This window comes from Agromyces sp. GXQ0307 (assembly GCF_044769845.1).
GTDB lineage: Bacteria > Actinomycetota > Actinomycetes > Actinomycetales > Microbacteriaceae > Agromyces.
The window spans coordinates 737,050-794,581 of the sequence record NZ_JBIZVY010000003.1 but is presented as its reverse complement, the minus strand read 5'-3'; the positions used below and the strand labels follow the sequence as shown (position 1 = coordinate 794,581).

Genomic DNA, 57,532 nt, shown 5'->3' with positions numbered 1-57,532 from the left:
AGACGCCGTGAGCAACGTCGTGAACGAATCCGTCGGGGTCGACGCCGACACCGCGACGCTGAACTTCCCCGGCGGAACGGCCGAATTCCCGATCCACCACGCCTCACAGGGCAACCCGAGCATCGACCTGTCGACGCTGACCCGGCAGACCGGTCTCACCGCGCTCGATTACGGGTTCGTGAACACGTCGTCGACGCGATCGGCCATCACCTACATCGACGGCGAGCAGGGCATCCTCCGCTACCGCGGCTATCCCATCGAGGAACTCGCGGAGCACTCGACCTATCTCGAGGTCGCCTGGCTGCTCATGTACGGCGAACTGCCCACGGCCGATCAGCTCGCCGAATTCGACGAGAAGATCCGTCGCCACACGCTCCTCCACGAAGACCTGAAGCGCTTCTTCTCCGCGCTCCCGCACACCGCCCACCCGATGGCCGTGCTCTCCAGCGCCGTGGCCGCCCTCTCGACCTACTATGAGGACTCGTCCGACCCGCACGATCCCGACCACGTCGAGCTCACCACCATCCGCCTGCTCGCGAAGATGCCGGTGATCGCGGCGTACGCGCACAAGAAGAGCATCGGCCAGGCGTTCCTCTACCCCGACAACTCGCTGAACTTCGTCGAGAACTTCCTCCGGCTGAACTTCGGCAACATGGCCGAGCCGTACCGCATCGACCCGACGCTCGCGAAGGCCCTCGACCGGTTGCTCATCCTCCACGAGGATCACGAGCAGAACGCGTCGACCTCGACGGTCCGCCTCGTCGGCTCCACCGGTGCCAACCTGTACGCGTCGATCTCAGCGGGCATCCAGGCGCTCTCCGGCCCGCTGCACGGCGGCGCCAACGAGGCCGTGCTGCAGATGCTCGCGCAGATCCGCGACTCGGGCGAGGGCGTCGGCAAGTTCGTCGAGCGCGTCAAGCGCAAGGAGGACGGTGTCAAGCTCATGGGCTTCGGCCACCGGGTCTACAAGAACTACGACCCGCGCGCGAAGATCGTGAAGACGAGCGCCGATGCGGTGCTCGAGGGCCTCGGAGTGAACGACCCGCTGCTCGACATCGCGAAGGAGCTCGAGCAGTTCGCGCTCGAGGACGACTACTTCAAGCAGCGGCGTCTCTACCCGAACGTCGACTTCTACACCGGCGTCATCTACAAGGCCATGGGCTTCCCGACGCGGATGTTCACGGTGCTCTTCGCCATCGGCCGCCTGCCCGGATGGATCGCGCACTGGCGCGAGATGAACCTCGACGGGGCCACGAAGATCGGTCGTCCGCAGCAGCTCTACACGGGATCGCGCGAGCGGCACTACCCGACGCACTGACCCGCGACGCCGTCCGCGGCGAGAACGAACGGCCCGTCCTCGGACGGGCCGTTCGTCGTTTTCGCGCCCGGATGTCGCGGCCGGCGTCAGAGCGCCGCGATCTCGTCCGCCGCGGCGTCGTCCACCGGCGCCGAGCGATGCTCGACCAGTCCCGGCCTCGGGTCGAGGTGCACGCCGGCGAGCATGCAGCGGACGGATCCGCCTGCGAGCTCGATGGTGGGCACGTCGAGCGGCAGCAGGCGTGCGCTGCGCTCGATGCGAGCCCGCTGGTCGGGGGTGAGCACATCGAACGCGGTGCGCGAGAGCGCGAGCACGCGGCCGGCGGTCGACCAGAGCTCGAGGGCGTTGCCGGCGAACGCGTCGACCTGCGCGTTGTCGAGCGCGATGACGTCGCGTCGACCGCGGGCGGCGAGCCGGCTGAGCACCTCGTCGCGGCGTGCGGGGGAGACGAACATGTCGGCGGCGACCAGTGCGAACTCGGTCGCGATGCTGAGGATCACGTTGGTGTGGTAGACGGCGACGCCTCGCCCGTCGACCGCGTCGAAGACCATCGGCTCGTAGCCGAAGTTCGTGCAGAAGCGCTCCAGCGCGATCGGGTCGGCGCGATTCGATCGCGCGGCGTAGGCGATGCGCGACTCGTGGTCGAGCACCATCGCCCCGGTTCCCTCGAGGAAGACGTCGTCGTACTCGAGGCCGGAGTAGTCGATGACGTCCTGGACGCGGTACGTGGTCTTCAGCAGCTCGACGATGTCGCTGCGCCGCTCGGTCCGCCGGTTCGGCGTGAACATCGGGAACAGCGCGATGTGCCCGCCGGAGTGCGTCGAGATCCAGTTGTTGGGGAAGACGCTGTCGGGTCGATGGGCCGTCTCGTCCTCGAAGAGGTGCACCGTCACGCCGGCCGCCTCGAGCTCGGCGGCGGCGCGTGTCACCTCGTCGTACGCGGCGGCGGCGAGCCGGTCGGGGTCGAGCCCGTCGACGTCGGGCTGGAAGCCGTTGTCGGCGAGCGTGTGCGGGTTCGGGGCGAAGTGGTGCGGCCGCACCATGACGACCGCGGCGGGGGACTGGACGGACATCCGCTCAGCCGACCGGCGAGAAGGCGCCGACGAGTCCGAAGAGGTCCTTCGGGTCGTCCGGGTCGGCGACGAGGTCGATCCGCTGCTCGTACCGCGTGCCGGCCACCTGGTCGCGCGCGTACCGCAGTGCCGAGAAGTCCTCGATGGCGAAGCCGACCGAGTCGAAGACCGTGATCGCGTCGTCATCCGGACGGCCGGCGCGGCGGCCCGCGAGGACCTCCCAGAGCTCGGTGACGGGGAAGTCGGCGGGCTTGGCCTGGATCTCGCCCTCGATGCGCGTCTGGGGCGTATACTCGACGAAGACGTCGGCGCGGTCGAGGATCGCCGGGTCGAGTTCGGTCTTGCCGGGGCAGTCGCCGCCGATCGCGTTGAGATGCATGCCGGGCCGGACCCACTCGTCTGCGACGACGGTCGCGCGCGCCTTGTCGGCCGTGCAGGTCGTGACGATGTCGGCGCCGTCGAGCGCTTCCGCGGCGCTGCCGGCGACCTCGATCGCGAAGCCGAGCGGCAGCATGTTCCGGACGAACTTCGCGATGGCGTCGGGGTCGACGTCGAACACGCGGAGCGTCGTGATACCGAAGGCGTGGCGGAAGGCGAGCGCCTGGAACTCCGCCTGGCTGCCGGTGCCGATCATCGCCATGACCCGGGAGTCGGGGCGCGCGAGCAGCTTCGCCGCGAACGCGGAGGTCGCGGCGGTCCGGAGCGCGGTGAGGACGGTCATCTCGGCGAGGAACGTGGGGTAGCCGTTGTGGACCTCGGCGAGCACGCCGAAGGCGGTGACGGTCTGGTAGCCGCGGGCGGGGTTCGAGGGGTGCCCGTTGACGTACTTGAAGGCGTAGGACTCGTGGTCGCTGGTCGGCATGAGCTCGATGACGCCGAACGGCGTGTGGCTCGCCACGCGGGGGGTCTTGTCGAAGCTCTCCCAGCGTGCGAAGTCCTGCTCGAGGTACTCCATGATCCCCGCGATGATGCGCTCGGGGCCGGTCGCGGCGACCCATCCGACCATGTTGCGTACGTCGACGAAGCTCGTCATCTCGTTCCCTTCAGTTCGGTGATTCGAGGGTACGATCCGTCGATATGCAACAGCAACGACCCCTCTGCGCACGAATCGTCACCCAGATGCGCAGTCTGCAACATCGTGCTATACGATATGCGCATGGAACCACTGGACGACCTGGACCGGCGGCTGCTGGCGCTCCTCCGGGAGGACGGCCGCACGCCCGTGGCCGAGCTGTCGCGCCGTCTCGGCGTGGCGCGGGCGACCGTCACCGGCCGGATCGACCGGCTCGTGGCATCCGGCATCATCGTCGGATTCTCGGTGCGCGTGCGCGACGAGACGGACCCGCTGTCGATCCATGCGATCTCGTTCATCGAGGTCGAGGGCCGCACGACCGACGACGTGATCCGCCGCCTCCGAGGGTTCCCCGAGATCATCGCGCTGCACACGACGAACGGCGGATGGGACCTCGTCGCCGAGCTCCGGACGGAGACGCTCGGCGAGTTCGACCGCGTGCTGGGGCGCATCCGCTCGATCGACGGCGTGGTCAACAGCGAGACGAGCCTCCTGCTGAGTTCGGTGCTGCGCTGACGCCCGCGCGCCGGGTCAGCGGCCGGGCTGCAGCACCAGCGTGTCGGTGGCGGCCCGTCGCACCGCGCGCGTCGAGAAGGGCCACTCGCGCGTCTCACCCGTCTGCCACAGTTCGGCCTGGTCGTCGTAATGCGGGTGGAAGGCGTGTCCCGAGGCGCCGGTCAGGTTGACCCAGGTGGAGTCGTTGAAGTTCTGGAGGTCGACCACCATGCGCATCGAGGGGACCCAGTTCACCTCGTAGCCGAGCGTCGCGTCCCAGCCGTTGGCGTTCACGATCGCCGACCCACCGCCCGTCTCGTACGGGCCCCGGTTGAACAGCCACTCGATCGGGCCGATGCCCGACTCGCCGAACGTCTGGTTGGTCAGCGTGAGCGTGTGCAGCCCGCCCCACCGCCACGACGCGGGGTCGTCGCCCATGAGGTCGGATGCCTCGGCCCACGCCGCGCCGAGGGCCGCGGCGAGCACCGCGTCGCGCCCCGTCGCCCCGGTCGCCCGATCGGACCACCACGCGTCATCGGGCTGGCCGAGCAGCGTGCCGAGGACCGAGAACCAGCGGTCGCCGCCGACGGGGCGGGTCGATTCGGGAAGGTCGCCGAACATGCCGTCGAGCAGGTTCCGCCAGAACACCGCGAAGTACGCCGCCTCGGCGCTGTCGGCGTCGGCGGAGGCGTCCCATTCGGCGAGCAGACCGGCGCCGCGGGCGGCGTCGCCGTCGAGGTCGAGCTCCGCGATCACCGGCAGGAACGCCTCGGCGTTGGCGTCGCGCGTGTCGAACTGGATCTCGCCCATCGCCTCGACGGTGATCGGCTCACCCGCGGCGATGAGCTCGCCGAGCCGGCGGTCGATGCCCTCGGCGCGGTACCCGAGGTCCCAGTCGCGCGTGAGCATCGGGCCGTCCTTCTCGACGGCGTTGTTGGCGGTCACGATGTAGCCGCGGTCGGGGTTCAGCACCGACGGCAGTTCCTCGAACGGGACCGTGCCGGTCCAGCCGTTCTCGCTCGTCCAACCGGGCAGCGGCACGGTGCCGTCGCCGGATGCGCGCACGGGGATGCGACCGGGCGCCTGGTAGCCGATGTTGCCGTCGACGTCGGCGTAGACGAGGTTCTGCGAGGGCACCTCGAAGAGTTCGGCGGCGGCGCGGAACTCGTCCCAGGTCGAGGCACGGTTCATCGCGAAGATCGACTGCGGAGTGCGTCCGGGTTGCAGCGCGGTCCACTGCAGCGAGACCTCGAGTTCGGCCCCCTCGGCCGCCGGGGGGTCCGCGGACGCCTCGGCGTCGGCGGCGGCCTCGCCCTCCGCGACGGCCGCGAAATCCGAGCCGATGTCGGTCACGATCGGCCCCCGAGCCGTCGAACGTACGGTGATGGTCACGGGATCGCCGCCGGCGACCTCGATGACCTCCTCTCGCGTCGTGAGCGGTTCGAGCGCGCCGTCGAACTCGTACGAGTCCTCGGTGACACGCTCCAGATAGAGGTCGGCGACGTCGGGTCCGAGGTTCGTGAATCCCCACGCGATGCGGTCGTTGTGGCCGATGACGATGCCGGGCAGCCCCGAGAACCCGTAGCCGGCGACGTCGAACGTGCAGTTCGCCGAGCGCTCGGCGCAGTGGAGGCCCATCTGGACCCAGATCGACGGCATCGCCGGCCCGAGATGGGGGTCGTTGGCGAGCAGCGGGAGGCCCGTGTCGGTGAGCGCCCCCGAGACGACCCACGAGTTCGAACCGATGTCGCCGCCCTCCGGGCCGAGCAGCTGGGGCAGGGTGTCGAGCCGGGTCGCGAGGTCGCCGAGGAGATTCGCCGTCTCCGGGTCGGCGGTGGTCGCGCCACGGCCGGACCCGGACCCCCCGCGGAGCGCGGTCGTGCCCTCGACGGCGCGCACGTCGAGACCGGCGGGTGCGGCCGCGACGGGGCCGCCGACGATGGTCGGCTTCGCCGACCACGGGAAGTCGGGATGCAGCTGCGCGACCTGTTCGGCAGTGAGCCCGGAGGAGAGCAGGAGCGCGCGGTCGATCTCGTCGCCGAGGTTCGACCTGAGGTCCCAGGCCATGGCCTTCAGCCAGGCGATCGAGTCGACGGGGGTCCAGGGCTCCGGCTCGTAGTCCGGGTTCTGCAGGGCGAGTACGCCGTATTCGAGCGAGAGCTCGACGCCCGATCGCTCGGAGAGGTAGGCGTTCACACCGTCGGCGTACGCCTCGTAGAGCGCGCGGGAGTCCTCGTCGAGCATCCCGAACTCCTGCTCCGCGATGCCCCGCCAGTCGAGCGTGCGGATGAACGCATCGGTCGCGACCTGCGATTCGCCGAAGAGCTCCGCGACTCGACCCGCGGTGACGTGCCGCCGGAAGTCCATCTCCCAGAAGCGATCCTGCGCGTGCACGTACCCCTGCGCGAAGAGCAGGTCGTGGTCGGTCTCGGCGACGATCTGGGGGATGCCGGCGTCGTCGCGGTAGACCGTCACCGCGCCGTTGAGGCCGGCGACCGAGATGCGCCCCGACTCGACCGGGAAGGAGCGGTGCACCGTCCACCATCCGAACCCGACCGCCGCGACGCCCAGCACGAGCACCGTGACGAGCGCCCCGACGAGGAACTTCGCCCATCCGGTGCGTCTGGTCCTCGGCGCGTCGGTTCCCACGTCACTCCTTCGTGTCGCACGGCTCGGGCCGCTCGTCCGAGCGGCCCCGGGTCATCACTGTACCCCGCCGGCCGCACCCCGTCGGCGCGCGTCGCCCGACGCGGTCTCAGGCGTGCAGCGCGGTGTTCAGGGCGACGCCCTCACCCGAGCGGGAGAGCACCTCGACGCGACCGTCGAGGGAATTGCGTCGGAACAGCAGGTTGGGCAGACCCGAGAGCTCGATCGCCTTCACGACCCGGTCGCGCTCGCCCGCGCTCCCGCGGAGCACCACCTTCGTGCCGGCGGTGACGTACAGGCCGGCCTCGACGACGGAGTCGTCGCCGATCGAGATGCCGATGCCCGAGTTCGCGCCGAGCAGCGCCCGCTCGCCGATCGCGACGCGCTGCGTGCCACCGCCCGAGAGGGTGCCCATGATCGAGGCGCCGCCTCCGATGTCGCTGCCGTCGCCCACGACGACGCCCTGCGACACGCGCCCCTCGACCATCGAGGAGCCGAGCGTGCCGGCGTTGAAGTTCACGAAGCCCTCGTGCATCACCGTGGTGCCCGGCGCGAGGTGCGCGCCGAGGCGCACGCGCGACGCGTCGGCGATGCGCACCCGCTCCGGGATCACGTAGTCGAGCAGGCGCGGGAACTTGTCGAGGCCGGTCACGTGGATGCCGGCACGCTGGAGCGCGGGACGGAGGCGGTCGAGGTCGTCGGGGTGCACGGGGCCGGCGTTGGTCCACGCGACGTTCGGGAGGTGCCCGAAGACCCCGTCGAGGCTCAGCCCGTTGGGCCTGACGAGCAGGTGCGAGAGGAGGTGGAGTCGCAGGTAGGCGTCGGGCGTGCTCGCCGGCGCGTCGGCGAGGCGGATGGCGACGCGGACGGCCTCGACGCGGACGCCGCGTCGGTCGTCGGGACCGACCGCCCCGACGGGCGGCTCCCACGCCGGTGCCTCGCCGGGCTCGCCGAGCTGCGGGCTCGGGAACCACGTGTCGAGCACCGTGCCGTCTCCGGCGATCGTGGCGAGGCCGTCGCCCCAGGCGGTGGCGGGCGCGGTCGGGTTCGACGAGTCTGCGGGCATGGCTCAAGGGTACCGAGCGCGATGGGCCGGCGACGGCGGATGACGCGGGGCCGGGGCCGCGCCATCCGCCCTCGTAGACTCTGGGGCATGGCTGCACCCGTCACGCCCACGGCCGCCCTCGACCTGTCCGCCGACGTGGTCGCCATCACGCAGGCGATCTGCGACGTCCCGAGCGTCTCGGGCGAGGAGGGGGCGCTCGCCGACCTCGTCCAGGCCGCGTTGGCCGATGCCGCGCACCTCGAGGTGATCCGCGACGGCGACACGATCGTCGCCCGAACGAACCTCGGGCGCGACCGCCGCGTCGTCATCGCCGGTCACCTCGACACGGTGCCGATCAACGGCAACGTGCCGACCCGGTTCGAGGTCGACGGCGACCGACAGGTGCTGTGGGGCCGGGGCACGGTCGACATGAAGGCGGGCGTCGCCGTGCAGCTGAAGCTGGCGCACGAGCTCGTCGCCCCGATCGTCGACGTGACGTGGATGTGGTACGACCACGAGGAGGTCGCGGCCGACCTGAACGGGCTCGGGCGGGTGCTGCGCGTCCGTCCCGACCTGTTCGAGGCCGACTTCGCGATCCTCGGCGAACCGACCCGCGGCGAGGTCGAGGGCGGCTGCAACGGCACGCTCCGAGTCGAGCTGCGCGCCACGGGTCGCCGGGCGCACTCGGCGCGCGGCTGGGTCGGCGAGAACGCGATCCACAAGCTCGCGCCGGCCCTCGGGCGGCTCGCGGCGTACGAGGCCGAGACGGTCCGCGTCGACGGTCTCGACTACCGAGAGGGCCTGAACGCCGTCTTCATGCACGGCGGCATCGCCGGCAACGTCATCCCCGACGACGCCGTGCTCACGCTGAACTACCGCTTCGCGCCGAGCCGTTCCGTCGAGGAGGCGACCGAGCGCGTCCGCACGCTCTTCCCCGAGTACGAGCTCACCGTCACCGACGCGTCGGAGGGTGCGCGGCCGGGACTCGACGACCCGCTCGCGCAGGAGTTCGTGCGCGCCGTCGGCGCCGACGCGCAGCCGAAGTACGGGTGGACGGATGTCGCGCGCTTCAGCGCGCTCGGGGTTCCGGCCGTGAACTTCGGCCCGGGCGACCCGCTGCTCGCGCACGCGGACGACGAGCGCGTCGACTGCGACGAGATCATCGCGTGCGAGTCGGCGCTGCGCGCCTGGCTGACCGGAGCGGCACGCTGAGCCGACCCGTCGGCGAGGAGACCGCGGCGAGCGCGCCCGAGCCGCGGCAGCCCGACGCGCACCGCGTCGGGCGGTGGTCGCCCCGGGTGCGGTGGCGCCTCCTGCCGTGGTGGGGGCGGGTTGTCGTGGTGTACCTCGCCGCACGTCTTGTGTCGATCGTCATCGTGCTGCAGTTCGCGCACGCGCAGGCGGCCAACGGCTGGACGGACGCGCGGCCGGGCTACTTCGAGTACGCGAACATCTGGGACGGGCGATGGTACGCGTTCATCGCCGCCGCCGGGTACCCGACCGAGTTGCCGCTCACGGAGGACGGCCGGGTCGCGGAGAACGCCTGGGCCTTCCTGCCGGTGTTCCCCGGCATCGTGCGGGTCCTCACCACGGTCGGTGTCCCCTGGGATGCGGCGTCCGTCGTGGTCGCGCTCGTCGCCGGCCTCGCGGCGGCGCTCGTCTTCCACCGGCTCATGTCTCGCTTCCTCGACGCCGACCAGGCGCTCTTCGCGGTCGTGCTGTTCTGCGTGGCCCCCGTGTCGCCGATCATGGGCTTCGGCTACGCCGAATCGCTCGGCTTCCTCTGGCTGGCGCTCGCGCTGCTCCTCCTCGTCGACCGACGGTACGGATGGCTCGTGCCCGTGATCGGCATCTGGGCCTTCACCCGGCCGGGGGCCCTCGCGTTCGCCCTCGCCCTGGGGCTGCACTGGATCGTGCGCTGGTTCACGCGGTCCCGCGACCCGTTCCCCGTCCGCGAGCGCGTGGCCGCGGCATCCGTCGCGCTCTTCGCCGCCGTCGTCGGGCTCGCCTGGCCGGCGATCGCGTGGGCGTTCACCGGCGAACCGGCCGCCTACACCGACACCGAGCTCGCGTGGCGGGCGCCCTATATCGGCTACGTGGAACTGGTGCCCCTCACGCCGTGGTTCCAGTCGGGGGACTGGTGGCTCGGCCAGCCGATGGGCACGATCGTGCCGATCGCACTCGTCGTGGCGTTCGGCGCGCTGCTCGTCATGCCGTGGGTGCGGCGGCTCGGCATCGACATCAGGCTCTGGCTCGCGAGCTATGCGCTCTACCTGTTCGCCGTCTTCTTCCCGCAGTCCAGCACGTTCCGGCTGCTCGCGCCGCTCTTCCCGATCGCGGGCGCGCTCGCCGTGCCGCGCTCGCCGTGGTGGCGCGGTTCGCTCGTCGCCGCCTCGATCGTGCTGCAGGTCGTGTGGCTGCGGATCGGGTGGTTCATCGACGGGTACGACTGGACGCCGCCGTGAGCGACCGTCCACAACGGCGGCCCGGTGTCCCGGGCGAGCGCCCCGATACGGGATAATGGAGATTCAGCCACGAAAGGGGTAGCTCAATGGCGGCCATGAAGCCACGCACTGGAGACGGACCGATGGAGGCTGTGAAGGAGGGGCGGCTCATCATCGTGCGCGTGCCCCTCGAGGGTGGCGGTCGCCTCGTCGTCTCGGTGAACGACGCTGAGGCCAAGGAGCTCTACGACGTCCTGGGGGGCGTCGTCAACGCGGCCTAGTCAGGCGCCCAGCTTCACGATCTGCAGCAGGCCGTCCCCGGCCGGCGAGATCGCGGTGACGACGGCAGAGGATCCTGCGAGTTCCGAGATGAGCCCGCGGAACGCCGTCGCCACCTCGTCCCGCCGAGCCGGGTCGGCCACCCTCCCCTTCCACAGGGCCCGGGCGACCAGCACGGTGCCGCCCGGCTTGGCCAGGCGCAGCCCGTGCTCGACGTACTCGATGACCGAGGCGGCATCCGCGTCGATGACGACGACGTCGTACGAGCGCTCGTTCATCCGCGGCAGCACCTCGCCGGCGCGACCCGCGATGAGGCGCACCCGCGCAGGGGCGATGCCCGCGTCGGCGAAGTGCTCGCGCGCATGCTGCTGGTACTCGGTCTCGGCGTCGATCGAGGTCAGGTGCGCCGAACGCGCGGCCTGCAGCATGTAGAGCCCCGAGACGCCCACCCCGGTGCCCACCTCGATGATCGCGCGTGCGTCGCTCGCGGCGGCGATCACCGCGAGCTGCGCGCCGACGGCCGGTGAGACCGGCTCGACGCCGAGTTCGAGGGACTGCTGACGGGCCTTCGCGATCGACTCCGATTCGACGACGGATTCGTCGACGTACTTCCAGTTCAGGTCGTGTTCGGACACGTGGCGGCTCCCGGGGACTCTGTCGACCCCCAAGCCTAGGGGTCGCGGCAACGGTCGATCGCACGCCTCGCCGCCGACTATCCTTGACCGCATGGGCGGCCTCACCTTCGACAAACTCCTCATCATCGGGGTGATCGCCGTGTTCCTGCTCGGTCCGGAGCGGCTCCCTCACTACGCGGCGCAACTCGGCAAGTTCGTGCGGTCGATGCGCGACATGGCGAACGGTGCGAAGGACCGCATGCGCGAGGAGATGGGTCCCGACTTCGACGACGTGGACTGGCGCAAGCTCGACCCGCGCCAGTACGACCCGCGTCGCATCGTGCGCGAGGCGCTGAGCGAGGTCGACCCGTTCGCCGAACCGGCGAAGCCGGTCGTCGCGCGAGCGGCGGTGAACGAGAACTCGGCGTACCTGCAGCGCAAGCGCAAGCTCGACGCGATCGCCGCGGGGGAGTCGGCGCCGTTCGACTCCGAGGCCACCTGAGGCGCGTCCGGCGGGCCCGGCGCGCCAGGGGTCAGGCTCGACGGATGGCGCGGAGCACCTGTGCGAGCACGACCAGCAGGCCGCTGAGCCGCGCGTAGTCGCGCCCGGTGTGCGGCAGCGGGATGACTCGCGTGTTCACCGACACGGTCACGGGGTCGACGAATCGGAGGAGTCCCTCGCGCCCGTTGCGGCGGCCGATGCCCGACGCCTTGAGGCCGCCCATCGGCGCGTCGACGGAGCCGAAGCTGCCGCGATAGCCCTCGTTGACGTTGACGCTGCCGGCGTCGAGCTGGTCCGCGACGCGGAGGGCGCGGCGGGTGGAGCCGGCGAGCACCGACGCGTTCAGCCCGTACTCCGACGCGTTCGCGGCGAAGACGGCCTCGAGTTCGTCGTCGACGACGTGGAGCGAGGCGATCGCGCCGAACGTCTCCTCGTCGAGCACGCGCATGCCGGGCGCGACGTCGGCCAGGACGGTCGGCTCGAACGCCCACGGCCCGATGTCGGGTCGCGCCCGGCCCCCGACGACGACGCGTGCGCCCTTCGCGAGCGCGTCGTCGAGGTGACCGCGGACGCGGTCGAGCTGAGCCGCCGTCGCGAGGCTGCCGTAGTCGGCGTCGTGATCGAGGCCCGAGCCGATCCGCGGGTCGGCCAGGCGCGCGGTGAGCGCCGACGTGAAGGCGTCGGCCACGCGTCGGTGCACGTAGATCCGTTCCACCGACACGCACAGCTGGCCCATGGAGGAGAAGCACGCGTGCGCGGCGTCGGCCGCCGCCTGCTCGACGTCGACGTCGTCGAGCACGATCAGCGCGTTCTTGCCGCCGAGTTCGAGGGAGGCGCCGACCAGCCGCCGGCCGGCCTTCTCGGCGATCCGACGGCCCGTGGCGGTCGACCCGGTGAAGCAGATGTAGTCGGCCTCGTCGGTGAGGGCCTCGCCGACCTCGTCGGGCTCGCCGGCGACCACGGCCCAGACGGCGTCCGGGAGCCCCGCGTCGATGAACGCGCGGCGCAGGGCGAGCACCGAGAGCGAGCCCTGGTCGTCGGCCTTCTGCACGACCGCGCAGCCCGCGGCGAGGGCCGGGATCACGTCCATCGCGGCGAGGCTGATCGCGTAGTTCCAGGGGGTGACGACGCCGACGACCCCCTTCGAGCGGTAGCGGATTCGCGTGGTCATCGCGACGGGGATGCCTGCGCGGCGGCGACCGCCGCGCAGGACGCGCTGCGCGCGGAGCGCGTTCCACCTGGTCACCGAGAGCGCCTGGAAGACCTCCTCGAACGCCTGGCCGCGCGTCTTGCCGCTCTCGAGCTGGGTCAGGTCGAGCAGTTCCTCGCGCCGCGCGACGATGAGGTCGTGCGCGCGGAGCAGGATCCGACGACGTGCGGTGAATCCGGCCCGGGCCCACGCGACCTGGGCGAGCCGCGCGCGGGAGACCGCGCCGCGGACGTCGTCGGCGCTCGAGCGCGGCAGCTCGACGAGCGTCTCGCCGGTGGCGGGGGTCGGGATCGCGGCCGTGCGGCCGGTCGTGGCGATCAGGTCGGCGACGAGGGCGTCGCGTGCGGGGCTCGGGGCGACGACCGGGGTTCGGGTGGCGGCGTTGGACACCCGGCCAGTCTAGGCGTGCGATCCACCGGGCGAGCGTGTCCGGATGGCCGTCGCCGAATGGGTATGCTTCCCCGCATGACTTCCCCGGAACGGCGGCTCTCCCGCGGCATCGTGGCCCGCTACGCCGTCGGCTCGATCGGCACGGGCGGCTTCGCGACGCTCCCGGGCCTCGTGCTGGTCTTCTACCTCACCGACACGCTCGGCGTCACGGCCCTGCTCGCCGGACTCGTCGTCACGGCGGCGAAGGTCTGGGATGTGCTCATCGACCCCTGGATCGGCGAGCGGAGCGATCACGCCCTCGCGGTCACCGGCACCCGTCGCACCTGGATGCGGATCGGCGCGGTCGCGCTCCCCGTCGCCTTCGTCGTCACGTTCGCCGCGCCCGCCGGGCTCGGGCCGGTCGTCGCAGGTGCGTGGGTGATGGTCGCGTTCCTCGCCACCGCGACGGCGTTCAGCCTGTTCCAGGTGCCCTACATCGCACTGCCCGCCGAACTCACCGACGACTACGACGCGCGCACCCGGCTGCTGACCTGGCGCGTGGTGGTCCTGAGTCTCGCCATCCTGCTGTTCGGGGCGGGCGGGCCCATGCTCCGCCGCGCGGGCGGCGACAACGAGGCCGTCGGCTACCTCGTCATGGCGATCGTCGCCGGACTCGTGATCGGCGTCGGCATGCTCGTGGCCGCCACGACCGCGCCGACCGGCATGGTCGTCGAGGAGCGCGAGCGCCGCAGCCTCGCCGCAGGCTACGCAGAGGGCCTCGACGCACTCCGCCGCAGCCGGCCGTTCCGGTTGCTGCTCTCGGGTTTCGTGCTCCAGGGACTCGCGACGGGCGTCATGCTCGCGGGCGCCAACTACGTCGCCGTGTGGGTCCTCCACTCCGAGGACGCGCTCACGTTCCTCTTCGTCGCCCTCATCGGGCCGGCCATCCTGTGCGCGCCGCTCTGGGGCCGGCTCGCACGCCGGATCGGCAAGGAGCGGTCGTTCGTCGTCGCGAGCGCCCTGTTCGCCGTGGCATCCGCCGGCCTCGCCGGCATGCTCTGGGCGCCGGGGGCCTGGGTGTACGCACCCGTCGCGATCGCGGGTGCCGCGTACGCCGGCATGCAGTCGCTGCCGATGGCGATGCTCCCCGACGTGGTCGCCCACGACGCGCGGACGAACGGGCCGGGCCGGGCCGGCACCTTCGGCGGCGTCTGGACCGCCGGCGAGACCACCGGGATGGCGCTCGGTGCGACGCTCCTCACGATCGTGCTCGCCGCCACCGGCTACCTCGAATCGGTCGGATCCGACGTGGTCGCGCAGCCCGATGCCGCGGTCGCGGGGATCGCGTTGAGCTTCAGCGTGCTGCCCGCGCTGCTCGTGCTCCTCAGCCTCGTGCCGCTGCTGCGCTACCCGCTGCGGCGCACCGATATCGACACCCCCGCCCCCACCGAGGAGATCGTCCGATGAACGCCTTCGAACGCGAGCCCGACGAGGTGCTGGCGGAGCTCGCCGCGCTCCGCGAGGCCGACGCGCCGACCCACGGCGGGCGCGTGCTCTCGTACGTCTACGACTCGGGCCTCGCCGAGCTCGACGAGCTCGCCGCACGCGCGGCGCGGCTCGTGCAGCCCGTGAACGGCCTCGACCCGACGACGTTCACGTCGGTCGCCGCGATGGAGGCCGGGATCGTCGGTTTCGCGCGCCGGGTCTTCCACGGCGAGGCGCGGGGCGCCGACGGCGCCGGCGACGCGGCCGAGGGAGCGACCGACGTCGTCGGCTCGGTCACGTCGGGCGGCACGGAGAGCTGCCTCCTGGCGGTGAAGACCGCCCGCGATCTCTGGCGTGAGGCGCACCGGGGTGACGAGCGGATGCCGCGGATCGTCGCCCCGACGACGGTGCATGCCGCGTTCCACAAGGCGGCCCACTACTTCGGGCTCGTGCTCGACCTCGTGCCGGTCTCCACGGAGACCGGCGCGCCCGCCGTGGCCGACGTCGTCGCGCGCCTCGCCGACGACGTGGCGCTCGTGGTGATGAGCGCGCCCTCCTACCCGTTCGCGACGCTCGACCCCATCGGCGAGGTCGCGTCGGCGACCGCCGAGCGCGGGATCGCCCTGCACGTGGATGCGTGCATCGGCGGGTTCGCGCTGGCCTTCCGGGAGGGGCTGCCCGAGTGGGACTTCCGCGTGCCGGGCGTGACGAGCCTGTCGGCCGACCTGCACAAGTACGGCTACGCGCCGAAGGGCGTGTCCGTGCTGCTGCAGCGGGGCCGCGACCGGCAGCGGCACCAGTACTTCGCGACGACCGCCTGGCCCGGGTACCCCGTCGTCAATCCGACGATGGCGGGCTCGAAGCCTGCCGGGCCCCTCGCCGCGGCGTGGGCGATCGTGCAGGTGCTCGGTGAACCCGGCTTCGCCGAGCTCACCGCGCGGGCGACCGCGGCGACCGTCACGCTCCGCGACGCGATCGACGGCATCGAGGGCCTCGCCGTCGTCGGCGAGCCCGTCGGGCCGCTCCTCGCGGTCCGCACCGACGAGTCGGTGCCCGCCGACCGTCGCGTCGACCCCCACCACTGGGCGGATGCGGCTCGCGACGCCGGGTGGCATCTCCAGCTCCAGCCGGGCATGGTCCAGGCCGACGGCACGGTGCTGCCGCACACGACGCACCTCACCGTCACGCCCGTCACCGACCACGTCGTCGACGAACTGGTGCCGGCGCTCGCGGCCGCGGCCGACGCGGTCCGCGGCATCCCCGCGGTCGACGGCGGCGAGCTCGTCGCCGGGCTCGCGCAGCAGCTTCCCGGGGGCGGCGACGCGCTCGCCGCGGCATCCGCGGGCCTCGACTCGGACACCGCGGCCGGGCTGCTCGGCGCGTTCGGACTCCTCGGCGGCGAGGGGGCCGGGGGAGCACTGCCCGAGCGGATGGCGCCCGTGCTCGCGCTCGTCGAGGCGTTGCCGGGCCCGCTCACCGAGCGGTTGCTCGTCGAACTGCTGGCGCGGGTCGTCGAGCCGCGCAGCTGACCGGGGGGCCCGACCCGCGACCGAACTCGGCCCCGAGAGCCGATCGGCGCCGGTCGGGCGGCCCGCGGCCGCGGCACTCGTGCCCGGCGCCTACAGCCCGCAGCGCTCGGCGTAGTAGGCGTACAGGTCGGCCTTGAGGTCTGCGCCCGACGCGATTTCGAGCCGGCCCTCGCGGCCGTCGCCGGTCGCCACCGTGAACGGCAGGATCGTGCCGCGCTTGTCGTCGGCGAGGGCGTGCGCGTCGCACCGTGCGGGGCGCACGGCGAGCGACGCCTCGACGGGTGCGTCGCCCGCGGCGACGTCGATGCCGAGCGGCCAGTCCTGGCCGTCCTCGTTGCCGATGAGCGTCGTGGCCGACACGCGGTCGATCGAGAGGGTTCCGTCGCCGGATGCCACGGGCGCGACGGTCACGTCGATCCACGCTCGCTGCTCGGTGCCGGTCCCGGTCGTGCGCAGACGCTCGGGCAGCTCGATGGCCGCGACGCCGGCGACCGATTCGGCGAGGCAGTCGGCATCGGCGATCCGCTGCATCGTGCCGAACGGGTCGTCGGGCTCGATGGTGCCCTCGCGTTCCGAGCCGTCGGTGGTCGTCACGCGGACGTCGATGCCGATCGCCGCGGGGTCGCCGTCGCACACGGCCCCGGCGAGGTCGAGCCGGATGTCGACGGCGTCCCCGGCGCCGAGGTCGAACGGTTCGTCGCGGCTCATGCCCGGCTCGAGGGCGGGGGAGTCGACCGTGATCGCGGTCACGGTCACCGGTTCGCCCGCGTTCTCGAAGTGCAGCACCAGGCGGTCGAGCGGGACGTCCATCCGCCCCTGCTGCACCGTGACCGACAGCCCGTCGGGCAGCCCGCCACCGGCCGAATCGGCGTTGGGTCCGCCGGCTGCGGCGCACGACGCGAGCGACGCGGCCGCGAGGCCCGCCACGACGAGGGACACGGGTGCGCGCCGCGCGGACCGGACGCGGGAGCGGGCGGCACGCGGCATCCGTCTCACCGCACCGAGACGTCGAGGCGTCGACCGGAGAGCGAGCGCGGGCGGCCGGCGAGGAACTCCGCCGCCTGCTCGATCGCGCGGGCAGCCGGGTCGTCGGGTTCGGAGACCACGACCGGGAGCCCGTCATCGCCGCCGCGCCGCAGCGAGACGCTGAGCGGCACCGCGACGATCAGCGGGACGGCGTCGTCGACGCCCTCGGAGAGCCGACGCGCGACCTCCTCGCCGCCGCCCGAGCCGAACAGGTCGAGCAGCGACCCGTCGGGCTGCGCGAGGCCGGCCATGTTCTCGATGACGCCCACGACGCGCTGCCCGGTCTGCCGGGCGACGAGGCCCGAACGCTCGGCGACGTCGGCGGCGGCCGGTTGCGGCGTCGTGACGACCACGACCTCGGCGTTCGGCAGCAGCTGGCCGAGCGATATCGCGACGTCGCCCGTGCCCGGCGGCAGGTCGACGAGCAGTACGTCGAGGTCGCCGAAGTACACGTCCGTGAGGAACTGCTGGAGCGTGCGATGCAGCATCGGGCCGCGCCAGGCGACCGCGACCGACGAGCCGCGGCCGCCCGGTTCGGTCGGCTCGACGAACATGCCGATCGAGATGACCTTCACGCCGTGCGCGACGGGCGGCAGGATCATGTCGTCGACGCGCGTGGGTCGCACGGCGGTGCCGTGCTCGTCGACCAGGCCGAGGAGGCCGGGGATGGAGAATCCGTGGACGTCGGCGTCGACCAGCCCCACCGAGAGGCCGCGGGCCGCGAGTGCGACCGCGAGGTTCGCCGTGAGCGTCGACTTGCCCACGCCGCCCTTTCCGCTCGTGACGGCGACGACGCGCGTCAGCGTGCCCGGACCGAACGGGTTGCCGCGCGCGGCACGGCCGCCGCGCAGGCGCTCCGTGAGCGCTGCGCGCTGCTCGGGCGTCATGACGCCGAGCTCGACGACCGCGTTGCCCGCCCCCACGACCTGCTCCGCCGCCGCGCGCACGTCGCGTTCGATGCGGTCGGACGCCGGGCAGCCGACGATCGTGAGGCGGACCCCGACCTCGACCCCGTTCTCGGTCGCGGTCACGCGCTCGACCATGTCGAGCTCGGTGATGGGCTTGCGGATCTCGGGATCGATGACGCCCGCGAGTGCGGCGCCGACGGCCCGCTCGACCTCGCCCGCGTCAGGACGGGGCATTCGCGGCATCCTCCTCGTCGCGCCGGTCGAGCTCCTCGAGCACCTGCCGCAGCTCCTGGCGGATGAACTCCTTCGACGCGAGGTCGCGCACCGCGAGCCGGAGCGCCACGACCTCGCGGGCGAGGTACTCGGTATCGGCGAGGTTGCGTTCCGCACGCTGCCGGTCCTGCTCGATCTGCACGCGGTCGCGGTCGTCCTGCCGGTTCTGCGCGAGCAGGATCAGCGGTGCGGCATACGACGCCTGCAACGAGAGCACGAGCGTCAGCGCGATGAAGCCGAGCTCGACCGAGTCGAAGCGCCAGGCCGGCGGAGCGAGCGTGTTCCAGAGGATCCAGAACGTGACGAAGAGCGTGAGGCCGAGCAGGAACCACGGGGTCCCCATGTTGCGCGCGACCCATTCGGTGAACCGGCCGAATCGGTCGCGGTCGCCGGAACGGCGCAGGGGCGGCGCGGATCGGCGCGTGCCCTTCGGGGTGTCGAACCGACGATCGTCGGCGGGGTCAACGCGTGCCATCTCCTGCCCTCCTTCCGGGTGCGATCGGGATGCTGCCGGTGGCCAGCTGTGCGCGGGCGGTCGCGCGCCTCGTCACCTCCGATTCGTCCTCGGGATGGCTTCTCCAGTCGTCCGGGAGCAGGTAGTCGAGCACGTCGTCGATCGTGACGACGCCGACGAGGCGGTGCTTCTCGTCGACGACGGGAACCGACACGAGGTCGTAGCTCGCGAGGATGCGGCTCACCTCGGCCGCCGACGTGTCGGCCTTCACCGGCTCGAGCCCCTGGTCGATGAGCGAGCCGAGCCGTTCGTGCGGCGGGTAGCGCAGCATCCGCTGGAAGTGGACGATGCCGAGGAACCGGCCCGTCGGCGGCTCGTACGGCGGCAGGGTGACGCAGACCGCCGCGCCGAGCGCGGGCGGAAGGTCGTGGCGGCGGATGAGTGCGAGTCCCTCGGCCACGGTCGCATCGGCCGACACGATGATCGGCTCGGTCGTCATGAGCCCGCCCGCGGTGTCGGGGCCGTAGGAGAGCAGGAAGCGGACGTCCTCCGCCTCCTCGGGCTCCATGAGCTCGAGGAGGTGCTCGCCTCGCTCCTCCGGCAGCTGGGCGATGAGGTCGGCCGCATCGTCGGGCGACATGTGGTCGAGCACGTCGGCGGCGCGGTCGTCGCCGAGCTTGGCGAGGATCTCGACCTGATCGATCTCGGGCATCTCCTCCAGCACGTCGGCGAGGCGATCGTCGGGGAGCTCGGCCGCGACCTCCTGCCGGCGCTGCGGCGGCAGGTCGAGCAGCGTGTTGGCGAGGTCGGCGGGCTTCAGCTCGGAGTACGTCGCGATGAGCTGCTCGGCCGACTGCGCCTCGCCGACCGCCGTCGTCTCGCGCACCTCGCGCCACGTCACGTACGCCGACGGGCCCTTCGCGAACGGCGACGCGCTCGTCTTCGGGCGGCGCACGAACAGCTGGTCGACCTCCCACTCGCCGGGCTCGCGCTCCTCGATCGCGACGTCCTCGATGCTCGCGGTTCCGGAGCCGTCGTTGAACGTCACCTTGCGGCCGAGCATCTCGGCGATGACCCGGACCTCGCCGCCGCGCTGCTCGAAGCGGCGCATGTTGATGAGCCCGGTCGTGATGATCTGGCCGCCGCCGATCGAGGTGACGCGGCCGATCGAGACGAACACCCGGCGTTTGCCGGGGATCTCGACGATGAGGCCGACCACGCGCGGCGGGTCGTCCTTGCGGTACACGACGAGCACGTCGCGCACCTTCCCGACGCGGTCGCCCGCGGGGTCGAACACGGCGCACCCGGCGAGTCGGGCGACGAAGACTCTCGTGGCGCTCACGCCTCCCAACTTACCCCGCGGGCCCGGCCTCGGGCCGGGCGGTCGAGCCGCGTGGAAGAATGGCGGGGTGAGCACCCAGTCGCCGTTCGGCGGTCGTATCGGCCGCGCCTTCCCGACCCTGCCGAAGGGCGAGACGGTCGCGAGCTACGAGACCTACCAGGAGGCGCAGGCCGCGGTCGACCAGCTCGCGAAGGCCGAGTTCCCGGTGAAGGAGCTCTCCATCGTCGGCCACGACCTGACGAGCGTCGAGCGCATCACGGGCACCCTGAGCTGGGGGCGCACGGCGGCCGCCGGCGCGCTCTCCGGGGCGTGGTTCGGCACGTTCCTCGGGCTGCTGTTCTTCATCTTCTCGCCGTCGGGCACGTCGCTCGGCATCCTCGGCGCCGCCGTCCTCATCGGCGCCGGCTTCGGCATGATCTTCAGCCTCGTCTCGTACTCGGTGAACCGCCGTCGACGCGACTTCACCTCGGTCATGCAGGTGCTCGCCACGCGCTACGCGATCATCGCCGAGCCCGCGCACGTCGTGCGGGCCCGCCAGGTGCTGGGGGTGACGGATGCCGCGGCGCCGCCCGCGCCGGTCACGACGACGGTCGCCCGCCCGCCGGCCGCGCCCGCGCCCACGGCCGAACCCGAGTCGGATGCCGCGGCCGCGTCGACGTCGACCGAGGACGAGCCGAAGGCAGAGGCGCGCGAGATCGACCCGTCGCGTCCGCTCACCTACGGCGAAGCGCAGGATGCGCGCCGCAGGGCAGAACGCGAGCGCGGCGAGGAGTAGGACCGGACGCACGCCGCGGACGGCCCTCACGCTTCGGCCTCGACCGCACTCCGCCGCACGCCGCCCGATCCGCGGACGCTCCGGCGACTCCCAGCGTGAGTGCCTACGGTGGCGTCATGTCCAGCGACCTCCGTCCCGAACCGGGGCGGACGCAGAGCGCGCGCACGCAGCCCGTCCCGTCGGCGGCTCGGGCGCCGGAGGCCGTGCCGACCCCGCTCGAGCGCACCGTGCGCGCCGAGATCGTCGCGGCCGAGCGCCCCGACCGGCCGGTCCGCCGGTGGCTGCGCGGAATCCGCAGCTGGATCGATCGTCACCCGCGCCTGCGGTTCGCCTACCGGTTCGGCGTGGGCGTGCTCGGCGGCGTGATCGCGGTCGTCGGGCTCGCGCTCGTGCCGCTGCCCGGCCCCGGCTGGCTCGTCGTCTTCCTCGGCCTCGCGATCCTCGGCACCGAGTTCGCGTGGGCCCGTCGGCTCGCGCGCTGGGTCAAGCGCATGCTCGACCGCTTCTGGGCCTGGTGGAAGGCCCGTCGTGCTGGACGCGAGGTCACGGCGCAGCACGCCGAAGGCTGAGCCGATCGGCCGGCCGGCTCAGCGACCGGCGCCCCGCACCCACGCCTCGACTTCGTCGGCCGTGCGGGGGATGCCCGCCGACAGGTTCTCGGCGCCGTCGGCGGTGACCAGGATGTCGTCCTCGATGCGCACGCCGATCCCGCGGAACTCCTCGGGCACGCTGAGGTCGTCGGCCTGGAAGTAGAGACCGGGCTCGATGGTGAACACCATGCCCTCCTCGAGCACGCCGTCCATGTACATCGAGCGGCGCGCCTGCGCGCAGTCGTGCACGTCGAGGCCGAGGTGGTGGCTCGTGCCGTGCACCATGTAGCGACGGTGGAACTGGTTCTCGGGCTGCAGCGACTCCTCGGCCGAGACGGGGAGGAAGCCCCACTCGGCCGTGCGCTTCGCGATGACCTCCATCGCCGCGGCGTGGATCTCGCGGAACACGATGCCGGGACGCACGATGCGGAACGCGGCATCCGCCGCCTCGAGCACTGCCTCGTACACCTGGCGCTGCACCGGCGAGAACGTGCCGTTGACCGGGAACGTGCGCGTGATGTCGGCCGTGTAGTAGCTGTCCATCTCGACGCCCGCGTCGAGCAGCACGAGGTCGCCGGGGACGACCGCGCCGTCGTTGCGGGTCCAGTGCAGGATCGTCGCGTGCGGGCCCGCCGCGGCGATCGAGGCGTAGCCGACGTCGTTGCCGTCGAGGCGGGCGCGGGTGGCGAAGACGCCCTCGATGACGCGCTCGCCGCGCACCTCGCTCGTGATGCGAGGCAGCTCGCCGAGCACCTCGGCGAAGCCGCGCTCGGTCGCGTCGACCGCGGCGCGGAGCTCGGCGACCTCGAAGTCGTCCTTCACGAGGCGCAGCTCGGATAGCACGCGCGCGAGCTCGGCGTCGGGCTCGTGCTCGGCGTTCACCTCGAGGCTGAACGGCGCGTCGGACGCGTTGGTCGACAGCGCCTCCTCGGCGGCGAAGCGGAGCCGCGCGTGGTCGATGCGCTCGGTGATCGCGGCATCGGCCTCGCGGACCACGAGCGTGGCGGTGTCGGTCGAGTTCACGACGGCGTCGAAGTCGGCGATGCCGCGCGTCGCGAGCTCGAGGTCGGCCGCGACGTGCGCGAGGGACGGACGCGGGCCGATCCAGAACTCGCCGATCGCGGGGTTGGCGTAGAACTCCTCGCTGTCGCGGCCTGCGCGCTCGCGGAAGTAGACCGTCGCGTCGTGCCCGGCGTCGCCCGTCGGCTCGAGCACCAGCACGGCGCCGGGCTCGGAGTCGGAACCCCACCCCGTGAGGTGCGCGAACGCCGAGTGGGCTCGGAACGGGTAGTCGGTGTCGTTCGCGCGCTGCTTGACGTCGCCGGCGGGGATCACGAGACGCTGCCCGGGGAACTCGGCGGAGACCCTGGCGCGGCGGGCGGCCGCGTAGGCGGCCTGCGCGCGCGCCTCGGGGAGGCGCTCGTCGCGCTCGGCCCAGCCGCTGCTGATGAAGTCCTTGAAGCCCTCGGACGCCGGCGTGGTCGAACGGTTCGCGTTCCGGCCGGTCTCCTCAGCGGTGGTCTCGTCGGTGGGGGCCTCGTGGGCCGTCGCGGTCGCGTCGCCGGTGTTCGTCATGGTCTCCATTCTCGCACCGCGCCGCCCCCGCGCCGAGCGGCGGTGGATCAGCCGCCGGCCCGCGAGAGGGTCGCGACGATCGGCCGGTGATCACTGCCCGCGCCGTCGAGCGCGTCGAGCACCCGGAACGCGTCGACCGACCATCCGGGGGTCGCGAGCACGTGGTCGATGGGACTGCCGAGCAGCTCGGGCAGGCTCGTCGGCCAGGTGCCGAGGCCGCCCGCGCCACCCGCGACGGCCGCATCGGCGCAGCGGCCGAGGTCGCCGCCGTCGACGCCGCGACCGGCGAAGTGGTCGACCGTTGCGTTGAAGTCGCCCGCCATGATGACGTCGTCGCCGGCGCACTGCTCGGCCAGCCAGTCGAGGTCGCTGCGCCAGTTCCGCAGTTCCCACCGGATCGGCGCGACGGCGTGGACGGCGACGATCCGCGGGCCGTCGCCGTTCGCCGGCTCGGCGACGACGGTCGGCAGCGTGTTCGTGTTGCCCGGCGGGCCGGGCCACGGATCGTTCACCACGGCGTAGTCGCCGAGGTCGGGTGAGATGAGGATGGTCGTGGAGCGCGCTTTCGCGATCTCGTCGAAGGCCTGCGTGTGCACCCACATCGGGCGACCGCCCTCGCGCATCGCGATCGCGATCTCCTCGCCGAGCGATTCGGTCGTCTCGGGGAGCACCACCACGTCGGCCTCCTGCTCGAGGGCGAGGCCCGCGATCGTCGACGCGTCGGGCACCTCGCCGAGCGTGTTCCACGAGAGCACCGTGACCGAATCGGATGCCGCGGCCGCATCGCCGCCGCCGAACCCGCGCAGCGCGAGCACGCCGAGGTTGCCGAGCGCGAACAGCACGAGGATCGCGGCGAGGGCCCCGATGACGCGTCGCCCGGGTCCGAGGAGGAGGGCGATCGCGAGCACGGCCGCCAGCGCGGCGGCACCGGCCGCGGCGACGCCCCGCAGCGCGACGACGTGCGCGGCGATCCACTGGTCCTGCAGGCCGAACGCCTGCGGCAACAGCAGTACCGACGCGGCGGCGGCGGTGCCGAGCACGACGGCCCAGCCGAGGATGCGGGGGAGCATTCACTCCAGCGTAGGCGAGCACGCGCGCGACGCGCGGAGCATCCACAGGGCGTCGGCTGGGAGTGTGCGGGGAAGCGGCTGACCGGGCGCGCCTACGATGGGCTCATGGCCGACGCCCCGTTCGCCGTCGCAGCGGACCTGCACGCGCACACCACGGTCTCCGACGGCACGGACACGCCCGCGGAGCTCGTCGCCGCGGCATCCGCCGCCGGCCTCGGGGCGCTCGCGATCACCGACCACGACTCGACCGCCGGGTGGAGCGAGGCGATCGACGCCGCGCGGCGCCACGGAATCGGCCTGATCCCGGGCATCGAACTCTCGACGCGCGAGCAGTTCACGAGCGTGCACGTGCTCGGGTACCTCATCGATCCGACCGACGAGGCGCTGCTCGCCGAGACGGCGCGCATCCGCGACTCGCGACTCACCCGCGCCGAGGCGATCGTCCGGCGCATCGCCGCCGACTACGACCTCACGTGGGACGACGTGCTCGCGCAGACGAGCGACGGCGCCACGATCGGCCGCCCGCACATCGCCGACGCGCTCGTCGCGCGCGGTCACGCCTCGACGCGGTCCGACGCCTTCGCCGGCATCCTGCACTGGCGGTCGGGGTACGCGCAGCCGCACTACGCGCCCGACCCGCTCACCGGCATCCGCCTGATCCGCGCTGCGGGGGGCGTGCCCGTGCTCGCGCACCCGGGCACGCGGGGCGCCGAGGACGTGGTGCCCGACCGCCGGCTCGCCCGGTTGGCCGCGTCGGGCCTCTTCGGCCTCGAGGTCGATCACCCCGAGAACACGGATGCCGCGAAGCCGCGGCTGCGCGAGCTCGCACGCCGTCACGGGCTCGCGATCACGGGCTCGAGCGACTACCACGGGCGAGGAAAGGTCAACCGGCTCGGCCAGTACACCACCGCCCCCGAGGTCGTCGCACGCATCCTCGCCGAGGGGCACGGCAGTCCGCCGGTCCTGCCGGGGTCCCCGTAGGTCGTCCGCCGATGCGGAACGGGCCGGATGCCGCGCGGCATCCGCCCCGTTCGCGCGGGTCGTCCGGGCTCTCGCCCGACGTCAGGCGGTCGGCGCCGTCGACGGCGCGCCGGCGGCGCTGCCGCCCGACCGTCCGCCGCGGCGGCGGCGACGGCGACGCGGGGCCGCGTTGCCGTCGTGGTGCTCCTTGCCCTTGCCGTCGTGGGTGCCCGCGCCGGGCTCCTTCTCCTGCGGCGCACCCGACTCCGCGACGGCGGCGTCGGCGGACGCCGCGCCCTCGCCGACGGGACGGCCGGACCGCGTGCGGCGGCGCGACCGCGAGCCGCGTTCGCCCGAGGCATCCGCTCGCCCGTCGCTCTCGCGCCGGCCCGCGGTGCTCGACCGGGACGGTGCCGCGGTCGGAGCGGCGGGCTTCAGGCGGCCCTTCGTGCCCTCGGGGATGTCGAGGTCGGTGTAGAGGTGCGGGCTCGACGAGTACGTCTCGGTCGGCTCGGGCTGGCCGAACTCGAGCGCGCGGTTGATGAGCGCCCACTTGTGCAGGTCGTCCCAGTCGACGAACGTCACCGCGATGCCGGTCTTGCCCGCGCGCCCGGTGCGGCCGGCACGGTGCAGGTAGGTCTTCTCGTCGTCGGGGATCGTGTGGTTGATGACGTGGGTCACGTCGTCGACGTCGATGCCGCGCGCCGCGACGTCCGTGGCGATCAGCACGTCTTTCTTGCCGGCCTTGAACGCGGCCATGGCGCGCTCGCGCTGGTCCTGGTTGAGGTCGCCGTGCACCGCGGCCGCATTGAACCCGCGGTCGTTGAGCTCTTCCACGAGCTTCGCCGCGGCGCGCTTGGTGCGCGTGAAGATCACGGTCTTTCCGCGGCCGTCGGCCTGGAGGATGCGCGAGATCACCTCGTCCTTGTCGAGCGAGTGCGCCCGGTAGATGAGGTGCTTGATGTTCGCCTGCGTGAGGCCCTCGTCGGGGTCGTTCGCGCGGATGTGGATCGGGCGGCTCATGAAGCGGCGCGCGAGCGCGACGATCGGGCCGGGCATGGTCGCCGAGAAGAGCATGGTGTGCCGCGTGGGCGGCGTCTGGGCGAAGAGCTTCTCGATGTCGGCGAGGAAGCCGAGGTCGAGCATCTTGTCGGCCTCGTCGAGGACCATCTCGCTGACGTTCTTCAGCGACAGCAGGCGCTGGCTCGCCAGGTCGAGGAGGCGACCGGGCGTGCCGACGACGATCTGGGCGCCGGCCTTCAACTGCTCGATCTGGCCCTCGTAGGCCTTGCCGCCGTAGATCGAGACGACCTTGGTCGGACGGTTGGAGGTCGCGAGCTCCAGGTCTTCGGTCACCTGTACGCACAGTTCGCGCGTGGGGACCACGACGAGCACCTTGACGCCCGGCTCGGGGTCGTCGCCGAGGCGCTGGATGATCGGCAGGCCGAACCCGAAGGTCTTGCCGGTGCCGGTCTTGGCCTGGCCGATGATGTCCTGCCCGGTGAGGGCGAGGGGGATGGTCTGCTCCTGGATGGGGAAGGCATCGATGATGCCCTTCCCGGCGAGGGCCTCGACGATGTCGGGCGCGATGCCGAGTTCGGTGAAGGTGGTCACATGTCTGCCTGTCCGTGATGCGGAAATCGGGTGCGCCCAGTTCCGCTCGACCGGCGCACGGCCGCGGTTCCATCGCCCGCGGCGGGTCCCAGCCTATCCGAGCGGGCTGCGAGGCCCCGGATATGCTGTGCTCGTGGTCAATTGGTCGATGTCGCGCCGTCCCCGTCCGGAGACCCCGAGGCTGCGGCCGCGGGTCGCGCCGACCGACCTCACCCGCGTCGACTTCACCGAGTTCACGCCCGATCCCGTGCCGTTTCTCGGCCAGGCCGCGTACATCCAGCTCGAGTTCTTCGAGAGCCTCGCGAAGGCCGTGGCCACCGCACCCGACCTGGCCTCGAAGGAGGGGCTGAGTGCGGCGGCGGGCGTGGCGCTGCGCAAGCACCACGAGCTCATCGCGGAACTGCGCCGGCTCGGCGCCGACCCGGCCGAGGTCATGGCGCCGTTCGCCCCCGCGGCGGACCGGTTCCGCCAGGTCACCTCGGGCGCCGACTGGTACGAGCTGCTGCTCGGCATCCACATCACGTCGGGGATGCTCGACGACTACTTCATCCGCCTCGCGGAGGGGCTCCCGCACGACCTGCGCGCACGCGTGCGCGCGATCCTCGGGGAGTCGCGCTCGGCCGAGGTGATCGAGCGCGAACTCGAGCGGGCGATCGCCGCAGACGCCACGCTCGACGACCGGCTCGCGCTGTGGGGGCGCAGTCTCGTCGGCGACACCCTCCTCATCGCCCGCTCCGCGGTTCGTGCGGTCGGGTCGGGCGAGCACGGCCCAGACGTCGAGCCGGTCTTCACCGAGCTCATCGCCTCGCACACGCGGCGGATGGACGCGCTCGGGCTGACCGCCTGAAGGCGGCCGGGCGCGCCGACCGGCGCCCCTCAGCCGCGCGCGAGGCCGAAGCGTGCGAGGTGCGCGAACGTGCGTGCGTCGTCCTCCTCGCGGCGACGCCCGACGAGGGCGGCGACGCCGGTCGCCGCTGCGCCGGATGCCACGAGTGAGATCACCCAGATCCATCCGCCGTCCCACGGCATGCCGAGCCAGGTCAGCGCGACCCAGACGACCGCGGCGACGGCGGTACCGACGGCGGGCACGAGCACGACGCCACGGAATCGGCGACGCGGAACGGCGTAGTGCGCCGCGAGGCCGAGGATGGCGCCGCCGAGCGCGATGAAGAGCAGTTCCATCAGCCGACGAAGCCGATCTTGCGCGACTCCTCGGTGCCGATCTCGACGTACGCGAGGGCCGCGGCGGGCACCACGTAGACCGCGCCCTTCGCGTCGGCCAGGCGCAGCACGGGCGACTGCCCGCTGAGCGCCGCCGAGACGGCCTGCTCGACCTCCGCCGCCGTCAGCGAGGTCTCGAACGAGAGCTCGCGGGGGGAGTTCTGGATGCCGATACGAAGGTCCACGGTGCGCCTTTCTGTCGTTGACACGACACTACGACACGCGGGGGTGCGAGCCGGACGCGTTCACTGTCGGCGGACACGGATACCGTGGGCCGCATGCAGCACGAAGCGACCACCGCACCCGCCGTCGTCGACCTCGTGCCGGCCCTCGCGTCGGGCGGTCACGCCGCGGTGTTCGGGGCTCCGGGGTCGGGCAAGACCCGGCTCGCGATCGAGCTCGTCGCGCACCGGGTCGAGCTCGGGCTCGACCCGTCCGCCGTGCTCGTGCTGACGGCGACGCGCCGTACGGCGACGGCCATGCGCGACGCGATCGCGCTCCGGCTCGACCGCACCACGCGGGGTGCGCTCGCCCGCACGGCGAACGCGATCGCGTACGACCTCGTCCGCGCCCGGACCGGGCGCTCCGTCACGCTGCTCACGGGCGCCGAGCACGACCAGGTGATCGGCGAGCTGCTCGAGGCGCAGGCGGTCGACGGGGGCGGCCCGGCGTGGCCCGAGACCCTCGCGCCCGATGTGCGCGAGCTGCGCGGCTTCCGCTCCGAGCTGCGCGACCTCATGATGCGCGCGGTCGAGCAGGGCGTCGGCCCCGACGAGCTCGCGCGGCTCGGTGCGGCCGCGTCGCGCCCGGAGTGGGTGGCGGCGAGCGACTTCCTCGCGGAGTACGCCGAGGTCAAGGAGCAGCTCCGCCCGACGCAGTTCGACTCGGCGGAGCTCGGTGCGTACGCCGCATCGATCGTGCGGCGCAGCCTGCACGATCCCGACGACGAGCGCGCGCTCGGCGCGCTCGGGGCACTCCGGCTCATCGTCGTCGATGACGCTCAGGAGGCCACCGAGGGCACGGCCGCACTCCTCGGCGCGTTCGCCGCTCGCGGCGTCGAGGTCGTCGCCCTCGGCGACCCGGATGTCGCGAGCAACGGGTTCCGCGGTGGCCGTGCCGACCTCCTCGGCTCGCTCGGCCGGGTGCTGGGCGGTGCCGAGGTGCGACGCATCGAACTACCGGTCGTGCATCGCGGTCGCCCCGCGCATCGAGGACTTCTGGCGCAGGTCACGGCGCACGTCGGGACCGCGCTCGGCGGCGCACACCGATCCGCGGGGGTCGTGCGGGACGCCGATGACGATCCGCTCGACGCGATCCTCGGCATCGAGGCGACGTCACCCGGGGCCGAGGGCGCCGCCATCGCCGGCCTGCTCCGGGAGCGTCACCTGCTCGACGGCATTCCGTGGTCGTCGATGGCCATCGTCGCGCGATCCGGCTCCGAACTGCCCGCGCTCGCACGAGCGCTCGCCGCGGCCGAGGTGCCCGTCTCCGGCGGTGCCGTGCGTGCCGCGCTGCGCGACGCCCCGGGCTCGGCCGGGCTCCTCGCGGCCGCAGCCGTCGTGCTCGATCTCGAGCCGCTCGACGCCGACCGTGCGACCGCGCTGCTGACGGGCCCGCTCGGCCGGCTCGACCGCGTGGGCCTGCGCCGACTCCGGCTCGCGCTCCGTCACGAGGAGCTCGCCTCGGGCGGGGTGCGGAGCGCCGACGAACTGCTGGTCGACGCCCTCGGTGCCACCGGCGGGTTCGCGACGATCGACGCGCCGGCGGGTCGCCGGGCGTCACGTCTCGCCCGGCTGCTCGACTCCGCGCGGCGGGCGGCGGCCCGAAGCGCGACCGTGGAGGAGCTGCTCTGGCTGCTCTGGCACGACAGCGGCCTCGAGGCCGAGTGGGCGGCGCAGGCCGCCGGTTCGGGCGTGCTCGCCGACGAGGCGAACCGGTCGCTCGACGCGGTCGTCGCGCTCTTCGCCGCGGCGCGGCGCTTCGTGGAGCGCGAGCCCGGCGCCCCGGCGCGGCGCTTCGTCGACGAGGTCCTGCAGAACGCGCTCCCCGAGGACTCGCTCGCCCCGGCACGCGGGGCCGAGTCGGTCGTCCTGGCGACCCCGCCCGCGCTCATCGGCCGCGAGTTCGAGGTCGTCGTCGTCGCCGGCCTGCAGGAGGGCGTGTGGCCGAACCTCCGCCCGCGCGGCACGCTGCTGCACGCTGCGGCGCTGCCCCGCGCGGTCGCGGCGGCACGTGCGGGGGAGCCGGTCGGCGAGGCGGAGCCCGCGGCATCCGTTCGCGCCTCGGTGCGTGCCGACGAGCTGCGCCTGTTCGCGCTGGCGGTGTCGCGCGCGTCACGGCAGATCGTGCTCGCGTGCACGGCGAACGACGACGAGCAACCGTCGGTGCTCATGGCGCTCGCACCCGCGCGGCGCACCGCGCGGCGACGGCGACCGTTGCACCTCAGGGGCATGGTGGGCGCGCTCCGGCGCGACGCCGGGGCGGGCGACCGGGAGGCCGCGGCGGCGATCGCACTGCTCGCCGAGCACGGCGTGCCCGGCGCGCATCCCGACGAGTGGTACGGCATGGCCGAGCCGACGACGACGGCACCGCTCGTCGACCTCGACGGCGATCCCGAGGCGCTCGTGCCCGTCTCGCCGTCGCAGATCGATCGCGTCGAGGAGAGCCCGCTCGGCTGGTTCGTCGACCACGTCGCCCAGCCGCCGTCGGGTCTGGCGGCCTCGATCGGGACCATCGTGCACGCGGTGGTGGAGGAGGCGGCGCAGCAGTCGGGCGAGGTCGACGTCGAGACGCTGTGGGCGTCGGTCGAGCGCCGGTGGCGCGACCTGCGCTTCGAGGCGGGCTGGGTCGCCGAGCGCGAGCGCCGCGGCGCGCGGCGGATGACGGAGGGCGCGGCGGACTACCTGCGCAGTGCAGAAGACGACGGCGTGGTCGTGCTCGGCGCTGAGGGCCGGTTCACGCTCGTGAGCGGGCGGGTGCGCATCACGGGCACGATCGACCGGGTCGAGGCCTCGCCCGACGGCACGACCGTGATCGTCGACCTCAAGACCGGCCGTACCCCGCCGACGGCGGCGAAGACGGCCGAACATCCCCAGCTCGCGGCCTACCAGCTCGCCGCGCGCGCCGACGCACTGCCGAACGAGGGGCGCCTCGGCGGGGCCAAGCTCGTCTACGTCGCGCGGCCCGTGGGCGGACGCCTCTACACCGAGCGCGCCCAGCAGCCGTTCGACGACGAGGCCGAGGCGGCGTTCCGCGAACGGCTGGAGGAGGTGGCCCGCGTCATGGCGGGAGCGCGATTCGACTCGCCCGTGGAGTTCGCTCACGGGTCGCGGTTCGGCGACTGGCGGTACCGCGTCCACCTCGTCCCGGCGGTGTGCGCGTGAGCGCGATCCGGATCGGGGCCGACGAGATCGCGTCGCGCCTCGGCCTGCACGCGCCCACGCCGGAGCAGCGAGCGGTGATCGAGGCCGACCCGCACGGGCGCAGCATCGTCGTGGCGGGTGCCGGCAGCGGCAAGACCGAGACGATGGCGAACCGGGTGGTGTGGCTCCTCGCCAACGGCGCCGTCGACGTGCCCGAGGTGCTCGGTCTCACCTTCACGAGGAAGGCCGCAGGCGAACTCGCCGAACGGGTGCGCGAGCGCGTCGGGCAGCTCGTCGCCGAGGGCATCGCCGACGTGCGGCTCGATCCCCTCGACTCCGCCGCGGTCTTCACGTACAACGCGTTCGCGGGTGCCATCTACCGGGAGCACGCGCTCCGAATCGGCCGGGAGCCCGATGCGTCGATCCTCGGCGAGGCGGCAGCGTGGCAGCTCGCGCGCGGGATCGTCTCCGCGTCGGCCGACCCGCGACTGGTCGAGCTCGACGCGTCGCTCGACCGGGTCACGGGCGCCGTGCTCTCGCTGAGTCGGGCCCTCGCCGAGAACGTGACCGACAGCCGCGACGTGCGTGCGTTCGCTCGGGACTTCCTGGCGATGCACGACCTGCCGATCGAGGCGCCCCGCAAGCGGACCCCGTTCGACAGCTTCGTGTCGGCGCTCGGCGTCGTCGAGGCGCTGCCGCCGCTGCTCGAGCTCGCCGACGCGTACGCGGCCGAGAAGCAGCGGCGCGGGGTCGTCGAGTTCTCGGACCAGGTCGCGCTCGCGCTGCAGATCTGCACGACGCACCCCGAGGTGGTCGACGAGCATCGCGAGCGGTATGCGACGGTCCTGCTCGACGAGTACCAGGACACGAGCGTCGTGCAGACGCGCCTGCTCTCGACGCTGTTCCGCGACCACGCGGTCATGGCCGTCGGCGACCCCGACCAGTCGATCTACGGATGGCGCGGGGCCAGCGCGGCGAACCTGGCGCGGTTCGGCCGCGACTTCTCCGGATCCGGGGAGGCGGTCGCGTACGACCTGTCGACGAGCTGGCGGAACCCGGTGATCGTGCTCGATGCGGCCAACGCGCTCATCGCGCCGCTCGACGGGGGCATCCCGAAGGCGCCCCTGCGCCCGGCGCCGTTCGCCGGGGCGGGTCGTCTCGACGTCTCGTGGTCGGAGACGATCGACGACGAGGCGGCGGCCGTGGCCGAGTGGCTCGCCGAGCGGATGAGACCGGGCGGCCGGACGGGCGCACTGCTCTGCCGCACGTTCGCGCACGTCGACCTCTTCGCGACCGCGCTGCGCGAGCGCGGTGTGCCGGTGCACGTGCTCGGCGTCGCGGGGCTGCTCGACCAGCCCGTGATCGCCGACCTCGTGTGCGCCCTCCGCGTGGTGCACGACCCGACCGCCGGCTCGGAGCTCCTGCGCCTCCTCGGCGGTGCACGGTGGCGCATCGGCACGGCCGACCTCGCGGCGCTCGGCACGCTCGGCAGGTGGCTGGCCGATCGCGACCTCTCCACGAGGCGCCTCGCCGACGAGGTGCGACGCGGCATCCGCGGGTCGATCGCCGCCGACGAATCGCCCTCGATCGTCGACGCGCTCGACTTCGTGCTCACCGCGCCCGACGACCATCGGGCCCTGGCCGGCTTCAGCGAAGAGGGCCTCGCGCGCATGCGTCGGGCCGGCGCCCAGCTGCAGGCGCTCCGTCGACGCGCCGGGCTCGGGCTGGTCGACTTCGTGACGCTCGTGCAGCAGGAGCTGCTGCTCGACATCGAGGTCCTGGCGAACCCGACGCAGCCGCTCGGCGCGGCGAGCTTGGAGTCGTTCGACGACCTCGTGACGGGTTTCGTGGATTCGGCCGAGCACCCGACGCTCGGGGCGTTCCTCGGGTGGCTCACCGAGGCCGAGCAGCGCGACCGGCTGAGTCCCCGACAGGACGAACCCGAGCCGGGCGCGGTGCAGGTGCTCTCGATCCACGGATCGAAGGGGCTCGAGTGGGACGTGGTCGCGATCCCGCGGCTCGTCGACGACGAGCTGCCCTCGAAGCCGCGGAGCAACCGCGGCTGGCTCGCGTTCGGCGCGTTGCCCGACGAGTTCCGCGGCGACGCCGACGAGATCCCGCAGTTGATGTGGCGCGGCGTGCAGAGCCAGGCGGAGTTCGACGAGGCCGTGAAGGCCTACTCCGAGGAGAACCGCGAGCGTCACGCCGAGGAGGAGCGTCGCCTCGCCTACGTCGGACTCACGCGCGCCCGGTCGGAGCTCCTGCTCTCGGGATCCTGGTGGGCGACGCAGCGGGCACCGCGGGCGCCGAGCCCGTTCCTGCGGGAACTCGTCGTCGCGGGTGTCGTCGGCGGCGCGGCGCTGCCGTCCGCTCCGGCGGAGCCGGAGAACCCGCGATCGTCCGAGGCGGCTCGGGTGAGTTGGCCGCTCGACCCGCTCGGCGCCCGGCGTCCGGCCGTGGTGCGGGCGGCTGACGCGGTGCGCGAGGCGGCGGCACTGCCGACCGGGGTCGGCATCGGCCCCGCCCTCGCCGACGAACTGCGGTTGCTGCTCGAGGAGCGTCGCCGCAGGGGCGAGTCGCGCGGGGGCGCCGACGTGCCCACGAGGGTGCCCGCCTCGCGCTTCAAGGACTACGTCGACGACCCCGATGCCGTCGCCGCCGAGCTCGCGCGGCCCATGCCGCAGCGCCCGTACCGCGCGACGCGCATCGGCACGCTGTTCCACACGTGGGTCGAAGAGCGCTCTGGCGGGTCCGCCGCGCGGCCGGCCGGCCGCGCGGGGGTGCCCGCCCCGCACGGGTCGGTCGGACCGCTCGGCACGGGGGGCCCGACGGACGACCTCGACGCGCTCGACTTCGCGTTCGACGAGGCACTGGCGGTCGACGAGGTCGTCGTCGACCCCGTCGACGCCCGCCTCGAGCGACTCCGCGCGACGTTCGCGGCGTCGGAGTGGGGCGATCGCAGACCCGTGGCGGTCGAACTCGAGCTGCACCTGCCGCTCGACGAGCAGGTGTTCGTCTGCAAGCTCGACGCGGTGTACGACGTCGAGCCCGGCACCGAGCTCGATCGCCGTGGCATCCGCGCGCAGGTCGTCGACTGGAAGACCGGCGGCGCCCCCCGCGACGCCCGCGAACTCGAACTCCGGCAGACCCAGCTCGCGCTGTACCGGCTCGCCTACTCGCGCTGGTCGGGGCTGTCGCCCGACGAGATCGACGCCGTCTTCTACTACGTCGAGGACGACCTGGTGCTGCGGCCCGACGAGCTGTACGACGAGGCCGCGCTGCGGCGGGCCTGGGCGGGGGTCTCGGCGCGGGCCGGTCGTCGCGCTCCGGTCGCGGGCGAGTCCTCCACGGTTCCGGAGGCGGTGCGCACGGCGATCGCGCCGTCGTGAGCAGTTCCGGCGCCGGCGTCGCGTCAGCGATCGGGTCGGGAGGCGGAGCCCGCGGATTCGGGCGCCGCGTCGCCCCAATCGCTGAGGTCGAGCGGGATCGGCGCGGTCAGCCCGGGGTCGCGCACCTCGTCGGCGTCATCGCCGTCCGCGAGATGTCGGCGCAGCTCCGACACGTCGTAGCTGTCGGTCAGCATCGTCGCGCCGGACTCCTTCGGCAGTCCGTCGCGGGGGGTCTTCTCGAGCATCCGCTCGACATCGGCGACGGCGAGCACCGGCCCGGTGTCGGTCGTGAGCGACTCGGACGAGTGGTCGTGCACGCGTGCCACGAGCCTGTCGAGGAGACCCACGGCATCCTCGATCACCTCGTCGTCGTGCGTGTCGACGCCGTGCAGGAGCCAGCGCGCGAGTTCGAGCTCGCCGTAGAGGAGCGCCCGACGCGCGAGTTCGGCGTCGGCGCCGCCCGCGCGGGCCTCGAGGTAGGCGGCGAGCGTCTGCTCGGCCGACATGCCGGTGGAGGTGAGCACCCAGTGCAGGTCGTGCGCCGGATCGTCGTGCGCGAGGCCCGACCAGCCGATGACGCCGGTGACCCGGTCGCCCTCGACGAGGAACGAGTCGGCGCCGAGCTGGCCGTTGACGACCGTCGGCGCGAACCGCCACAGGGTGTCGTCGTCGGTCGCCTCCTCCCAGCGGCGGAGGAGCGCCGCGGGAAGGCGCCCGGTGTCGGCGGCGCGGTCGATGATGGCGACCGCCGCCTCCCGGGCCTCGCTTGCCGAGCGACGGGGAAGTCCGGCGTCGCCGATGAAGCCCGACGGCAGCGCGTGGATGGCGGCGATCGCGCGCCCCACGTCGGCGGCGAGGGAGGGGTCGCCCGTGAGCTCGTCGGCCGTGCGCCCGGCGCCCGGGATGAACTCGGTCACGACCGCCCGGGTCGGGCCGATGGGCGCCTGCCCCACGAACTGCGGCACGGCGAAGGGCAGCCGGGAGCGGATGCCCGGGGTGAGCGCGCGCAGCGCGACGAGGTCGGAGGACTGCTCGGACTCGGCGGTCTGCGAGCGCGGGGCGCGGATCAGCAGGCGCCGTCCGTCGGTGGAGTGGAGCTCGACGGCATCGAACGCCCCGCCCGCTCCGCGGGAGTGCGCCCGGGCCGCCCGCACCTCGAGTCCGGCCACCGCGGCCGTGGCCAACGCGGCTAGAGTGAGTGGGGGTCTGGCCATGGCACACAGCCTAAGCAGGTCATCCGGCCTGCCCGGCGACCGCCACGCCTTCCCGACGACTCCGGCTCCGACGAGAGGTGCACCGTGCTCCACCCCGACGTGCCGACTCCCGCCGGTTCCGCGCGCACCCCGGCCGCTCCGCCGCTGGCGCGCGAGCACCTCGACCGCGACGCGGTCTCGCGCGCCCTGCCGGGTCGCGCCGAGGCGTTCCTCGCCGACCCGCAGGCACGCGTGCTCGCCGTGCACGACGGCCGCGTGCTCGTCGCCGGGTCGGGCGGCGCCGACGGTGCGCCGCGGCTCGAGCTGCGGCATCCGTCGACCCTTCCGGAGCCGGTCGTGCGCAGCTATCTCGGTCGCACACTCGATGCGGGGGCGGATGCCGCGGGGGCGGCGCTGCCCGCCGGCGCTCCGATCGAGGCGTGGTCCTACGAGACGGAGGCGACCTCGGCGATCGCCGACGAGTCGCACTGGGTCGGGCTCCGCCGGGTCGCGACGGCGCTCGACGACCGCGATGCGGGTCTGGCGATCGAGGCCGTCGCGCTCGCCAACTGGCATGCGACGCATCGCTTCTGCCCCGGCTGCGGCAGCGCGACCGAGGTCGTCACCTCGGGGTGGGCGCGTCGGTGCCTCGCCGAGGATCGGCTGCGGTTCCCGCGCACCGACCCCGCGGTCATCGTGCTCGTGACGGACGACGAGGACCGCGTTCTGCTCGGCTCGAACGCGATGTGGGAGCAGGATCGCTTCTCGGTGCTCGCCGGGTTCGTCGAACCGGGCGAGTCCCTCGAGGCGGCCGTCGTGCGCGAGATCGGCGAGGAGGCCGGCCTCCCGGTCGACCGGGTGGAGTACCTGGGCTCGCAGCCATGGCCGTTCCCGGCGAGCCTCATGTGCGCCTTCCGGGCGCGCGTCGCGCACGGTGCGGCGTCGACGGTCGTGCCCGACGGCGAGGAGATCCTCGAGCTGCGCTGGTTCGATCGCGACGGCCTCCGCGATGCGCTCGGACGCGTCGCGCTGCCCGGCGAGACCTCGATCGCGCGCTGGATGCTCGAGGGCTGGTACGGCGGCCCGATCTCCTCGTCGATGCCGTGGTCGACCTCGTGACGGGAGACCCGCTCCTCACCGCGCTCGACGACGGGCAACGCGTCGCCGCCGAGGCACTCATCGGGCCGGTCTGCGTGCTCGCGGGTGCGGGCACCGGCAAGACCCGCGCGATCACGCACCGCATCGCGTACGGCGTGGCATCCGGGTCGTACGACCCCGCCCGGGTGATGGCCCTCACCTTCACGTCGCGAGCGGCCGCGGAACTGCGCACCCGACTCCGGGCTCTCGGAGCCGGCGCCGTCGCGGCGCGCACCTTCCACGCCGCCGCGCTCGCGCAGCTGAACCACTTCTGGCCGATCGTCGTCGGGGGGCCGGCCCCGCGGGTGCTCGAGTTCAAGGGGCGTCTGCTCGGCCTCGCCGCCGAGCGGAGCCGGGTGAAGGTCGACACCGCCACGTTGCGCGACGTCGCCGCGGAGATCGAGTGGCGGAAGGTCGGCCTCGTCGGCATGGACGACTACCGGGTGCGTCTCGCGTCACGCGGCGCGCCGGGCTCGCTCACGGCGGAGCAGATGCTCGCGCTCGTCGAGGCCTACGAGGAACTGAAGGACGAGCGGCGTGCCATCGACTTCGAGGACGTGCTGCTCGCCACCGCCGGCATGATCGAGTCGGAGCCGGCCGTCGCGATGCAGGTGCGGGAGGCCTACCGGCACTTCGTGGTCGACGAGTACCAGGACGTCTCGCCCGCGCAGCAGCACCTGCTCGAGCTCTGGCTCGGCGGGCGTCGCGACGTGTGCGTCGTCGGTGACGCAAGCCAGACCATCTACTCGTTCGCCGGGGCGAGCGCCGAGTACCTGCTCGGCTTCGAGCGACGGTATCCGGATGCCACGATGGTGCGGCTCGAACGCAACTACCGGTCGACGCCCGAGGTCGTGGAGGTCGCGAACCGCCTCATGCGGGGGCGGCCCGGCGCCCTTCGCCTCGCGGCGGCGGTGCCCGACGGCGGTGACCCCGCGGCATCCGGCTCCGACGGTTCGCCGACGCGCGGCGGACGCGCCGACGCGGGCCGCGTCGCGCACGGTCCGGCGCCCGAGCTCGCCGAGTATCCCGACGAGCTCGCCGAGGCGCGCGGCGTCGCGGCTCGGGTGCGCCAGCGCATCGACGCCGGCACGCCGCCCGAGTCGATCGCGGTGCTGCTGCGCGTCAACTCGCAGTCCGCGCTGTTCGAGCAGGCGCTGGGCGACGTGGGCGTGTCGGTGCGAGTGCGCGGTGCGCAGCGCTTCTTCGACCGGCCCGAGGTGCGCGAGGCGGTGCACGCGATCCGCGCGGCCGCGCTCGCAATCGCCGACGAGCCGCTGTTCAAGTCGGTGAGCGACGTGCTCCGCTCGCTCGGCTGGACCGTCGAGCCGCCCGCGGGGCCCGGCGCCGTGCGCGATCGGTGGGAGAGCCTGAACGCGATCGCCCGCCTCGTCGACGATCAGCCGGCGGGCACCACCTTCCGTGCGTTCGCCGACGACCTCCGCACCCGCGCCGAGACGCATCACGAGCCGGCGGTCGCGGCCGTCACCATCGCGACGCTGCACTCGGCGAAGGGCCTCGAGTGGGACGAGGTCCACCTGCCGGGACTCGTCGAGGGCATGCTCCCCATCGCCTACGCGGCCGGGCTCGACGCGATCGACGAGGAGCGCCGATTGCTCTACGTCGGCATCACGCGGGCACGGCGACGGCTGTCGTTGAGCTTCTCGCGCTGGTCGGCCGGCCGCCGAGCGGAACGGGAACCGTCGCGTTTCCTCCGGGAACTCGACATCCGCACTCCGGGTGCATCCCGACCGGGGTCGGCCGCGGCGGCTCCGGCGCGGGCGCGTCGCTGACGACCACCGTCGCCGAGTCGAGAGCCGAGCGCCCCGTGCGCACCAGGTCGTCGACGACGGATGCCGCGAGCGCGAGCGCCTCGTGCCTCGCCCGCCCGCGGTGCGGGGGTGCGGGCGCGACCGCGAGCTGCGCCGAGATCGCCGGCCACGCGGCATCCGCATCGCGTCGCGCCAGGTGCACGCAGCGCAGGCACGGTCCCGCGCCGGGGCGCACGAACGGTCCGATCTCCGAGCCGCGCTCGTCGAAGACCACGGCGAGGTGCGGAACGTCGGCCGCGAGCCAGGGCAGATGGGTCGCGGGCGGGACGATGCGGGCGGCGAGCAGCACCGCGGCGTCCGTCGTGGTCGGGTCGGCGTCGGACGCGAGGATGGGGCGGTGCCCGAGGCGGAGGAGCGCGGTGCCGAGGTCGTCGACGAACGTCGCGGCCCCCGAGAGGGCGATCACGCCCGAGGCCGGCGGCGTCGGGTCGACGAGGCAGGCGGGTTCGAGCCGGTCGAGCAGGGCGTCGATGCGCTCCGTGTCGCCGCCGAGCGCGGCGCCGATCGTGTGCAGGGTCGCGCGCGAGGCCCCCGCCGAGAGGGCGCTCAGCAGGCCGGTCTCGAGCGCCCCGGGATCGTGGAGCACGGCGATCGGGCGGGTGCCGCCGAGCTGCAGCACGGTCGGCGAGCGCCACACCTGGGGGAGTGCCGGGTCGAGTCGGGGCGTCATGCGGGCAGCATGCCGCACCGATCGGCGCTGCGTCGCCGGGCGTCCACAGGGGGCGCCGGGGTCAGGCCGAGCGCGGGTCGTCCTCCGGGTCCTCCTCCGTGGCGTCGTCGCCGGCGGCGTCGGCCGGCGGCAGGTCGCCGCGCAGCAGCGCCTCGAGCGCCTCGTCGAACTCCGCGTCGGTCTCGCCCCCGGCTTCGCCCCCCGCGGCGAGGCGCGCTGCGAGCGGCGCCGGGTCGTCGAGGTCGGCCGAGGTGGGCAGCAGGTCGGGGTGCGCCCACAGGGCGTCGCGCCCGGCGACGCCGACGGCATCGGTGACCGCACGCCACATGGCCGCCGCCTCGCGCATCCGCCGCGGGCGCAGCTCGAGCCCGACGAGCGTCGCGAGCGCGGATTCCGCCGGGCCGCCGGTCGCGCGACGTCGACGGATGGTCTCGGCGACGGCGTCGGACTTCGGCAGGCGGGACGTGGCATCCGCCGTCACGACGTCGACCCAGCCCTCGACGAGCGCGAGCATCGTCTCGAGTCGGCCGAGCGCCGCCTCCTGTTCCGGGCTCTTCGGGCGCAGCAGCGCCCCGTTCGCGACCGCGTCGCGCAGTTCGTCGGTGTTCGACGGGTCGAAGCCCTCTGCGAGCTGCTCGAGGCGCTCGACGTCGACGTCGATACCGCGCGCGAAGGCGGTGATCGCCGTGATGAGGTGCAGGCGCAGCCATCGGGCATGGCGGAAGAGGCGCGCGTGCGCGAGTTCGCGCACGGCGAGGTAGAGCTCGACCTGGTCGGTGGGGATGTCGAGGCCCTCCCCGAACTCGACGACGTTCTCGGGCAGGAGCGCGGCGCGGCCGTCTTCCAGCAGGGGCAGCCCGACGTCGCCGCCGGAGACCACCTCGGTCGAGAGCTGCCCGACGACCTGGCCGAGCTGCATCGCGAACATGGCGCCGCCGATGCCGCGCATCATGCGGCTCGCGCCCTGCACCATCGACCGCAGTTCCTCCGGCGCCTGTTCGCTCATCACGCGCGTGAGGGAGTCGGCGATGCTCGTCGCGACGGGCTCGGCGAGCTGCGTCCAGATCGGCATGGTGGCTGCGGCCCATGAACGCCGGGTGAGCAGCTCGGGTGTGCCGGGCAGCGCCGAGATGTCGACCGCCTCGTCCAGCCAGAGCGCGGCGAGGTCGAATGCCCGGTCGAGCCGTTCGTTCTCGGACGCCTGGATCTGGCGCTGACCGGTCGAGGCGCGCTGCTCCGCCTGGCGGAGCGCGAGCGACCAGTCGATGCCCTCCTCCTCGGAGCGCTGCATCGCCTGCTGGAGCTGACTGAAGAGCGCCGCGAGACTCGCGGGATCGTTCGGCAGACCGGCCGCCCCGGCGAGCTTCGACGGGTCGATGCCGCCCGAACCGGACAGCAGTTCGCGCAGCATGTCGCGGAACTCGTCCTCGGGGTCGCGGTCGGGCTCCTGGTCGCGTTCGGCCACTCGGGCCACCTCCCTCGCTTCGCGCTCAACGCTACCGCCGGTCATCTGCGTCCTCGCCGGGAAATGGCCTAGGCTGACCCCTCGGGTGTCCGCCCGTCGCGAACAGTGCCGGGTTCCCCGCGGGCGCTCGGGAAGGACCACGGCGGATGACGCTCTTCGGCGGCCCCGGCGACGACCGGCCGGTGCGCGAAACCGTGCCCGAGCCCGGCGCCTCGCCGCGACGTTCTCGGCGCGAGCGGATCGGCTGGACGGCCGTCGCGATCGCGGCCGTCGTCGGCCTCGGCTTCGCGCTGCTGCCGACGCCCTACGTCATCCAACAGGCCGGCCCGGTCTACGACACGCTCGGCACGACCGAGGTCGACGGCGAAGAGGTTCCCCTCATCGAGGTCCCCGACGCCGAGACCTTCCCGACCGAGGGATCCCTCGACCTGCTCACGGTCTCGGCGATCGGTCGCCCGGGGCGCACACCGGGTTGGCTCGATGTCGCCGCGGCCTGGCTCGACCCGCGACGCGCGGTGCTGCCGCTCGAGGTGCTCTACCCGCCGGGCATCAGCACCGAGGACCGCGACGCGGCCAACGAAGCGCAGATGGTCGACTCGCAGCAGGACGCGATCGCGGCGGCCCTCGTCGAGCTCGGCTACGACTTCCCGCGCGACGTGGTCGTCCAGGGCGTGGGGGAGGGGACGCCGGCCGGGGGCGTGATCGAGGTGGGCGACGTCATCCGCTCGGTCGACGGCACCGAGGTGAACTCGGTGGACGAGCTGCGCAGCGCGCTCGGCGAGCACGGGACCGAGACGCCCGCCGAGATCGGCATCGTCCGCGACGGCGAGGACCTCACGGTCGAGGCCACCCCGGCGGCGAACGGCGACAACGCCGTGCTCGGCGTCGGCGTACGCATGCGATACGAGTTCCCGATCGACGTCGAGATCCAGCTCAACGACGTCGGCGGACCGAGCGCGGGGCTCATGTTCGCCCTCGGGATCGTCGACACGCTGACGCCCGACGCGATGACGGGCGGCGAGAACATCGCCGGGACGGGCACGATCGACTCCGACGGGACCGTCGGCCCCATCGGCGGCATCCGCCAGAAGCTCTGGGGGGCGCTCGACGCCGACGCCCCATGGTTCCTCGCGCCCGAGGCGAACTGCGACGAGGTCGTCGGCAACGTGCCCGACGGGCTCGAGGTCTTCGCGGTCGGCACGCTCGACGAGGCGCGGTCCATCGTCGAGACGATCGGCGAGGGCGGCGACACGTCCGGCTTCCGCGGCTGCGACGCCGTCGTCGGCTGAGCCCCACCCCGCGGCATCCGCTCGGGCCGTCGGTGACGGATGCCGCGGCCGGCGTTCGCCCGGAGCGGAGCCGCGCGGCCCGCCTCGCCAGCCGTTTCCAAGAAAGCCGACCATAGGATGGAAATCCGATCCCATCCCGACCCGAATGAGGCCGAGAGTGTCCACAGCACAGTCGCAGGAACCGAGGACGACGCGCCGCCGCGCGCCGATCGCGATCACGATCGGCATCGTCGGTGCCCTCGTCGTCGCGTTCTTCGTCTTCGCCGGTATCTACGCGGACATCCGGTGGTACCAGCAGCTCGGGTTCATCGAGGTGCTGACGACCGAGTGGATCACCCGCATCGTGCTCTTCTTCATCGGGTTCATCGCGATGGCGCTGCCGGTGTGGCTGTCGATCCAGATCGCCTACCGGACCCGTCCGGTGTACGCGAAGCTCAATTCGCAACTGGATCGTTATCAGGAGATCTTCGAGCCCCTCCGACGCCTCGCGATGTACGGCATCCCGGCCGTGCTCGGCATCTTCGCGGGCGTCTCGACCGCGAGCCGCTGGGACTCGGTGCTCGCCTGGCTGAACCGCACGCCGTTCGGCTCGAACGACCCGCAGTTCGGCTTCGACATCGGTTTCTACGTCTTCGAGCTGCCCTTCTACCGTTCCGTCGTCGGCTTCGCGTCGGCGGTCGTGCTGCTCTCGGGCCTGCTCGTCATCGCGACGAACTACCTCTACGGCGCGATCCGCGTGAACGGCCGCGAGGTCGTCATCTCGAAGGCCGCCCGCATCCAGATCGCGATCACCGCGGGCCTCTACCTGCTGCTGCAGGCCGTCAGCATCTGGTTCGACCAGTACGCGACCGTCACCGAGACCGGGTCGCTCATCACGGGTGCGTCCTACACCGACGTGTTCGCGACGATCCCCGGCCGGCAGATCCTCTCGGTCATCGCCGCCGTCGTGGCGATCCTGTTCTTCATCACCGCGATCCTCGGTCGGTGGCGGCTGCCGCTCGTCGGTGCGGTGCTGCTCATCGTGTCGAGCCTGCTCATCGGCTCGCTCTACCCGTGGGTCGTGCAGCGCTTCCAGGTCGACCCGAGCGCGCGTGCGCTCGAGGCGCCGTACATCGAGAAGAACATCGACCAGACCCGCGACGCGTTCGGCGTCGCCGACATCGAGGAGATCCCGTACGAGGCCGAGACGGACGCCGAGCCGGGCGCGCTGCGCTCCGACGCGGCGACGACCGCGAGCATCCGCCTCATGGACCCGGCCGTGATCAGCCCGGCGTTCCGGCAGCTCGAGCAGTTCCGTCAGTACTACCAGTTCCCCGAGATGCTCGACGTCGACCGGTACGAGATCGACGGTCAGTCGCAGGACACGGTCGTCGCCATCCGCGACCTCAACCTCGAGGGCCTGAACGACGCGCAGACGTGGTTCAACTCGCACCTCGTGTACACGCACGGCTACGGCCTGGTCGCCGCGGCGGGCAACCAGCGCCAGAGCGACGGTCAGCCCGTGTTCCTCGAGTCGGGCATCCCGTCGAGCGGCACGCTTCCCGAGTTCGAGCCGCGCGTGTACTTCGGCGAGAACTCGCCCGACTACTCCATCGTGGGAGCGCCCGAGGGCGCATCGCCGATCGAGCTCGACTACCCGGCGGGCGGCGAGGGCGAACCGCAGCAGACGACGTTCACCGGCGACGGCGGGCCCGTGCTCGACAACGTGTTCACGAAGCTCGTGTACGCGCTGAAGTTCCAGTCCGAGCAGATCTTCCTCTCCGACCAGGTCTCGAACGAGTCGCAGATCCTCTACGACCGCAACCCGATCGAGCGTGTGCAGAAGGTCGCGCCGTACTTGACGCTCGACAGCGACACCTACCCGTCGATCGTCGACGGGCGCATCGTCTGGATCGTCGACGGCTACACGCTCTCCGACCAGTACCCGTACTCGAACAAGGTCAGCTACAGCGAGGCGATCTCCGACAGCGAGTCGGTGCAGCAGCCGCTCGCGTTCGACGAGGTCAACTACATCCGCAACTCGGTGAAGGCCACGGTCGACGCGTACGACGGCAGCGTGACGCTGTACGCGTGGCACACCGAGGACCCGATCCTGCAGACCTGGCAGAAGGTCTTCCCGAACGCCATCGAGCCGATGAGCGAGATGTCGGGCGAGCTGATGAGCCACGTGCGCTACCCGGCCGACCTGTTCAAGATGCAGCGCGCCGTGCTCGGTCGCTACCACGTGACCGATCCGGTGACGTTCTATTCGCGAGAGGACGCGTGGACGACGCCGCTCGACCCGACGCAGAGCGCGGCGACGTCGTTCCTCCAGCCGCCGTACTACCTGACCATGCAGATGCCCGGCCAGGAGGCGCCGACCTACTCGATCTACTCGACGTTCATCCCCGAGGCGCGCGGCAGCGCGAGCCGGAACGTGCTGCGCGGGTACCTCGCGGTCGACTCCGATGCGGGGGCGACCGATGGTGAACGCGCCGAGGGCTACGGCAAGCTCAGGCTGCTCTCGCTGCCAGAGGACGACAACGTGCCCGGCCCCGGTCAGGTGCAGAACACGTTCAACTCCGACCCGACGGTGTCGCAGTCGCTGAACCTGCTGAAGCAGGGGCAGTCCGACGTCATCAACGGCAACCTGCTGACGGTGCCCGTCGGCGGCGGCCTGCTCTACGTCCAGCCCGTCTACGTGCAGTCGACCGGTGAGACGAGCTACCCGCTGCTCCAGAAGGTGCTGGTCGCGTTCGGCGACGAGATCGCGTTCCAGGACACGCTCGACGAGGCGCTGAACGTGCTGTTCGGCGGCGATTCGGGAGCCGCCGCGGGCGATGAGGAGGTCGAACCGACCACGCCGGACGGCGGCGAGACCGGCGGTGAAGGCGAGGGCGAGGCGCCCCCGACCACCGAGGACACCGAGCTGCAGTCGCTGCTGAACCGCGCGCGCCAGGCGATCGAGGACAAGCAGCAGGCGCTGCAGGACGGCGACTGGGTGGCGTACGGCGCCGCCGACGCCGAACTCGCGGAGATCATCTCCGAGCTGATCGTCCTCGCGGACGACGGCGCGAGCTCCACGGAGACGCCGTCGACCGAGGCGCCCGCGACCGAGGAACCCTCGAACGGCTGATGGCCGCCGTCGACCTCGGTTCGGGCGACTGGCTCGAGGAGAACCGCGCGAACTGGGACGAGCGGGTGGCGCTCCATGTCGCGTCGACCTTCTACGACCGTTCGCGCCTGCGCGCCGGTGGGAGCGTGCTCGACCCGATCGCGCAGGCCGGGATCGACCGGATGTTCCCCGACGGCCTCGAAAGGGTGCGCGTGCTGCACCTCCAGTGCCACTTCGGTTCCGACACGCTCTCGCTCGTGAACCTCGGCGCCGAGGCGATCGGCCTCGACTTCTCACGGCCCGCCGTCGAGGAGGCTCGGCGCATGGCGGGCGAGCTCGGCGTCGCCGATCGCGCACGGTTCGTCGAGGCGAACGTCTACGACGCCCGCCACCGACTGCCCGAGCCGGAGTCGTTCGACCTCGTCTTCACGACGTGGGGCACGATCGGGTGGCTTCCGGATGTCGCGGAGTGGGCACGCATCATAGCCTGGTTCCTGAAGCCGGGCGGCCGCCTGTTCTTCGCCGACGGCCACCCCGCGGCATACGTCTTCGAGGGCGACGCCGGACCGGGCGGCATGCCCGTCTTCGCCTATCCGTACGTCGGCACCGGACCCGACATCATCGAGGACCCGAGCGACTACGCCGACCCCGAGGCGCGGCTCGTCAATGCCAGGACGTGGGAGTGGATGCATCCGCTCGGCGAGGTGTTCAGGGCGCTGCACGACGCCGGGCTCGCTGTCGACCACTTCGCCGAGCATTACGAGCTGCCGTGGCGGATGTTCCCCATCACGGTGCCGAAGGGCGACGGCATGTTCGGCTGGCCGGACCGGGACTGGCTGCCGCTCGGGTACGAGCTGGTGGCCTCGGCTCCGTCGGTGGTCGAGTAGGCGCGCAGCGCCGTATCGAGACCCCTGCCCCGGTGGTCGAGTAGGCGCGCAGCGCCGTATCGAGACCCCGACCCGCCCGGGATGCGACCCCGATTCGACCGCTCTCGAAACCCGTGCTAGTGTTATCTCTTGTGCCGCGGGGTGGAGCAGTTCGGTAGCTCGCTGGGCTCATAACCCAGAGGTCGTAGGTTCAAATCCTGCCCCCGCAACCAAGTAAGGCCCGGTCAGAAGAAATTTCTGACCGGGCCTTTTCTCTGTCAGTCCGACGAGCGACGCGTCGAGCACGGGTGTGGTGAGGATGGAGACCTCTCGTCCGAGCCTCGTGTCCATGAGGTCGAACGTGGTTCCGAGTCGGCCGAGGTGGACTGAGCGTCTCTGGTGCAGCGATCGTCGCTCACGCGCGGAGTGCCCACTTGTGGAATGTCTGGATCTTGCGATGGGTCTGCGAGCCATACGCAGTGACGGGTGCTCGCACCGCGAGACGCTGGACGGCGGAAGGTGCGAGTCCGTAACGCGCAGTGAAGAGGCGATGGAAGTGGCTGGGGTTCTCGAAGCCCCAGCGCGTCGCGACGTCCTTGATCGGATGCGCCGACTCGGCCGGGATGGCCAGCTCGTCGAGGCAGCGCTCGAGGCGCCGTGCTCGGATGTACGTCGTGATCCCGCCGTATGGGGTGAAGATCCGGTACAGCGTGGAGCGTGAGCAGTGGAACTTGCGGCCGATCACCTCGCCGTCGAGTTCGAGATCGTCGAGCCGTGCGTCGATGAAGCCGCGAATGGCGGTGGCCAGCGACGAGTCGGGCGGTGCGAAGTCTCCCGCGGCGAGCACCGACTCCGCGGCGACGACGATGTGATGTGCCAGGCCCGCGGCGTCCGTCGCGCGCGCCGTGGCGAGCTTCTGCCATGTCGTGGTGATCGCGCTCGAAAGGACGCGGCCCCGGGGTGAGTCGCGGTGGACGCGTCGACCGCCCGGCGGCACGCCGACGTGGCGTAGGCGGGCGCGTGGGATGACGGCCCAGATGGCGTCGACGTCCGTGCATTGAGCGTCGAAGGGCTCTCTCAGGTCCAGGATCGCGGCATTCCACGGATCGAACATGGACGCCGAGAGCATGCGCGCCGTCACCGGCTACCGATTCGACGAACTCGCGGTCGAACGCGGATTCGTCGCCGTCTACCCCCAGGGATACGAGAAGACCTGGCACGACTGCCGCGCCGCCACGCCCTACCCGGCTCGCACCGACGACATCGACGACGTCGCGTTCGTCTCCGCGATGATCGACGATCTCGCCGCGTCGTTCGGCACGAGCCGCGAGCGGGTGTTCGCCACCGGGCTCTCGAACGGCGGCCACCTCTCGATCCGGCTCGGCACCGAAGCACCCGACCTCGTGCAGGGCGTCGCCGCGTTCGCCGCCGCGTACCCGGCTGACGAGAACAACACGTGCGAATGGAGCGGCACCGCCGTGCCGACCATGTTCGTGCTCGGCACCGCCGACCCGATCAACCCGTTCGACGGCGGCACGGCCGGCTTCGTCGGCTCCGACCTCGGTCTCGTGCTCTCCGCCGACGAGAGCGCCGCCTTCGTCGCCGACCGCAACGGCGACGGCCCGGACGGAGCGACATCCGTCTTCGCCAACACCGACGCTGAGGGCGACTCGGACGTGACCCGGACCGTCTACGACGGCCCCGCGCCCGTCGTGCTCTTCGCGGTCGAGGGGGGCGGCCACGTCGTGCCGAACCCGAACGCCGTCCAGCCGCGCATCATGGGCGGGACGTCCGCGTACCTCGACGGGCCCCTCGCGGTGCTCGACTTCTTCCTCGGGAGCCGCTGAGCGACCCGGGCCCCGGAGGACGCCTCAGGCCAGATCGTGCCGGAACGCGTACGCGGTCGCGGCGGAACGTGATGAGAGGCCGAGCTTGCCGTAGATGTTGCTGAGATGGCGGGCGATCGTCTTCTCGCTGAGCGAGAGCCGCTCGGCGATGCCGCGGTTGCTCAGACCCGTCGCCAGGAGCCGCAGCACCTCGAGCTCGCGCACGGTGAGCGCCTGCGGCGTCCGCTCGCCGAGCAGGGAGTCGATCACGTCGACGTCGAGGCGGGCTGCCACCTCCTGGAATCGCGCTCGCGCCGCCGCCAGCTCCGCACGGAACCCGGGATCGTCGAGCGCGCGGAGGATGCGGCCACGCAGGAGGCGACAGCGCGCGACCTCGTCGGGTGCGCCGACCCCGGAGAACCCGCTCTCGGCCCGGGCCAGCGCCTCGAGCGCATCGGACGATCGGCCCTCCGCGTGCCGTACCTCGGCCTCGGCCAGGTCCACGACCGCCGCAAGAAGCGGCGGGCGCGGAGTTCCGGCACGCCGAGCCAATTCATCGCCAGCGCGTCGTGCCGCCTCGACGTCGTTCGCGGCCAGTTCCGTCCGGACCACAGCCGGGAGCAGGCGCAGCATCTCGCCGGCATCCGCGGCGGCGACGGCCGCGCGGATCATGGCCTGCGCGGCGCCGACGTCACCGCCGGCGAGGAGCGCGAGCGCGAGCCCGGGCTGGGGGTCGAAGCCCGTCTCACCGGCCTTCCGGTAGAGGGTCTCGGCGGCGTGCAGGGCGCCGCGAAGCCGTTGGAGGTCTGCGGCGAGGTAGGACGCGACGTACATGGCGGTGAAATCGCCGTCGCGGCGACACCGATCGGCGCGTTCCGCGGCGACCTCGGCCTCCGCCCAGGCGCCGCGCTGGAGTGCCAGCTTTCCGCGATACGCCTGCGCCTGGCCCGTGTACGCCACGAGTTCGGGCTGCGCGTCGCACCATCCGGCGAACTCGCGCGTCCAGCGCTCCGCACGATCGAGATCCGACGCGGCGTGGGCGAGGTCGAGTGCGGCGCGAGAGAACAGGCAGACCGACGTGGGTGCGAGGCGTCCGGATGCCGCGGCATCCATGGCGTGGTCGAGTTCGGCGAAGCCGTCGGCCCACCGTCCGAGCTTGAGCAGGCTCAGCCCCCTGCCGAAGGCCGCGTGAGCCGCGAGCTCCTCGTCCACATGGCGCTCGGCGACGTCGGCGATGAACTCGAAGCGCCGGATGGCCTCCTGGAGGTCGCCCATGAAGGTCGCCGCCATGGCGGCCGGCACGAGCGCCACCGTCGCGACGACCGGACTCGACTCGTCGAGACGCTCGGCCAGGCGCGTACTCCGGGACATCCACCCGGCCGACGCCGTGACCTCGCCGGCCTCGAGCAGCTGGATGGAGATCGTGTTCGCCGTGCGGGCGGCATGCTCGAGGTCGCCTCGGGCGAAGTACGCATCGTGGGCGCGAGTCAGCACCTCGACGGCGGGCGTGCGCTCACCTCGGAGGAAGAGCGCGGTCGACCATTCCTCGAGGTCGTGCTCGCTCAGCACCTCGTCGGCGCGCTGCGCCTCGGCGAACAGGAAGCTCGCCGTGCCCCAGCGCCGGTCGCTCACGGCGGATCTCGCGAGCTCCGCCGTCGTCGGTGTCCCCATCGCGCTCCCCGAGCGGTGCTCGGCCGGACTCGACCGCCGGACCCGCTGGCCAGCACGCTATCGGGCGGCGAATCGTGCGGCAAGCAGTTCGCCGTCCGGACACGACGGTGGGCGTACGATCACCGCGCAGGTCGGAGACCTCCGCTCACACGAGCCCGGCGCACTGACCGTTCGCGTTGCGACCGACGACGTTCACTCCGGTGGGGTCGAAGCCGCCGGACACGCCGTGGACGAGGTTCGTGCAGGTGAGGTTCCTGCCGATGTGGTTCTTCACGATGTACACGACCGGGTTGGCGAAGGGGTGCGAGTCGACGCTCGTGATGTCGCTCAGCGTGACATTGCCGCCGACGACGTTGAACATGACCCCGATCCATTCGGCGGTCACACCGCTGATCGTGATGTTGCCACCGACCGAGTTGTTCTTGATCGGCCAGTACGTGAACGCACCGCCGCCGCCGAGCACGGTCACGTTGCGGGCGACGTCCACCCCGTTGAGCGCGACGGAATCCGCCCCGGTCGCCGTGACGTTGCCGCCGATCTCGACCTCCGAGACGTCCTGCGGCTCGACCTCGGGCGAGGTCGCCATGCCCCAGCACGGGTGGGCCGTGTTGCCGACGAGCGAGCTCGGCCGGCATCCGAGCGCCAGGTAGGAGCCCTCTCCTGCCGTGACGTTGCGGCCGATCGTGATCGTCGATGCGACGAGATCGCCGGCCAGGGATGCCCCGGCGGCGACCTCGAGATTTCCGGTGACGTCGATGACCGCGCCCACCTCGATGCCGCAGTCGCCGGTGACCATGACCGACGAATAGAGCCCCGAGGGGATGTCGCCCCCGGCGCACGTGTAGGCACTGCCGCCGGGTGCCGCGAGCGCGGGGCCGCCGGCGAGGGCCAGCGCGCCCGCCGCGGCGATCGTGGCGAGGACCTTCAGCTGGGTTCGACGATTCATGGCGGCTTCCCCGATTCTCTTCACGGCTGGGCCTCGAGACGGCTCCGCCTGCGTTGGCATGCCTCCGCGCAGCACCGTACGCCCCCCGAGAGACCACTGACAAGGCGACGCCCGCCCCCAGAACGGGGCGCGTCGGCGATCGGCCGTCTCGACATGAGGAAGGCCCCCGGTCCAGTCGGACCGGGGGCCTTCCGCCTTCAGCGGATCTAGCCGTTCTTGCCGACGGCCTTGCCGTTGCCGGTGTTCGTCACGGTGAGCTCGTACCCCGCGTCGAGCGTGTCGAGATCGCCCGTGGGCAGGTTCGACACCAGGGTCGCGAAGTCGCGGTTCTGGCCCTTCGCGCACGAGGTGTCGAGGCCCGACATCGTGACGTCGTCGCCCTGGAGGCGGTACACGTGGTTGCCGGCCTCGTCGACGATCTCGTACTCGGAGTCCTCGCCGGGGGTGAGGTCACAGCTCGCGATGACCTGGAGCGTCCAGTTGTTGTCCTGGAGGCCGGTGGTCTCGATCCACTCGCCGTCGGCCGACGACAGGGTGACGGCCTCGCCGTCGACCATGACGTCGTCCACGAACCATCCGGTGTCGAGGTACGCGGCATCCGTCGAGTACCGGAAGCGCACGTCGGTCGTGCCGGCGGGCAGCTCGGCCGAGAGGTGCACGTACTCGGGCTCGTCGACGAAGTACTCGCCGCCCGACGTGCCCGTGAGGCCGTTGCCCTCCTCGTTGTTGCCGTGCGGGTCGTCGTCGGTCGTCACGACCGCGCCCGAGTCATCCGTCAGCGGCACGGTGACCCACTCGCCGCCGACGAGTGCCTCGACGAAGCCGTAGTCCCAGCCCTCCTCGATGAAGTTCCACGACCAGAAGTCGAGGGTCGAGGCCGCGCCATCCGTCACGTCGACGTCGAGGATGTTGTCGGACTGGCTCTCGTAGCCGCCGTACCAGTGCGTGTCGCCCGTGTGCGGGGCGATCTGCGTGGTGTCGTCGCCGTCGAGCGACACGTCGACCGTCGGCCCCGGGTTGCGGAACCGCTCGATCTGGATGCCGTACGGCAGCGCCGTGTCGGCCTGGCCGTTCTTCCGGCGGTCCCACTTCGCCGCGGGCTGGGCGCCCTGGTTCGAGCCGCGTCCGTCCCAGAACTGGTCGTCCGCGATGTCGATGGTCCAGCTCGTCGACGCCGGGTCGCCGAAGTCGACGGCCTTGATGTCGAAGCGCTCCGAGTCCTCGTCGTCGAGGTAGACCGCGACGGCCCAGTCCTCGTAGAGCTCCTTGGCGGTGCGGAGGTCGGCGCCCGTCTGCGCGTTGAACTCGTCGATCGCCGCCTGGACGCCCGCCATGCCGTCGCCCTGGTTCTCGAAGATCAGCTTGATCAGCAGGTCGCCGCCGGCGCCGTCGTACTCGAGGTCGGGCTCGTAGGTGGCGTCGCCGTTGCCGCCGGCCTGCTCCCAGAGGTACTGGAAGTAGGTGTACGCGGCGCCGTAGTTCTCGAGGCCGCCCGCCCAGCGCGTGAGCGACGTCTCGGCGTAGAACACCTGGTGGTACGTCAGGTGCGAGCCGCCCACGTCGTAGCCGTTGAGGAACACCGCGAAGTCGGCGAGCCCTTCGTCGACCCAGCTGAGCTCGCCCGGGTCGCTGTAGTTGTGCAGCAGGTGCTCGAGCTCGTGCGCGATCACGCCCTCGTACAGGGTCGCCTGGTCGTTGGCGGGGTCGTCGTCGCGCCACTCCGAGTCATCCGGCCCGACGCGGTTCGCCCAGTCGTAGGCGTCGATCACGATGGTGTTCATGCCCACCGAGTCGATGAAGTCGGGCGCGAAGTAGCCCGCCGTGTAGCTCGTCACGTCGCAGTCGTAGTACTGCTCGTCCTGCACGTTGTAGACGACCATGACGAGCGAGTCGCTCGCGGGCTCGTCGGGGTCGGCGGCGTCCATCGGGCCGAAGTGCTCCTCGTCGACGGCGACGATCTGGTTCGCGAGCTGGTCGCCCATGTAGTCGATCTGCGCCTGCGTGAGCGTGTAGTCGGCGACGTCGGCGTCGGCGCACGGCACGAACTCGTCGTCCGGTGCGGTGTGGTCGAAGGCCGGGTCGAGGCTGTCCACGCCGACGGGCGCGCTGCCGTCGAGCGGCGTGCCCTCGGGGACGTAGATGTACACGGGCGTGCCGTCGGGTGTCACGCCCGCGTACACGCGCGTGAAGTCCTGGTCGTACGTTCCGCCGGCGGCGCTGTCGTTGATCGGCAGCGTGATCGTCGGCTCGCCCGGGAGGTTCTCGTGGTCGTCGGCCGAGGCCGGCGCTGCGGTGACCGCGAGGAAGCTCGCGGCGAGGGCTCCGACGGCGAAGGCGCCGAGGGAGCGTCGTGGTGCTCTGCGCACAGGGTTTCCCATCTGTCATGGCCCCGGTGCCAGCGAGATGGATCGTCCGTCGGCGTAGGGACCGATCGTGCGCGCGAACCAGGTCCGGTCGCGCGCCTGTACCGCATCCAGTCCAGCACGCGGCTCGCATCGTGGGGAGACTCTTGTCATGGCGGCGCGGATCCGCTTCAATACGCGGTCGCGATTCTCGAGCCGTGGCGGCGTCGGGGCGCGGAGGGGCGCGACCTCACCACTCAGGCGTCTCGCCCGTACGACTGGAGGAAGAGCGCCTCGGCGACCGCGAGGCGTTCGATCTCGCTCGGGTCGACGCTCTCATTCGGGGCGTGGATCAGCGTGAGCGGCTCTTCGACGCCCATCAGGATGATCTCGGCATCGGGATACGTGTCCGCGAACACGTTGCACAGCGGGATGGAGCCGCCCTGGCCGAGTGTGGTCATCTCGACGCCGTAGGCCTGCTCCATCGCTGCGGCCATCGTGCGATACGCCGGCCCGTGCGTGGTCGCACTGAAGGGTGCGCCGATGGCCTCCGTCTCGATGGTCGTTCGGACGTTCCAGGGCGCGTTCGACCTGAGATGGGCGACGAGCGCATCGTGCGCGGCCTGCGGATCCGTCTTCGGGGGCACGCGCAGGTTCAGGCGGGCGGCGGCACGCGGGACGATCGCGGCGGCAGAGCCGACGACCGGAGGCGCGTCGATCCCGAGCACCGTCAACGCCGGACGCGCCCAGAGTCCGTCCGCGACGGTCCCGTCGCCGACGAGGTCGACGCCGTCGAGGACGCCCGCGTCCGCGCGGAACTGGACGGCGTCGTATGGGGCGCCGTCCCACGTCTGGGTGTGGTCCAGGCCGTCGACGGTGGTGTTCCCGGATGCGTCGTGCAGTGATGCGAGGATCGCGATGAGCGCGCTGAGCGCATCCGGGGCGGGCCCGCCGAACATCCCGGAGTGGATCTCGGAGGCGAGCGTCTCGACCCGGACGACGACGTTGGCCATGCCTCGGAGCGTGACGGTGAGGGCGGGTGCACCGACCGCGGCGTTCCCGGTGTCGCAGACGAGGATGGCGTCGGCCCGGAGCAGGTCCGGGTTCGCCGCGACGTATCGCTCAAGCCCACCTGTCCCCTGCTCTTCGGAGCCTTCGACAACCAGCTTCAGGTTGACGGGGAGGTCGTCGCCGAGCGCCCTGATGGCCAGCAGGTGCATCAGGATGTTGCCCTTGCAGTCGGCCGCGCCGCGGCCATGCCACCGTCCGTCGACCTCGGTCAGCTCGAAGGGCGGAGTGCGCCACGCCGACTCGTCGAGCGGGGGCTGCACGTCGTAGTGGGCGTACAGCAGGACCGTGCGGGCGTTCGGGTCGGCGGACGCCCTCATCCCGATCACCGCCCGGCTGCCGTCGGGCGTCTCCTCCAGCCTCGCGTCGTCGAAGCCCAGGCGTGCGAAGCGTTCGCGCACCCACTCGGCCGCCCGGGCGCACTCCTCCGGGGGGTACTGGCGCGGGTCGGCCACCGAACGGATCGAGACGAGCTCTGCGAGTTCGTCCTTCGCGGCCGGCATCATCGCACGGATGCGCTCGCCGATGGCGCCGCTCACGCGTCGTTCCCGTCGACCGTGTACAGCCCGTCTACGAATTCCTGGAACTCGTCCAGCTCGTCCGGGCAGTACGTCTCGATGATGAGGAGTTGACCGGTAAGCAGGCGTTGCTCGACGATGGTGGCACGCAGACCGGGGCCGCCGGCGCCGTTCGTGAGGCGGTCGAGGAGGACGGCACGTGAGAGTGCTCCGTTGGGATTCGCGCACACGGCGCCACCGTCGTCTCCGAGCACGCTCGCGACCTGCTCGGGCGTCAGTCGCACGTCGACGCCCTCCGCTTCGAGCGCCTGGATCAGTTCCTCGGCCTGATCCTCCGCCCTCACGTCCTGCCGCGCTGCGAGGAACGAGAACAGTGCGATCGCGGCGACGACGACGAGCACGGCGACGGTGACGATGTAGATGACCGATCGCTCGCGCGTCGGCTGCGTCTCGGATCCGGTGCTCATGACTCGCTCCCCTCGGCGCCGGTCGTGTCGGCTTCCGGGCTCGCCTCCGAGGCGATCTTCCATGACGGCTTCCGGAACCGGTAGAACAGGTACGGCACGAGCAGGCCGAGACCGAGGGCGCCGCCACCGACGATGACCAGGTAGAGCCAGGGGCTCTCTCCACCGAACTGCGACGGCGGGATGAACCCGACGAGCAGAGCGGCCAGCGACGCGGCGAAGCCCATTCCCGCAAGACCGATGAGCATCGGAGCGCGGTACCCGCGTGGGTGGTCCGGCTGCGTCCTCCGCAGACGTATCGCAGCCACGAACATGAGCAGGTACATGATCAGGTAGACCTGCGTCGTGATCACGGAGAAGATCCAATACGCGCTGGAGACGTTCGGGATGAATGCGTATCCGAGGGCGATGATGGTGGTGACGACGCCCTGGGTCACGAGCAGGTTCTGCTGGATGCCGTGCTTGTTGAGCTTCTGCAGGAACGGGGGGAGGTAGCCCTCCTCGCGTGAGATCAGCAGGAGGCCCTTCGAGGGTCCGGCGAGCCAGGTGAGCATACCGCCGAGGGATGCCGCGACGAGCATGATGCCGACGAGTGGAGTGAGCCACGAGATCGAGAACGCGGCGAAGATGGCGTCGAAGGCCTGCATGACGCCCGCGGTGAGCGACAGTTCCTCCGCCGGGACGATCCAGCTGATCGCGAGGGCCGGGAGGATGAAGATCAGCAGCACCAGGCCCATGGCGAGGAACATCGCCTTCGGGTAGTCGCGGGCGGGGTTCTTCAGCGACGACACGTGCACCGCGTTCATCTCCATGCCGCTGTACGACAGGAAGTTGTTCACGATGAGCACGAGGCTGGCGAGTCCCGCCCACTGGGGCAGCAGGTTGGCGGCCGTCATGGGTGCCGCGGACTCATTGCCCTGCCCGAGGAAGACCGCGCCGAGGAGCACCAGGATGGCGCCGGGAATCAGGGTGCCGATGATGAGACCGCCGCTCGCCAGGCCTGCGACGCCCTTCGTGCCGCGGGAGGAGATGAAGACGCCGGACCAATAGCACACCATGATCACGAGCGCCGTCCAGACTCCGCTGGAGGCGAGGTTCGGATTGATGACGTACGCGAGCGTCGAGGCGACGAATCCGAGCAGGCTCGGATAGTAGAAGATCGTCATCGCGAACTGACACCAGATCGCCAGGAAGCCCATGGGCTTCGAGATTCCCGTCGACACCCACTTGTAGACCCCGCCCTCCCATCCGGACGCGAGTTCGGCGGCGACCAGCGACGTCGGTAGCAGGAACACGATCGCCGGCACGATGTAGAGGAAGATCGCGGCCAGCCCGTACACGGCCATGGTCGGTGCGGGTCGCAGGCTCGCGACGGAACTCGTCGTCATCAGCGCCAGAGCGATCCACGAGATCCAGACTGTCCCGGGCACGGCCTTCGCGCGTGCCATGGCGGCTCCGCGCCGGCCGCCGGCCGAAGCGTCTGCGGCGCTCATCGTGCTCCACCGGTTCGCTTGCCGGCCCGCGCGGCGGCCCGGACGGATGCCCACTTCGACAGCAATTCAGGTGCCCCCTCAGTCGATCCTCATCGTCGCGGCCAACCTATTGACGCGGCACCGCTCGGCCGCGGGACCAAAGTCCTCCATGCGACATCGGACGGCCGCGCGACTCTGGCCGAGACGCCCGAACCGATGCTAAGAACGGAGCCATGAGCGACCCGAGCACGGCGACCGCCCGACGTCAGGCGCTCGGCGCGCTGATCGCGACCTGCGTCTCGGCGTTGGTGGTGAACGCGAACACCTCGGCGGTCTCGATCCTCATCCCGGCCATCTCCGCGGACACCGGCACGTCGACCGACACGCTGCAGTGGGCGGTGACGGGATACTCGCTTGTCGGGGCCGCCGTGATCGTGACCTCCGGATCGCTGGGCGACGTCTTCGGGCGCCGACGCATCTTCTTCTGGGGTCTCGTCCTCTTCATCGCTTCCTGCGTGCTCATCGCGCTCTCGCAGGACGGCCTCGGCGTCATCGCCGGCCGATGCATCCAGGGGGCCGCCGGCGCGACGATCCTCGCCTGCGGGATGAGCCTGCTGTCGGCGGCCAACACCGGGAAGGAGCAGCTGCGCGCGGTCACGCTGTGGGGTGCGGCATCGGCCGTCGGCGCCGCTGCGGGTCCGCTGGTCGGCGGCCTCCTCGCCTCCACGCTCGGATGGCAGGGCCTGTTCTGGATCGATGCCGCCATCGCCGCCGCCTGCATCCCGGTCACCCTGCTCGCCGTGCAGGAATCGCGCGATCCCACGCGATCCCGATCGATCGACTTCGCGGGCACCGTGCTGATCGCCGCCGTGCTCGCACCGCTCATCTTCGCGCTCACCAACGGGAGCGCGTGGGGGTGGCTGTCCTGGCAGACGATCGGATGCTTCGGCATCACGATCGCCGCCGCCGTCGGGTTCGTCATGGTCGAGCGTCGCGTCCGCGCGCCCTTGCTCGACCTCAACCTGCTCCGCAACACAATCCT

General features: G+C 72.1%; 45 protein-coding genes and 1 tRNA gene (1 of these 46 cut by a window edge). 22 read left to right on the top strand and 24 right to left on the bottom strand.

Annotated features, from left to right (window positions below; genetic code table 11):
- Nucleotides 1-19: 19 nt before the first annotated feature.
- Nucleotides 20-1,318 carry a citrate synthase gene (locus ACIQH8_RS13700; protein WP_400999847.1) on the top strand — a complete coding sequence of 433 codons (1,299 nt, stop codon included), beginning with the start codon at nucleotides 20-22 and terminating at the stop codon, nucleotides 1,316-1,318.
- Between the two features lie 86 nt (nucleotides 1,319-1,404).
- On the opposite strand, the gene ctlX is transcribed toward ACIQH8_RS13700, so the two are convergent.
- Together ctlX and ACIQH8_RS13690 are read right to left on the bottom strand one after the other, a co-directional pair.
- A complete protein-coding gene (gene ctlX, locus ACIQH8_RS13695; protein ID WP_400999508.1) occupies nucleotides 1,405-2,391 on the bottom strand; it encodes a citrulline utilization hydrolase CtlX in 987 nt (328 codons plus the stop codon).
- Nucleotides 2,392-2,395: 4 nt separating this feature from the next.
- On the bottom strand, nucleotides 2,396-3,424 hold the full coding sequence (locus ACIQH8_RS13690; RefSeq protein WP_400999506.1) for an ornithine cyclodeaminase: 1,029 nt from the start codon (nucleotides 3,422-3,424) through the stop codon (nucleotides 2,396-2,398).
- 123 nt (nucleotides 3,425-3,547) lie between these two features.
- Here ACIQH8_RS13690 and ACIQH8_RS13685 point away from each other — a divergent pair, with 123 nt between their 5' ends.
- Nucleotides 3,548-3,979 carry an Lrp/AsnC family transcriptional regulator gene (locus ACIQH8_RS13685; protein WP_155051607.1) on the top strand — a complete coding sequence of 144 codons (432 nt, stop codon included), beginning with the start codon at nucleotides 3,548-3,550 and terminating at the stop codon, nucleotides 3,977-3,979.
- Between the two features lie 15 nt (nucleotides 3,980-3,994).
- Here ACIQH8_RS13685 and ACIQH8_RS13680 read toward each other — a convergent pair whose 3' ends face one another.
- Both ACIQH8_RS13680 and dapD read right to left on the bottom strand, forming a co-directional pair.
- Nucleotides 3,995-6,607 (bottom strand): penicillin acylase family protein, encoded by a 2,613-nt coding sequence (locus ACIQH8_RS13680; RefSeq protein WP_400999503.1) that lies wholly within the window; start codon nucleotides 6,605-6,607, stop codon nucleotides 3,995-3,997.
- A gap of 106 nt (nucleotides 6,608-6,713) precedes the next feature.
- Nucleotides 6,714-7,670, bottom strand: coding sequence for a 2,3,4,5-tetrahydropyridine-2,6-dicarboxylate N-succinyltransferase (gene dapD, locus ACIQH8_RS13675; RefSeq protein WP_400999501.1), 957 nt, complete (start codon nucleotides 7,668-7,670; stop codon nucleotides 6,714-6,716).
- 87 nt (nucleotides 7,671-7,757) lie between these two features.
- Here dapD and dapE point away from each other — a divergent pair, with 87 nt between their 5' ends.
- From dapE to ACIQH8_RS13660, 3 genes are all read left to right on the top strand, one after another.
- Entirely contained in the window at nucleotides 7,758-8,861 is a 1,104-nt protein-coding gene (dapE, locus tag ACIQH8_RS13670) for a succinyl-diaminopimelate desuccinylase (RefSeq protein WP_400999499.1), read from the top strand.
- Nucleotides 8,816-10,114, top strand: coding sequence for a hypothetical protein (locus tag ACIQH8_RS13665; protein WP_400999497.1), 1,299 nt, complete (start codon nucleotides 8,816-8,818; stop codon nucleotides 10,112-10,114). The genes dapE and ACIQH8_RS13665 overlap by 46 nt, the downstream gene beginning before the upstream one ends.
- 86 nt (nucleotides 10,115-10,200) lie before the next feature.
- Entirely contained in the window at nucleotides 10,201-10,374 is a 174-nt protein-coding gene (locus tag ACIQH8_RS13660) for a DUF3117 domain-containing protein (RefSeq protein ID WP_019179788.1), read from the top strand.
- Here the strand turns inward: ACIQH8_RS13660 and ACIQH8_RS13655 are convergent, their stop codons facing one another.
- Nucleotides 10,375-11,007 carry an O-methyltransferase gene (locus ACIQH8_RS13655; protein ID WP_400999494.1) on the bottom strand — a complete coding sequence of 211 codons (633 nt, stop codon included), beginning with the start codon at nucleotides 11,005-11,007 and terminating at the stop codon, nucleotides 10,375-10,377.
- Nucleotides 11,008-11,098: 91 nt separating this feature from the next.
- Here ACIQH8_RS13655 and ACIQH8_RS13650 point away from each other — a divergent pair, with 91 nt between their 5' ends.
- Nucleotides 11,099-11,488: a twin-arginine translocase TatA/TatE family subunit gene (locus tag ACIQH8_RS13650; protein WP_155051613.1), complete on the top strand. Its 390-nt coding sequence runs from the start codon at nucleotides 11,099-11,101 to the stop codon at nucleotides 11,486-11,488.
- Between the two features lie 31 nt (nucleotides 11,489-11,519).
- Here ACIQH8_RS13650 and ACIQH8_RS13645 read toward each other — a convergent pair whose 3' ends face one another.
- A complete protein-coding gene (locus ACIQH8_RS13645; RefSeq protein ID WP_400999492.1) occupies nucleotides 11,520-13,088 on the bottom strand; it encodes a succinic semialdehyde dehydrogenase in 1,569 nt (522 codons plus the stop codon).
- A gap of 75 nt (nucleotides 13,089-13,163) precedes the next feature.
- On the opposite strand from ACIQH8_RS13645, the gene ACIQH8_RS13640 reads away from it, so the two are divergent.
- On the top strand, nucleotides 13,164-14,534 hold the full coding sequence (locus tag ACIQH8_RS13640; RefSeq protein ID WP_400999490.1) for an MFS transporter: 1,371 nt from the start codon (nucleotides 13,164-13,166) through the stop codon (nucleotides 14,532-14,534).
- Entirely contained in the window at nucleotides 14,531-16,081 is a 1,551-nt protein-coding gene (locus ACIQH8_RS13635; RefSeq protein WP_400999488.1) for a pyridoxal phosphate-dependent decarboxylase family protein, read from the top strand. The genes ACIQH8_RS13640 and ACIQH8_RS13635 overlap by 4 nt, the downstream gene beginning before the upstream one ends.
- 90 nt (nucleotides 16,082-16,171) lie before the next feature.
- Here ACIQH8_RS13635 and ACIQH8_RS13630 read toward each other — a convergent pair whose 3' ends face one another.
- The 4 genes from ACIQH8_RS13630 to ACIQH8_RS13615 are packed head-to-tail and all read right to left on the bottom strand — an operon-like array spanning nucleotide 16,172 to nucleotide 20,084.
- Complete coding sequence (locus ACIQH8_RS13630) at nucleotides 16,172-17,020, bottom strand: hypothetical protein (protein WP_400999486.1); 849 nt, start codon at nucleotides 17,018-17,020, stop codon at nucleotides 16,172-16,174.
- Nucleotides 17,021-17,073: 53 nt separating this feature from the next.
- Nucleotides 17,074-18,249: an Mrp/NBP35 family ATP-binding protein gene (locus tag ACIQH8_RS13625; protein WP_400999483.1), complete on the bottom strand. Its 1,176-nt coding sequence runs from the start codon at nucleotides 18,247-18,249 to the stop codon at nucleotides 17,074-17,076.
- Nucleotides 18,236-18,763, bottom strand: coding sequence for a DUF1003 domain-containing protein (locus ACIQH8_RS13620; RefSeq protein WP_400999481.1), 528 nt, complete (start codon nucleotides 18,761-18,763; stop codon nucleotides 18,236-18,238). The genes ACIQH8_RS13625 and ACIQH8_RS13620 overlap by 14 nt, the downstream gene beginning before the upstream one ends.
- Nucleotides 18,750-20,084: a magnesium transporter MgtE N-terminal domain-containing protein gene (locus ACIQH8_RS13615; protein WP_400999479.1), complete on the bottom strand. Its 1,335-nt coding sequence runs from the start codon at nucleotides 20,082-20,084 to the stop codon at nucleotides 18,750-18,752. Before ACIQH8_RS13615 ends, ACIQH8_RS13620 begins: the two co-directional genes overlap by 14 nt.
- A gap of 67 nt (nucleotides 20,085-20,151) precedes the next feature.
- Between ACIQH8_RS13615 and ACIQH8_RS13610 the strand changes: the two genes are divergently transcribed.
- Both ACIQH8_RS13610 and ACIQH8_RS13605 read left to right on the top strand, forming a co-directional pair.
- Nucleotides 20,152-20,859, top strand: a complete 708-nt coding sequence (locus tag ACIQH8_RS13610; RefSeq protein WP_400999477.1) for a general stress protein — start codon at nucleotides 20,152-20,154, stop codon at nucleotides 20,857-20,859.
- 116 nt (nucleotides 20,860-20,975) lie between these two features.
- A complete protein-coding gene (locus ACIQH8_RS13605) occupies nucleotides 20,976-21,428 on the top strand; it encodes a TIGR02611 family protein (protein WP_400999475.1) in 453 nt (150 codons plus the stop codon).
- An 18-nt stretch (nucleotides 21,429-21,446) separates the two neighbouring features.
- On the opposite strand, the gene ACIQH8_RS13600 is transcribed toward ACIQH8_RS13605, so the two are convergent.
- The gene (locus tag ACIQH8_RS13600; RefSeq protein WP_400999473.1) at nucleotides 21,447-23,024 is read right to left on the bottom strand and encodes an aminopeptidase P family protein; all 1,578 of its coding nucleotides are present in this window, start codon (nucleotides 23,022-23,024) and stop codon (nucleotides 21,447-21,449) included.
- 47 nt (nucleotides 23,025-23,071) lie between these two features.
- Nucleotides 23,072-24,094, bottom strand: a complete 1,023-nt coding sequence (locus ACIQH8_RS13595) for an endonuclease/exonuclease/phosphatase family protein (protein ID WP_400999471.1) — start codon at nucleotides 24,092-24,094, stop codon at nucleotides 23,072-23,074.
- 105 nt (nucleotides 24,095-24,199) lie between these two features.
- Between ACIQH8_RS13595 and ACIQH8_RS13590 the strand changes: the two genes are divergently transcribed.
- Complete coding sequence (locus ACIQH8_RS13590; protein ID WP_400999469.1) at nucleotides 24,200-25,075, top strand: PHP domain-containing protein; 876 nt, start codon at nucleotides 24,200-24,202, stop codon at nucleotides 25,073-25,075.
- 81 nt (nucleotides 25,076-25,156) lie between these two features.
- On the opposite strand, the gene ACIQH8_RS13585 is transcribed toward ACIQH8_RS13590, so the two are convergent.
- Nucleotides 25,157-26,668, bottom strand: a complete 1,512-nt coding sequence (locus tag ACIQH8_RS13585) for a DEAD/DEAH box helicase (protein WP_400999467.1) — start codon at nucleotides 26,666-26,668, stop codon at nucleotides 25,157-25,159.
- Nucleotides 26,669-26,816: 148 nt separating this feature from the next.
- On the opposite strand from ACIQH8_RS13585, the gene ACIQH8_RS13580 reads away from it, so the two are divergent.
- Complete coding sequence (locus ACIQH8_RS13580; protein ID WP_400999465.1) at nucleotides 26,817-27,515, top strand: ferritin-like fold-containing protein; 699 nt, start codon at nucleotides 26,817-26,819, stop codon at nucleotides 27,513-27,515.
- A 29-nt stretch (nucleotides 27,516-27,544) separates the two neighbouring features.
- On the opposite strand, the gene ACIQH8_RS13575 is transcribed toward ACIQH8_RS13580, so the two are convergent.
- Entirely contained in the window at nucleotides 27,545-27,850 is a 306-nt protein-coding gene (locus tag ACIQH8_RS13575) for a hypothetical protein (protein ID WP_400999463.1), read from the bottom strand.
- Complete coding sequence (locus ACIQH8_RS13570) at nucleotides 27,850-28,074, bottom strand: DUF3107 domain-containing protein (RefSeq protein WP_400999461.1); 225 nt, start codon at nucleotides 28,072-28,074, stop codon at nucleotides 27,850-27,852. The genes ACIQH8_RS13575 and ACIQH8_RS13570 overlap by 1 nt, the downstream gene beginning before the upstream one ends.
- A 93-nt stretch (nucleotides 28,075-28,167) precedes the next feature.
- Between ACIQH8_RS13570 and ACIQH8_RS13565 the strand changes: the two genes are divergently transcribed.
- Both ACIQH8_RS13565 and ACIQH8_RS13560 read left to right on the top strand, forming a co-directional pair.
- Nucleotides 28,168-31,272: a PD-(D/E)XK nuclease family protein gene (locus ACIQH8_RS13565; RefSeq protein ID WP_400999459.1), complete on the top strand. Its 3,105-nt coding sequence runs from the start codon at nucleotides 28,168-28,170 to the stop codon at nucleotides 31,270-31,272.
- Nucleotides 31,269-34,640 (top strand): UvrD-helicase domain-containing protein, encoded by a 3,372-nt coding sequence (locus tag ACIQH8_RS13560; protein ID WP_400999457.1) that lies wholly within the window; start codon nucleotides 31,269-31,271, stop codon nucleotides 34,638-34,640. The genes ACIQH8_RS13565 and ACIQH8_RS13560 overlap by 4 nt, the downstream gene beginning before the upstream one ends.
- A 23-nt stretch (nucleotides 34,641-34,663) precedes the next feature.
- Here ACIQH8_RS13560 and ACIQH8_RS13555 read toward each other — a convergent pair whose 3' ends face one another.
- Nucleotides 34,664-35,854 (bottom strand): phosphotransferase, encoded by a 1,191-nt coding sequence (locus tag ACIQH8_RS13555; RefSeq protein WP_400999455.1) that lies wholly within the window; start codon nucleotides 35,852-35,854, stop codon nucleotides 34,664-34,666.
- 84 nt (nucleotides 35,855-35,938) lie between these two features.
- Between ACIQH8_RS13555 and nudC the strand changes: the two genes are divergently transcribed.
- Together nudC and ACIQH8_RS13545 are read left to right on the top strand one after the other, a co-directional pair.
- The gene (nudC, locus tag ACIQH8_RS13550) at nucleotides 35,939-36,952 is read left to right on the top strand and encodes an NAD(+) diphosphatase (RefSeq protein WP_400999453.1); all 1,014 of its coding nucleotides are present in this window, start codon (nucleotides 35,939-35,941) and stop codon (nucleotides 36,950-36,952) included.
- Entirely contained in the window at nucleotides 36,937-38,760 is a 1,824-nt protein-coding gene (locus ACIQH8_RS13545; RefSeq protein ID WP_400999451.1) for an ATP-dependent helicase, read from the top strand. The genes nudC and ACIQH8_RS13545 overlap by 16 nt, the downstream gene beginning before the upstream one ends.
- A gap of 770 nt (nucleotides 38,761-39,530) precedes the next feature.
- Here ACIQH8_RS13545 and ACIQH8_RS13540 read toward each other — a convergent pair.
- Nucleotides 39,531-40,880 (bottom strand): zinc-dependent metalloprotease, encoded by a 1,350-nt coding sequence (locus ACIQH8_RS13540; RefSeq protein ID WP_400999845.1) that lies wholly within the window; start codon nucleotides 40,878-40,880, stop codon nucleotides 39,531-39,533.
- 200 nt (nucleotides 40,881-41,080) lie between these two features.
- Here ACIQH8_RS13540 and ACIQH8_RS13535 point away from each other — a divergent pair, with 200 nt between their 5' ends.
- The 4 genes from ACIQH8_RS13535 to ACIQH8_RS13520 all read left to right on the top strand — a co-directional run bounded on the left by ACIQH8_RS13535 (nucleotide 41,081) and on the right by ACIQH8_RS13520 (nucleotide 46,416).
- Nucleotides 41,081-42,223 (top strand): PDZ domain-containing protein, encoded by a 1,143-nt coding sequence (locus tag ACIQH8_RS13535; RefSeq protein ID WP_400999449.1) that lies wholly within the window; start codon nucleotides 41,081-41,083, stop codon nucleotides 42,221-42,223.
- Between the two features lie 145 nt (nucleotides 42,224-42,368).
- Nucleotides 42,369-45,338: a UPF0182 family protein gene (locus tag ACIQH8_RS13530; RefSeq protein ID WP_400999447.1), complete on the top strand. Its 2,970-nt coding sequence runs from the start codon at nucleotides 42,369-42,371 to the stop codon at nucleotides 45,336-45,338.
- Entirely contained in the window at nucleotides 45,338-46,204 is an 867-nt protein-coding gene (locus tag ACIQH8_RS13525) for a class I SAM-dependent methyltransferase (protein ID WP_400999445.1), read from the top strand. The genes ACIQH8_RS13530 and ACIQH8_RS13525 overlap by 1 nt, the downstream gene beginning before the upstream one ends.
- 135 nt (nucleotides 46,205-46,339) lie before the next feature.
- A tRNA-Met gene (locus tag ACIQH8_RS13520) sits at nucleotides 46,340-46,416 on the top strand.
- Between the two features lie 182 nt (nucleotides 46,417-46,598).
- Here the strand turns inward: ACIQH8_RS13520 and ACIQH8_RS13515 are convergent.
- Nucleotides 46,599-47,297 carry a helix-turn-helix transcriptional regulator gene (locus tag ACIQH8_RS13515; RefSeq protein WP_400999443.1) on the bottom strand — a complete coding sequence of 233 codons (699 nt, stop codon included), beginning with the start codon at nucleotides 47,295-47,297 and terminating at the stop codon, nucleotides 46,599-46,601.
- On the opposite strand from ACIQH8_RS13515, the gene ACIQH8_RS13510 reads away from it, so the two are divergent.
- Complete coding sequence (locus ACIQH8_RS13510; RefSeq protein WP_400999441.1) at nucleotides 47,296-48,030, top strand: alpha/beta hydrolase family esterase; 735 nt, start codon at nucleotides 47,296-47,298, stop codon at nucleotides 48,028-48,030. The genes ACIQH8_RS13515 and ACIQH8_RS13510 overlap by 2 nt on opposite strands.
- Nucleotides 48,031-48,054: 24 nt before the next feature.
- Here ACIQH8_RS13510 and ACIQH8_RS13505 read toward each other — a convergent pair whose 3' ends face one another.
- The 6 genes from ACIQH8_RS13505 to ACIQH8_RS13480 form a co-directional block, all read right to left on the bottom strand.
- Nucleotides 48,055-49,680: a LuxR C-terminal-related transcriptional regulator gene (locus ACIQH8_RS13505; protein ID WP_400999439.1), complete on the bottom strand. Its 1,626-nt coding sequence runs from the start codon at nucleotides 49,678-49,680 to the stop codon at nucleotides 48,055-48,057.
- A gap of 145 nt (nucleotides 49,681-49,825) precedes the next feature.
- Nucleotides 49,826-50,626, bottom strand: a complete 801-nt coding sequence (locus ACIQH8_RS13500; protein WP_400999437.1) for a hypothetical protein — start codon at nucleotides 50,624-50,626, stop codon at nucleotides 49,826-49,828.
- Between the two features lie 206 nt (nucleotides 50,627-50,832).
- On the bottom strand, nucleotides 50,833-52,992 hold the full coding sequence (locus ACIQH8_RS13495; RefSeq protein WP_400999435.1) for a hypothetical protein: 2,160 nt from the start codon (nucleotides 52,990-52,992) through the stop codon (nucleotides 50,833-50,835).
- Nucleotides 52,993-53,225: 233 nt separating this feature from the next.
- Complete coding sequence (locus ACIQH8_RS13490) at nucleotides 53,226-54,575, bottom strand: dipeptidase (RefSeq protein WP_400999433.1); 1,350 nt, start codon at nucleotides 54,573-54,575, stop codon at nucleotides 53,226-53,228.
- The gene (locus tag ACIQH8_RS13485) at nucleotides 54,572-55,021 is read right to left on the bottom strand and encodes a hypothetical protein (protein WP_400999431.1); all 450 of its coding nucleotides are present in this window, start codon (nucleotides 55,019-55,021) and stop codon (nucleotides 54,572-54,574) included. The genes ACIQH8_RS13490 and ACIQH8_RS13485 overlap by 4 nt, the downstream gene beginning before the upstream one ends.
- A complete protein-coding gene (locus ACIQH8_RS13480) occupies nucleotides 55,018-56,466 on the bottom strand; it encodes an APC family permease (RefSeq protein WP_400999429.1) in 1,449 nt (482 codons plus the stop codon). The genes ACIQH8_RS13485 and ACIQH8_RS13480 overlap by 4 nt, the downstream gene beginning before the upstream one ends.
- Nucleotides 56,467-56,723: 257 nt before the next feature.
- Here ACIQH8_RS13480 and ACIQH8_RS13475 point away from each other — a divergent pair, with 257 nt between their 5' ends.
- A protein-coding gene (locus ACIQH8_RS13475; protein ID WP_400999427.1) for an MFS transporter crosses the window boundary here: on the top strand, nucleotides 56,724-57,532 show its 5' portion. It continues 718 nt past the right edge of the window; the window shows 809 of its 1,527 coding nt (coding positions 1-809); its start codon is at nucleotides 56,724-56,726; its stop codon lies off the right edge, out of view.

Bases quoted from the DNA above. Each gene is read 5' to 3' on its own strand.
- ctlX (WP_400999508.1), bottom strand. From the start codon at position 2,391: ATGTCCGTCCAGTCCCCCGCCGCGGTCGTCATGGTGCGGCCGCACCAC.
- ACIQH8_RS13690 (WP_400999506.1), bottom strand. From the start codon at position 3,424: ATGACGAGCTTCGTCGACGTACGCAACATGGTCGGATGGGTCGCCGCG.
- ACIQH8_RS13685 (WP_155051607.1), top strand. From the start codon at position 3,548: ATGGAACCACTGGACGACCTGGACCGGCGGCTGCTGGCGCTCCTCCGG.
- dapD (WP_400999501.1), bottom strand. From the start codon at position 7,670: ATGCCCGCAGACTCGTCGAACCCGACCGCGCCCGCCACCGCCTGGGGC.
- dapE (WP_400999499.1), top strand. From the start codon at position 7,758: ATGGCTGCACCCGTCACGCCCACGGCCGCCCTCGACCTGTCCGCCGAC.
- ACIQH8_RS13660 (WP_019179788.1), top strand. From the start codon at position 10,201: ATGGCGGCCATGAAGCCACGCACTGGAGACGGACCGATGGAGGCTGTG.
- ACIQH8_RS13650 (WP_155051613.1), top strand. From the start codon at position 11,099: ATGGGCGGCCTCACCTTCGACAAACTCCTCATCATCGGGGTGATCGCC.
- ACIQH8_RS13640 (WP_400999490.1), top strand. From the start codon at position 13,164: ATGACTTCCCCGGAACGGCGGCTCTCCCGCGGCATCGTGGCCCGCTAC.
- ACIQH8_RS13635 (WP_400999488.1), top strand. From the start codon at position 14,531: ATGAACGCCTTCGAACGCGAGCCCGACGAGGTGCTGGCGGAGCTCGCC.
- ACIQH8_RS13625 (WP_400999483.1), bottom strand. From the start codon at position 18,249: ATGCCCCGTCCTGACGCGGGCGAGGTCGAGCGGGCCGTCGGCGCCGCA.
- ACIQH8_RS13620 (WP_400999481.1), bottom strand. From the start codon at position 18,763: ATGGCACGCGTTGACCCCGCCGACGATCGTCGGTTCGACACCCCGAAG.
- ACIQH8_RS13605 (WP_400999475.1), top strand. From the start codon at position 20,976: ATGTCCAGCGACCTCCGTCCCGAACCGGGGCGGACGCAGAGCGCGCGC.
- ACIQH8_RS13600 (WP_400999473.1), bottom strand. From the start codon at position 23,024: ATGACGAACACCGGCGACGCGACCGCGACGGCCCACGAGGCCCCCACC.
- ACIQH8_RS13595 (WP_400999471.1), bottom strand. From the start codon at position 24,094: ATGCTCCCCCGCATCCTCGGCTGGGCCGTCGTGCTCGGCACCGCCGCC.
- ACIQH8_RS13590 (WP_400999469.1), top strand. From the start codon at position 24,200: ATGGCCGACGCCCCGTTCGCCGTCGCAGCGGACCTGCACGCGCACACC.
- ACIQH8_RS13580 (WP_400999465.1), top strand. From the start codon at position 26,817: ATGTCGCGCCGTCCCCGTCCGGAGACCCCGAGGCTGCGGCCGCGGGTC.
- ACIQH8_RS13575 (WP_400999463.1), bottom strand. From the start codon at position 27,850: ATGGAACTGCTCTTCATCGCGCTCGGCGGCGCCATCCTCGGCCTCGCG.
- ACIQH8_RS13565 (WP_400999459.1), top strand. From the start codon at position 28,168: ATGCAGCACGAAGCGACCACCGCACCCGCCGTCGTCGACCTCGTGCCG.
- ACIQH8_RS13555 (WP_400999455.1), bottom strand. From the start codon at position 35,854: ATGGCCAGACCCCCACTCACTCTAGCCGCGTTGGCCACGGCCGCGGTG.
- ACIQH8_RS13540 (WP_400999845.1), bottom strand. From the start codon at position 40,880: ATGCTGCGCGAACTGCTGTCCGGTTCGGGCGGCATCGACCCGTCGAAG.
- ACIQH8_RS13535 (WP_400999449.1), top strand. From the start codon at position 41,081: ATGACGCTCTTCGGCGGCCCCGGCGACGACCGGCCGGTGCGCGAAACC.
- ACIQH8_RS13530 (WP_400999447.1), top strand. From the start codon at position 42,369: ATGAGGCCGAGAGTGTCCACAGCACAGTCGCAGGAACCGAGGACGACG.
- ACIQH8_RS13525 (WP_400999445.1), top strand. From the start codon at position 45,338: ATGGCCGCCGTCGACCTCGGTTCGGGCGACTGGCTCGAGGAGAACCGC.
- ACIQH8_RS13510 (WP_400999441.1), top strand. From the start codon at position 47,296: ATGGACGCCGAGAGCATGCGCGCCGTCACCGGCTACCGATTCGACGAA.
- ACIQH8_RS13515 (WP_400999443.1), bottom strand. From the start codon at position 47,297: ATGTTCGATCCGTGGAATGCCGCGATCCTGGACCTGAGAGAGCCCTTC.
- ACIQH8_RS13505 (WP_400999439.1), bottom strand. From the start codon at position 49,680: ATGGGGACACCGACGACGGCGGAGCTCGCGAGATCCGCCGTGAGCGAC.
- ACIQH8_RS13500 (WP_400999437.1), bottom strand. From the start codon at position 50,626: ATGAATCGTCGAACCCAGCTGAAGGTCCTCGCCACGATCGCCGCGGCG.
- ACIQH8_RS13485 (WP_400999431.1), bottom strand. From the start codon at position 55,021: ATGAGCACCGGATCCGAGACGCAGCCGACGCGCGAGCGATCGGTCATC.
- ACIQH8_RS13480 (WP_400999429.1), bottom strand. From the start codon at position 56,466: ATGGCACGCGCGAAGGCCGTGCCCGGGACAGTCTGGATCTCGTGGATC.